The 57,671-nt window shown below is 39.9% G+C and carries 57 protein-coding genes (1 of these 57 running past the window's edge); 41 read left to right on the top strand and 16 right to left on the bottom strand.

Translation table 11 applies throughout. The features are described 5' to 3' along the window. The 5 genes from purL to ACFO6W_RS10325 form a co-directional block, all read right to left on the bottom strand. Positions 1-3,679, bottom strand: the 5' portion of a protein-coding gene (gene purL, locus ACFO6W_RS10345; protein WP_379996051.1) for a phosphoribosylformylglycinamidine synthase. It extends 17 nt beyond the left edge of the window; only the first 3,679 of its 3,696 coding nucleotides appear in the window; it begins with the start codon at positions 3,677-3,679; its stop codon lies beyond the left edge, outside the window. Positions 3,680-3,909: 230 nt separating this feature from the next. Further along, complete coding sequence (locus ACFO6W_RS10340) at positions 3,910-4,509, bottom strand: hypothetical protein (RefSeq protein ID WP_379996049.1); 600 nt, start codon at positions 4,507-4,509, stop codon at positions 3,910-3,912. After that, positions 4,499-5,002 carry an RNA polymerase sigma factor gene (locus ACFO6W_RS10335; RefSeq protein ID WP_379996047.1) on the bottom strand — a complete coding sequence of 168 codons (504 nt, stop codon included), beginning with the start codon at positions 5,000-5,002 and terminating at the stop codon, positions 4,499-4,501. Before ACFO6W_RS10335 ends, ACFO6W_RS10340 begins: the two co-directional genes overlap by 11 nt. 227 nt (positions 5,003-5,229) lie before the next feature. Next, positions 5,230-6,258 carry a 23S rRNA pseudouridine(2604) synthase RluF gene (gene rluF / locus ACFO6W_RS10330; RefSeq protein ID WP_379996045.1) on the bottom strand — a complete coding sequence of 343 codons (1,029 nt, stop codon included), beginning with the start codon at positions 6,256-6,258 and terminating at the stop codon, positions 5,230-5,232. Positions 6,259-6,416: 158 nt separating this feature from the next. Then, positions 6,417-7,331: an AraC family transcriptional regulator gene (locus ACFO6W_RS10325; protein WP_379996043.1), complete on the bottom strand. Its 915-nt coding sequence runs from the start codon at positions 7,329-7,331 to the stop codon at positions 6,417-6,419. A gap of 394 nt (positions 7,332-7,725) precedes the next feature. On the opposite strand from ACFO6W_RS10325, the gene ACFO6W_RS10320 reads away from it, so the two are divergent. The 3 genes from ACFO6W_RS10320 to dprA are packed head-to-tail and all read left to right on the top strand — an operon-like array spanning position 7,726 to position 10,880. Then, entirely contained in the window at positions 7,726-9,045 is a 1,320-nt protein-coding gene (locus tag ACFO6W_RS10320; RefSeq protein ID WP_379996040.1) for a UDP-glucose dehydrogenase family protein, read from the top strand. 41 nt (positions 9,046-9,086) lie between these two features. After that, positions 9,087-9,758: an ABC transporter ATP-binding protein gene (locus tag ACFO6W_RS10315; protein WP_379996038.1), complete on the top strand. Its 672-nt coding sequence runs from the start codon at positions 9,087-9,089 to the stop codon at positions 9,756-9,758. Continuing rightward, positions 9,759-10,880 (top strand): DNA-processing protein DprA, encoded by a 1,122-nt coding sequence (gene dprA / locus ACFO6W_RS10310; protein WP_379996036.1) that lies wholly within the window; start codon positions 9,759-9,761, stop codon positions 10,878-10,880. 34 nt (positions 10,881-10,914) lie between these two features. On the opposite strand, the gene ACFO6W_RS10305 is transcribed toward dprA, so the two are convergent. Beyond that, complete coding sequence (locus ACFO6W_RS10305) at positions 10,915-11,562, bottom strand: DUF1349 domain-containing protein (RefSeq protein WP_379996034.1); 648 nt, start codon at positions 11,560-11,562, stop codon at positions 10,915-10,917. A 338-nt stretch (positions 11,563-11,900) separates the two neighbouring features. Next, a complete protein-coding gene (locus tag ACFO6W_RS10300) occupies positions 11,901-12,452 on the bottom strand; it encodes an RNA polymerase sigma-70 factor (RefSeq protein WP_379996032.1) in 552 nt (183 codons plus the stop codon). A gap of 126 nt (positions 12,453-12,578) precedes the next feature. On the opposite strand from ACFO6W_RS10300, the gene ACFO6W_RS10295 reads away from it, so the two are divergent. From ACFO6W_RS10295 to ACFO6W_RS10230, 14 genes are all read left to right on the top strand, one after another. Further along, complete coding sequence (locus tag ACFO6W_RS10295) at positions 12,579-13,610, top strand: FecR domain-containing protein (protein ID WP_379996030.1); 1,032 nt, start codon at positions 12,579-12,581, stop codon at positions 13,608-13,610. A 218-nt stretch (positions 13,611-13,828) separates the two neighbouring features. Continuing rightward, positions 13,829-17,290 (top strand): TonB-dependent receptor, encoded by a 3,462-nt coding sequence (locus ACFO6W_RS10290; protein ID WP_379996028.1) that lies wholly within the window; start codon positions 13,829-13,831, stop codon positions 17,288-17,290. A 21-nt stretch (positions 17,291-17,311) separates the two neighbouring features. Continuing rightward, the gene (locus ACFO6W_RS10285; protein ID WP_379996026.1) at positions 17,312-19,096 is read left to right on the top strand and encodes a RagB/SusD family nutrient uptake outer membrane protein; all 1,785 of its coding nucleotides are present in this window, start codon (positions 17,312-17,314) and stop codon (positions 19,094-19,096) included. A gap of 126 nt (positions 19,097-19,222) precedes the next feature. Next, a complete protein-coding gene (locus ACFO6W_RS10280) occupies positions 19,223-20,479 on the top strand; it encodes a Gfo/Idh/MocA family oxidoreductase (protein WP_379996024.1) in 1,257 nt (418 codons plus the stop codon). A 35-nt stretch (positions 20,480-20,514) separates the two neighbouring features. Then, positions 20,515-23,940, top strand: a complete 3,426-nt coding sequence (locus ACFO6W_RS10275) for a DUF1080 domain-containing protein (protein ID WP_379996021.1) — start codon at positions 20,515-20,517, stop codon at positions 23,938-23,940. Between the two features lie 434 nt (positions 23,941-24,374). Further along, positions 24,375-24,605: a hypothetical protein gene (locus ACFO6W_RS10270; protein ID WP_379996019.1), complete on the top strand. Its 231-nt coding sequence runs from the start codon at positions 24,375-24,377 to the stop codon at positions 24,603-24,605. Further along, complete coding sequence (locus ACFO6W_RS10265) at positions 24,602-25,744, top strand: T9SS type A sorting domain-containing protein (protein ID WP_379996017.1); 1,143 nt, start codon at positions 24,602-24,604, stop codon at positions 25,742-25,744. The genes ACFO6W_RS10270 and ACFO6W_RS10265 overlap by 4 nt, the downstream gene beginning before the upstream one ends. 23 nt (positions 25,745-25,767) lie before the next feature. After that, positions 25,768-28,674 carry a hypothetical protein gene (locus ACFO6W_RS10260; RefSeq protein WP_379996015.1) on the top strand — a complete coding sequence of 969 codons (2,907 nt, stop codon included), beginning with the start codon at positions 25,768-25,770 and terminating at the stop codon, positions 28,672-28,674. 440 nt (positions 28,675-29,114) lie between these two features. Continuing rightward, positions 29,115-32,657, top strand: a complete 3,543-nt coding sequence (locus tag ACFO6W_RS10255; protein WP_379996012.1) for a DUF6443 domain-containing protein — start codon at positions 29,115-29,117, stop codon at positions 32,655-32,657. Beyond that, positions 32,635-33,114, top strand: a complete 480-nt coding sequence (locus ACFO6W_RS10250; protein WP_379996010.1) for a hypothetical protein — start codon at positions 32,635-32,637, stop codon at positions 33,112-33,114. The genes ACFO6W_RS10255 and ACFO6W_RS10250 overlap by 23 nt, the downstream gene beginning before the upstream one ends. A 235-nt stretch (positions 33,115-33,349) precedes the next feature. Further along, positions 33,350-34,492: an RHS repeat domain-containing protein gene (locus ACFO6W_RS10245; RefSeq protein ID WP_379996008.1), complete on the top strand. Its 1,143-nt coding sequence runs from the start codon at positions 33,350-33,352 to the stop codon at positions 34,490-34,492. Continuing rightward, positions 34,455-34,823, top strand: coding sequence for a DUF6984 family protein (locus tag ACFO6W_RS10240; RefSeq protein WP_379996005.1), 369 nt, complete (start codon positions 34,455-34,457; stop codon positions 34,821-34,823). The genes ACFO6W_RS10245 and ACFO6W_RS10240 overlap by 38 nt, the downstream gene beginning before the upstream one ends. Positions 34,824-35,225: 402 nt before the next feature. Then, positions 35,226-36,458, top strand: a complete 1,233-nt coding sequence (locus ACFO6W_RS10235) for an RHS repeat-associated core domain-containing protein (RefSeq protein ID WP_379996003.1) — start codon at positions 35,226-35,228, stop codon at positions 36,456-36,458. Between the two features lie 12 nt (positions 36,459-36,470). Then, a complete protein-coding gene (locus ACFO6W_RS10230) occupies positions 36,471-36,986 on the top strand; it encodes a hypothetical protein (RefSeq protein WP_379996001.1) in 516 nt (171 codons plus the stop codon). Between the two features lie 464 nt (positions 36,987-37,450). On the opposite strand, the gene ACFO6W_RS10225 is transcribed toward ACFO6W_RS10230, so the two are convergent. From ACFO6W_RS10225 to ACFO6W_RS10215, 3 genes are all read right to left on the bottom strand, one after another. Next, a complete protein-coding gene (locus ACFO6W_RS10225) occupies positions 37,451-39,961 on the bottom strand; it encodes a TonB-dependent receptor (RefSeq protein ID WP_379995999.1) in 2,511 nt (836 codons plus the stop codon). A 219-nt stretch (positions 39,962-40,180) separates the two neighbouring features. Further along, positions 40,181-40,531: a hypothetical protein gene (locus ACFO6W_RS10220; RefSeq protein WP_379995997.1), complete on the bottom strand. Its 351-nt coding sequence runs from the start codon at positions 40,529-40,531 to the stop codon at positions 40,181-40,183. 105 nt (positions 40,532-40,636) lie between these two features. Next, positions 40,637-41,062, bottom strand: coding sequence for a DUF6249 domain-containing protein (locus ACFO6W_RS10215; protein WP_379995995.1), 426 nt, complete (start codon positions 41,060-41,062; stop codon positions 40,637-40,639). A gap of 229 nt (positions 41,063-41,291) precedes the next feature. Here ACFO6W_RS10215 and ACFO6W_RS10210 point away from each other — a divergent pair, with 229 nt between their 5' ends. Continuing rightward, entirely contained in the window at positions 41,292-41,846 is a 555-nt protein-coding gene (locus tag ACFO6W_RS10210; RefSeq protein WP_379995993.1) for an RNA polymerase sigma factor, read from the top strand. Next, positions 41,843-42,223, top strand: a complete 381-nt coding sequence (locus ACFO6W_RS10205; protein WP_379995991.1) for a hypothetical protein — start codon at positions 41,843-41,845, stop codon at positions 42,221-42,223. The genes ACFO6W_RS10210 and ACFO6W_RS10205 overlap by 4 nt, the downstream gene beginning before the upstream one ends. A 6-nt stretch (positions 42,224-42,229) precedes the next feature. Here the strand turns inward: ACFO6W_RS10205 and ACFO6W_RS10200 are convergent, their stop codons facing one another. Then, the gene (locus ACFO6W_RS10200; protein ID WP_379995989.1) at positions 42,230-42,772 is read right to left on the bottom strand and encodes a DUF4924 family protein; all 543 of its coding nucleotides are present in this window, start codon (positions 42,770-42,772) and stop codon (positions 42,230-42,232) included. 523 nt (positions 42,773-43,295) lie between these two features. Between ACFO6W_RS10200 and ACFO6W_RS10195 the strand changes: the two genes are divergently transcribed. Further along, complete coding sequence (locus ACFO6W_RS10195) at positions 43,296-44,576, top strand: tyrosine-type recombinase/integrase (protein WP_379995987.1); 1,281 nt, start codon at positions 43,296-43,298, stop codon at positions 44,574-44,576. A 31-nt stretch (positions 44,577-44,607) separates the two neighbouring features. On the opposite strand, the gene ACFO6W_RS10190 is transcribed toward ACFO6W_RS10195, so the two are convergent. From ACFO6W_RS10190 to ACFO6W_RS10170, 5 genes are all read right to left on the bottom strand, one after another. Next, a complete protein-coding gene (locus ACFO6W_RS10190; RefSeq protein WP_379995985.1) occupies positions 44,608-44,823 on the bottom strand; it encodes a hypothetical protein in 216 nt (71 codons plus the stop codon). Between the two features lie 375 nt (positions 44,824-45,198). Continuing rightward, on the bottom strand, positions 45,199-45,534 hold the full coding sequence (locus tag ACFO6W_RS10185; RefSeq protein WP_379995983.1) for a hypothetical protein: 336 nt from the start codon (positions 45,532-45,534) through the stop codon (positions 45,199-45,201). A gap of 76 nt (positions 45,535-45,610) precedes the next feature. Beyond that, positions 45,611-46,069 carry a hypothetical protein gene (locus ACFO6W_RS10180; RefSeq protein ID WP_379995981.1) on the bottom strand — a complete coding sequence of 153 codons (459 nt, stop codon included), beginning with the start codon at positions 46,067-46,069 and terminating at the stop codon, positions 45,611-45,613. Beyond that, the gene (locus ACFO6W_RS10175) at positions 46,062-46,937 is read right to left on the bottom strand and encodes an exonuclease domain-containing protein (RefSeq protein WP_379995979.1); all 876 of its coding nucleotides are present in this window, start codon (positions 46,935-46,937) and stop codon (positions 46,062-46,064) included. Before ACFO6W_RS10175 ends, ACFO6W_RS10180 begins: the two co-directional genes overlap by 8 nt. Before the next feature lie 132 nt (positions 46,938-47,069). Then, a complete protein-coding gene (locus tag ACFO6W_RS10170) occupies positions 47,070-47,495 on the bottom strand; it encodes a hypothetical protein (RefSeq protein WP_379995977.1) in 426 nt (141 codons plus the stop codon). Positions 47,496-47,827: 332 nt separating this feature from the next. Here ACFO6W_RS10170 and ACFO6W_RS10165 point away from each other — a divergent pair, with 332 nt between their 5' ends. The 21 genes from ACFO6W_RS10165 to ACFO6W_RS10065 all read left to right on the top strand — a co-directional run bounded on the left by ACFO6W_RS10165 (position 47,828) and on the right by ACFO6W_RS10065 (position 57,325). Next, positions 47,828-48,136, top strand: a complete 309-nt coding sequence (locus tag ACFO6W_RS10165; protein WP_379995975.1) for a hypothetical protein — start codon at positions 47,828-47,830, stop codon at positions 48,134-48,136. A 1-nt stretch (position 48,137) separates the two neighbouring features. After that, the gene (locus ACFO6W_RS10160) at positions 48,138-49,118 is read left to right on the top strand and encodes a hypothetical protein (protein ID WP_379995973.1); all 981 of its coding nucleotides are present in this window, start codon (positions 48,138-48,140) and stop codon (positions 49,116-49,118) included. A 125-nt stretch (positions 49,119-49,243) separates the two neighbouring features. Beyond that, positions 49,244-49,450, top strand: a complete 207-nt coding sequence (locus ACFO6W_RS10155) for a hypothetical protein (protein ID WP_379995971.1) — start codon at positions 49,244-49,246, stop codon at positions 49,448-49,450. A gap of 8 nt (positions 49,451-49,458) precedes the next feature. Further along, the gene (locus tag ACFO6W_RS10150; protein ID WP_379995969.1) at positions 49,459-49,839 is read left to right on the top strand and encodes a hypothetical protein; all 381 of its coding nucleotides are present in this window, start codon (positions 49,459-49,461) and stop codon (positions 49,837-49,839) included. Then, the gene (locus ACFO6W_RS10145; RefSeq protein WP_379995967.1) at positions 49,799-50,143 is read left to right on the top strand and encodes a hypothetical protein; all 345 of its coding nucleotides are present in this window, start codon (positions 49,799-49,801) and stop codon (positions 50,141-50,143) included. The genes ACFO6W_RS10150 and ACFO6W_RS10145 overlap by 41 nt, the downstream gene beginning before the upstream one ends. Then, on the top strand, positions 50,140-50,334 hold the full coding sequence (locus ACFO6W_RS10140; protein WP_379995965.1) for a hypothetical protein: 195 nt from the start codon (positions 50,140-50,142) through the stop codon (positions 50,332-50,334). The genes ACFO6W_RS10145 and ACFO6W_RS10140 overlap by 4 nt, the downstream gene beginning before the upstream one ends. Before the next feature lie 8 nt (positions 50,335-50,342). Then, a complete protein-coding gene (locus ACFO6W_RS10135; RefSeq protein ID WP_379995962.1) occupies positions 50,343-50,621 on the top strand; it encodes a hypothetical protein in 279 nt (92 codons plus the stop codon). Then, positions 50,618-51,271, top strand: a complete 654-nt coding sequence (locus tag ACFO6W_RS10130) for a KilA-N domain-containing protein (RefSeq protein ID WP_379995960.1) — start codon at positions 50,618-50,620, stop codon at positions 51,269-51,271. Before ACFO6W_RS10135 ends, ACFO6W_RS10130 begins: the two co-directional genes overlap by 4 nt. Before the next feature lie 72 nt (positions 51,272-51,343). Then, positions 51,344-51,715, top strand: coding sequence for a hypothetical protein (locus ACFO6W_RS10125; RefSeq protein WP_379995958.1), 372 nt, complete (start codon positions 51,344-51,346; stop codon positions 51,713-51,715). A 2-nt stretch (positions 51,716-51,717) separates the two neighbouring features. Continuing rightward, on the top strand, positions 51,718-51,867 hold the full coding sequence (locus tag ACFO6W_RS10120) for a hypothetical protein (protein WP_379995955.1): 150 nt from the start codon (positions 51,718-51,720) through the stop codon (positions 51,865-51,867). Between the two features lie 48 nt (positions 51,868-51,915). Further along, positions 51,916-52,287 carry a hypothetical protein gene (locus ACFO6W_RS10115; RefSeq protein WP_379995953.1) on the top strand — a complete coding sequence of 124 codons (372 nt, stop codon included), beginning with the start codon at positions 51,916-51,918 and terminating at the stop codon, positions 52,285-52,287. Beyond that, positions 52,256-52,567, top strand: a complete 312-nt coding sequence (locus tag ACFO6W_RS10110; RefSeq protein WP_379995950.1) for a hypothetical protein — start codon at positions 52,256-52,258, stop codon at positions 52,565-52,567. The genes ACFO6W_RS10115 and ACFO6W_RS10110 overlap by 32 nt, the downstream gene beginning before the upstream one ends. Further along, positions 52,564-53,223: a hypothetical protein gene (locus ACFO6W_RS10105; protein ID WP_379995948.1), complete on the top strand. Its 660-nt coding sequence runs from the start codon at positions 52,564-52,566 to the stop codon at positions 53,221-53,223. The genes ACFO6W_RS10110 and ACFO6W_RS10105 overlap by 4 nt, the downstream gene beginning before the upstream one ends. Then, positions 53,220-53,783, top strand: a complete 564-nt coding sequence (locus ACFO6W_RS10100; protein ID WP_379995946.1) for a hypothetical protein — start codon at positions 53,220-53,222, stop codon at positions 53,781-53,783. The genes ACFO6W_RS10105 and ACFO6W_RS10100 overlap by 4 nt, the downstream gene beginning before the upstream one ends. A 6-nt stretch (positions 53,784-53,789) precedes the next feature. Continuing rightward, positions 53,790-53,963 carry a hypothetical protein gene (locus tag ACFO6W_RS10095; protein WP_379995944.1) on the top strand — a complete coding sequence of 58 codons (174 nt, stop codon included), beginning with the start codon at positions 53,790-53,792 and terminating at the stop codon, positions 53,961-53,963. Further along, positions 53,950-54,348: a hypothetical protein gene (locus tag ACFO6W_RS10090; protein ID WP_379995941.1), complete on the top strand. Its 399-nt coding sequence runs from the start codon at positions 53,950-53,952 to the stop codon at positions 54,346-54,348. The genes ACFO6W_RS10095 and ACFO6W_RS10090 overlap by 14 nt, the downstream gene beginning before the upstream one ends. Further along, a complete protein-coding gene (locus ACFO6W_RS10085) occupies positions 54,345-54,671 on the top strand; it encodes a hypothetical protein (RefSeq protein WP_379995939.1) in 327 nt (108 codons plus the stop codon). Before ACFO6W_RS10090 ends, ACFO6W_RS10085 begins: the two co-directional genes overlap by 4 nt. Before the next feature lie 60 nt (positions 54,672-54,731). Then, positions 54,732-54,971, top strand: a complete 240-nt coding sequence (locus tag ACFO6W_RS10080) for a hypothetical protein (RefSeq protein ID WP_379995934.1) — start codon at positions 54,732-54,734, stop codon at positions 54,969-54,971. Next, positions 54,958-55,659, top strand: a complete 702-nt coding sequence (locus ACFO6W_RS10075; protein ID WP_379995931.1) for a hypothetical protein — start codon at positions 54,958-54,960, stop codon at positions 55,657-55,659. The genes ACFO6W_RS10080 and ACFO6W_RS10075 overlap by 14 nt, the downstream gene beginning before the upstream one ends. Before the next feature lie 139 nt (positions 55,660-55,798). Further along, positions 55,799-56,407: a hypothetical protein gene (locus ACFO6W_RS10070; RefSeq protein ID WP_379995930.1), complete on the top strand. Its 609-nt coding sequence runs from the start codon at positions 55,799-55,801 to the stop codon at positions 56,405-56,407. 12 nt (positions 56,408-56,419) lie between these two features. After that, complete coding sequence (locus ACFO6W_RS10065; RefSeq protein WP_379995928.1) at positions 56,420-57,325, top strand: hypothetical protein; 906 nt, start codon at positions 56,420-56,422, stop codon at positions 57,323-57,325. Positions 57,326-57,671 lie beyond the last annotated feature (346 nt).

The following is a 57,671-nucleotide window of genomic DNA, read 5'->3' as shown; positions in this document are numbered from 1 at the left end:
CTTTTTTCACCCACTCCCTGGCATTCACGAATGCTTCCATCCAGGGAGTAAAGTCATCCTTACGATGTTCGAAAGGATGGTGGCCGCACTGCCAAGTGAAGAGAGAGCGTTCGAGATGAGGCATCATTGCCAGATGGCGTCCGTCTTTCGACACAACTCCCGTAATATTGTAATCGGAACCGTTAGGGTTTCCCGGATATTCACTGTATATATATTTGGCAACTACATTATATTCGGACTCTGCCTTTGGCATAGCAAAGCGTCCTTCGCCGTGTACCGACCAGATACCCAGTTTGCTGCCTGACAGTGAACCCAGCATCACTGAATTGTTTTGCGGAATTTCAACGCTTACATAAGTCGATTCGAATTTATGAGATGTGTTGTGTTCCATTTTCGGATGCCTGTCATGTTCCGGATAGATGAGATCCAGTTCCATCATCAACTGGCAACCGTTACAGACTCCGAGGCTCAGTGTATCTTTGCGTTCGTAGTATTTACGAAGGGTTTCTTTTGCCTTATCGTTGTATATGAAACTTCCGGCCCATCCCTTCGCCGAACCAAGTACGTCTGAGTTAGAGAATCCTCCGCAGAATACTATCAGGTTGATATCTTCCAGGGTTTCACGTCCCGAAGCAAGGTCGGTCATATGCACATCCCTTACGTCGAACCCTGCGAGATGCAGGGAATAAGCCATCTCCCGTTCGCTGTTCGTGCCTTTTTCGCGTATAACAGCAGCTTTCAGCCCTGTTGGGGTAGTTCTGTCAGGGTCGATACCGTATTGAGCGAATTTACCTGTAAACGAAGGGTTGAATTTGAATTGAAGCGGTTGCTTCTTGTAATTTTCGAAACGTTGCAATGCTAGTTTTTCGGTGCTTTGCTTCCTGTCGAGAAGGTATGACGGTTCGAACCATACATCACGCAGTTCGTCTATATTGAATTCCTGACTGAAAGTATCTTTTTGGATAACAAATTTGCGCTCTTCGATAGGGCGGGCAACAATGGCGAAGCCGATGCCGTAATCATCCAGTATTTTTTCTACCAGGTGGTGATGTTTCACCTGAATAAGGATACCCGGATTTTCTGAGAATAATACTTTGATCAGATCAGCATGATGCAGTTTGTCAAGGCGGGCTTCAAGCCCTCCCTGCGGATTGGCAAAGCACATTTCCAGCATAGCGGTAATAAGTCCTCCGGCAGATATATCGTGTCCTGCAAGTATCAGTCCCCTGTCTATCAGTTCCTGTACAGCGTTGAATGCATTCTTGAAATATTCCGGGTCTTTTACTGTCGGTACTTCTTCACCGAGCTTACTCATTGTCTGAGCAAAGGCGGAGCCTCCGAGTTTGAACGTATCGAAAGAAAAGTCGATGTAATAAAGATAAGTTCCTTTGATATATGCCAGCACCGGAGATACGATCTTGCGGATATTCTTCACCTCACCCGCAGCCGATATAATTACCGTACCCGGTGAATATACTTTGTCATCTCCATATTTCTGTGTCATCGACAGAGAGTCTTTACCTGTCGGAATATTTATTCCCAGTTCGCAGGCAAATTCCGAACAGGCCTCTACTGCTTTATATAATCTTGCGTCTTCTCCCGGATTCTTACAAGGCCACATCCAGTTTGCGCTCAATGAAATGCCTTTCAGTCCATCTTCGATCGGTGCAAAGATGATGTTTGTCAACGATTCGGCTATTGCCAGCACAGAACCTGCTGCCGGGTCTACCATCGCAGCCTGCGGTGCATGGCCGATAGATGTTGCTATACCAGTCTTCCCTTTATAATCGAGGGCTACCGCTCCAAGGTCGCTTAATGGCAACTGGATTTCTCCCTGTGTCTGCTGGCGTGCAACCTTGCCTGTTACCGAGCGGTCTACTTTATTTGTCAGCCAGTCTTTGCAGGCAACGGCTTCCAGCTGTAGCACGTTCTTGATATATTCTTCCAGTTTGGACAGATCGTATTCCGGATTTGTATAAACTTCTTCAATTGTCTCGTCGCGCATGATTGTTTTCGGCGCTTTTCCGAAAAAGTCTTCCAGTTTGAGGTCGATAGGACGCTTCCCGTCTGCTTGTTCAAATACAAACTTCATGTCGTTAGTGGTTTCTCCGACAACATACATCGGAGAACGTTCGCGTTCCGCAATGCGTTTAATTCTTTCGGCCGCATCGGCAGGTATAAGCAAGCCCATACGCTCCTGACTTTCATTTCCTACAATTTCTTTTGACGATAAGGTAGGGTCGCCAATCGGCAGTTTTGATATGTCTATTTTTCCTCCGGTAACTTCTACCAGCTCCGATAGGCAGTTTAGATGTCCTCCTGCCCCGTGGTCGTGGATGGATACGATCGGGTTGTTGTCCGATTCTGCCAGAGCGCGTATCACATTCGCGGTACGTTTCTGCATCTCGGGATTGGCGCGTTGCACAGCGTTCAGTTCTATACCACTTGAGTATTGTCCTGTGTCTACAGATGATACAGCGCCTCCACCCATACCGATACGATAGTTGTCTCCTCCGAGGATAACTACTTTTTCGCCCGGTTCAGGTTCGCCTTTCAACGCATCGCGTTTGTTCGCAAAGCCGACACCGCCGGCCAGCATGATTACTTTATCGTATGCAAATTTCTTTTGATTTTCCTGATGTTCGAATGTAAGCAATGAGCCGCAGATAAGAGGTTGTCCGAATTTGTTCCCGAAATCGGATGCCCCGTTCGATGCTTTTATCAGTATTTCTTCCGGTGTCTGGTATAGCCAGGGGCGTTCCGGCATAGTTTCTTCCCATGCCTTCCCTGCTTTTGTACGCGGGTAGGATGTCATATATACGGCGGTTCCCGCGATTGGCAGGGATGCCTTTCCTCCGCCCAGACGGTCACGGATCTCACCTCCCGAACCGGTAGCAGCGCCGTTGAAAGGCTCTACGGTGGTAGGGAAGTTATGGGTTTCAGCTTTTAAGGAGATAACAGATTTGATTGATTTTTTCTGATAAAGGCTGGGTTCTTCTCCTTTTTCCGGTGCAAATTGTTCTATTTCCGGTCCCTGGCTGAAGGCTACATTGTCTTTGTATGCGGATACCAGCTTGTTAGGATTTATCTGGGATGTTTTCTTTATTAATTTGAAAAGTGAACTTTCCTTCTCTTCTCCGTCGATGATAAATGTGCCGTTGAAAATTTTATGGCGGCAATGTTCCGAATTTACCTGCGAGAATCCGAATACTTCACTGTCGGTTAGTTTCCTGTTGAGTCTTTTGCTTACTTCGTTCAGATATTCTATTTCATCTTCACTGAGGGCAAGGCCTTCCTGCTGATTGTAGGCTTCTATATCATCTATTTCGATGATCGGTTCAGGTTGTTTGTAAATCTTGAATACTTCCTGATCCAGCCCGTCATAGATACGTTGAAGCATAGGGTCATGTTTCGCGTCGCTTGTATCTACCGGAAAAAATTCCTCGATACGCATGATTCCGTCGATACCCATATTCTGCGTGATTTCCACTGCATTGGTACTCCACGGGGTAATCATTTCGCGGCGCGGACCAACAAAAAAGCCCGGGATATTTTCTGCTTCGAGCAATGTTGCACCACTGAATGCCCATGTGAGACGTTGGATGAAATCGGCGTTAAGACTTGAGTTTGTTTGAACAGCAATGATGTTCTTGGAAGGGGTTTGAAAGAAGGAAACCATATTTGTATTTCAAGTTAATAAATTGACTTTTTAATAGGCATACAAAGGTAGTGAAAAGAATTATAAAATAATATAAATATAGATAGTGAACGCTTATTAATTTTTGATTGCCGAACAGATTTATTTTAATATATGACAAATAAATCCATATTGCTTTTAGAGCCTGTTTAAACTTTATATATATAAAATTTAAACAGGCTCTTCGTATCCTTCTGCAGCATTTTATTTTCCTAGTCTATTTGCTGATATAATTTCCTGAGGTTATACAGATTCTTTATCCGATTATTCCTGTTTTTTCGGGCTATGAGATAAGCCAGAGGAACCCCGGCAAAAGTACCTACGAGCAGGGCTGTAAAGAATTCGGGAGACAGAAGGAATTCCAGGTAAGGCCTGTTTGCTATATATACATTGACAGAAGTCAGCGTAAGTATAAAAACGACCGGAGGAACAAACTGATTTGATAATGAATATGACGATTTCTCCAAAATATCTATTCTGTATTTGAGCCATGTTTTCAACGGTTGATTAGGGGTGTATTTGTTCATTTTAGAGAACGATATAATCTTGGATATATATGTCGCAATCATTGAGACTGCAAGGATCGTATTGCCTATTACAAAAAGAGGATCATGTAAACGGCTTACAGCCGATAATACCAAATACAGCAAAAATGCCACCGCTATAAATGGCAGGGTATCGAGAGGGTAGAATTTGCGTATCGAAGTTCTGGCCTTGGCCAATAATATCTCGTTTAGTTCATCTTTTGTATAACTGCTTACTTTGCTGTCTATTTCTGATTTCCAGAAATCTTTTAATGTACTATCTTCCATGACTTAATCTATTTAATTGGATTTTCAATTCATTCTTTGCCCTGTTTATCCGTGTTCCAACGTTCGACTTCGATATGCCGAGTATTTCGGCAATCTCTTCATAACTGCGTTCTTCGAGGTAGAGTAGCATCAGCGATTTGTCGAGGTCGTTGAGCCGGTGGATAGCTTCGAGTAATATTTCCATATCTTCTTTTTTATCCATTCCCTTGTGAGGGTCGACTCCCTGTTGCGAATCCGGAAAAGACTCCTGTGTGATAAAACGGCTGTCGGTACGTATCTTTGAGATAGAGGTGTTGATGGCTACATTGTACATCCACGAACCTATCTTTCTTTTGTCTTCCAACTTGGGAAAAGATCGCCATAGCTGATAAACGACCTCTTGAAAATTATCCTGCCTGTCGGTCTCTGTTCGGAAATACACAAGGCAAATTTTATGTATGATTCCCTGATAGTTGGAAAGAATTTCAAGGAAATCTTTTTTGAGTGATTCCATTACCAAAAATATTCATTGTTACTATATAGTCGGACTCAACCTGGATTTATTACAAAAAATACAATATTTGTCTTGAATATTATAATCGATTATCTATTGTCTATTTATTTTTTATCCGTTTCGGATTCACAAAAAAAACTGAATTCTAAATCTCTGCCAAATTAAAAAGGATTTTATTTAGCGGAGATTTAGAATTCAGACTCTGAGAAAAATAAGAATTGAAAATCCTATTTCAGAGGTTTCTTTTTAGATTGATTTTTCGCTTTTGGTTTCGGACCACCTTTCGGTTTGTTGGCGGCAACTTTCTGCTTGCCTACACGTAGTCCGCTGGCCGGTTTACCTCTTCGTTTAGGTTTTACCTTATTCTCATTTTCTTCGGAGGGCGCAGAAGGGGTACTCGACATTTTCTTATTTGTATTACCCGGTTTATCCGTTTTATTGGTCTTTCCGTACTTAGCGGCAATGCTGGCTTTCCTGTAGTCGGTTTTTATATCAAATTCTTCAAGGGCTTTGTTAAAGGCTTTATTGCTCGAAGCCTTATTTGTCTCTGTTTTTTCGGAGTTTTCCAGCAAATCGAATAGGCCTTCCAGTTCGGCGTGTGTCAGGTTGCGCCAGTTTCCCTGTCCCAGATCACCTAGCTTGATATTCATTATCTGTATGCGTTCGAGTTTAAGAACTTCATAGTCGAAATATTCGCACATGCGCCTGATCTGCCTGTTTAGTCCTTGTATAAGCGATATGCGGAACATATAGGGGTTTATTTCTACAATTTCGCATCGGCGGGTGACGCGGTCAAGTATGGGGACACCCTGTGCCATGCGTGTAAGGAAGTCTTTGGTAATAGGGCGGTTCACTTTTACGAGGTAATCTTTCTTATGGTTATTTCCGGCCCGCAGTATTTTATTCACGATATCACCATCATTGGTTAACAGGATCAGTCCCTGAGAATCTTTGTCCAGTCGTCCGATGGGGAATATCCGTTGTTCGTGCCGTATGAAATTGATGATATTATCTCTTTCCTGCGGATCGGTAGTACTGACGATGCCTACCGGCTTGTTGAAAGCGATGTATACCGGCTCGATTTTGTTTATGATAAGTTCTCCGTTTACTTTCACTTTTTGTCCCGGAAGAACTCGCATTCCCACTTGGGCGCGTTTACCGTTGATAGTTACACGGCCCTCTTCTATAAAGCGGTCGGCTTCACGTCTGGAACAAAATCCGGAGTTGCTGATATATTTATTTAGTCTATATTCCATTTCTAATTTATGTGATGTAGGGTAATGATTTCGCGCAAAGATAATTAATTTGTTTTTGTTTATTTCTGTTTGATGGAATATTCATTGATAATGCAGATCAGTATTTGAAACCTTTATTTATGATATTTTAGCTGTTAGCCGTTTAGTTGTTGATTATTTTAAATGTCTTTTATGTTGTCCCTTTTGTTCTCCTGGTATTTTCTCCTGTATTCTTTCGGAGTTATTTCCATTTCCTTGATGAAGGAATTGGAAAAATGGAACGGGTCATAATATCCCAGCCGGAAAGCTATTTCTTTGATTTTTAGGTCTGAGAACTGGAGAAAAGAACATGCTCTCTGTATCTTCAGCTGGTTATAATATACCATAGGCGAAAAAGAAGTTCTCTGGGAGAATAATGTAGTGAAATGAGAACTTGAATAGCCTACAGCATCGGCAATATCTTTCAAGGTTATCTTGTTTTCAAGATTATCTTTCATATAGTGGATGCATTGCTGTATCACATCGTCTACTTTCACATTTTTAATTTCCCTGAACTGGGTAAGATATTTAAGGGAAGCCAGAAAGTGCATCAGGCAGAAACTGATATATTCGAGGTTTTCAGGATTATATCCCATTTCCAGATTCTGATACATGTCTTCAAATAAAGTGATACGGTCGTTATATCTGCTGTTGTCAGACTCTTTTATAATCAGGTGTTTCCCGATGATAGAACTGAACATATGCACATTTTTTCCGTTGAAGTGTATCCAGTATATACTCCAGGGATTGTGACTGTCTGCCCCATAACTATGGCTTTCACCCGCCGGAATGATAAATGCCTGATTTCCTGAAAGGATATACTTTTCATCCTTGCATTCAATCCATCCTTTACCTTTTTCACAATAGATGAGGATATTCTCATTAGTTCCTTCCATTCTTTGCCGAAAATGATATTTTGCATCCGGGTAATAACCGATGTGGGTTACATATAATTGTCTGGTTATTTCGTTCGATTCCTGATATTCCCTTATGTTATAGGGCGTAACGATGGCTTTCTCTCCTTTGAAACCCTCGGCTATCTCAATGTTTTCCATGATTGTTCCGATTAAATAACGTTGGTTTTGACCTGCTAAGATAATGATATTTTCCATGTTCTTGAAAAATGGAAGGGTTTTTCATCTATATAAAGATTATATTTTTACATTCGCTAAACCAACATCAAACCAATGTCACAATCAATTTTTATCGCAGGGAACAACTGTTGAAATATCGGAACCATACAGGCATTTTTTTTAAAATTAAGTTATAAGTTGCAAGAAAAATATATACAAATTTGATAATCTTTGAGTTTTCCGGTCAAATTTGTACATTAATTATAATGCGTACGGATTTACTAAAAATGTATTATCTTTGTGCCAGAAAGTCAAACAGATTAAGTTCGTATATTATCACAAGTATTTATAAAACGCAAAATAAAATTTATCATTAATGAAAATCGCAATTGTTGGTACAGGTTATGTCGGTCTTGTCACAGGAACCTGTTTTGCTGAAATGGGTACAGAAGTCTATTGTGTAGATATAGACCAGAAGAAAATTGAGAACCTGAAAAATGGAATTATACCCATTTTTGAACCTGGACTGGATGAAATGGTAGAACGTAACCATAAAGCCGGACGTTTGCATTTTACTACCGACCTGAGCGTAATACTGAACGATGTTAATATTGTATTTTCAGCTGTGGGGACGCCTCCGGATGAGGATGGCAGCGCAGACCTTAAATATGTGCTTGAGGTAGCTCGTACAGTAGGAAGGAACCTGAATAAATATATGGTGATCGTTACCAAAAGCACTGTACCGGTGGGCACAGCTAAATTGGTAAAAAAGACTATACGTGAAGAATTGGATAAAAGAGGTTTGTCCGATTTGAAATTCGATGTGGCTTCAAATCCTGAATTTCTGAAAGAAGGGGCCGCTATTACGGACTTTATGCAGCCTGACCGTGTGGTTGTCGGAGTGGAGACGGAAGAAGCTCAAAAACTGATGGAAAAACTATATAAACCATTTACCCTGAATAATTACCGTATAATTTATACGGATATTCCTTCTGCGGAGATGATTAAGTATGCAGCTAATGCCATGCTTGCCACACGTATCAGCTTTATGAACGATATAGCGAATCTTTGCGAAATTGTAGGTGCGGATGTAAATATGGTGCGTAAGGGTATTGGTTCGGATGCCCGTATCGGTTCCAAATTTTTGTATTCGGGCTGTGGATATGGAGGAAGTTGTTTTCCTAAGGATGTAAAAGCGATTATTAAAACAGCTAATAAGCTCGGGTACAAAATGGAAATACTTGAGGCTGTGGAAAATGTGAATGAACGTCAGAAAAATATCCTTTTTGATAAACTGATGAAATATTATAACGGGGATATCAAAGGGAAAACCATCGCTGTATGGGGATTAGCTTTCAAACCAAAAACAGATGATATGCGCGAAGCTCCGTCTCTTGTGTTGATAGATAAGATATTAAAGGCAGGAGGTAAAGTAAGGGCTTATGACCCTGTGGCTATGGAAGAAGCAAGGCTTCATAAACCAGGCGATACTATCGTATATGCCAAAGATATTTATGATGCGACCCTTGATGCTGATGCTATCCTGATGGTAACAGAATGGAACGAATTCCGCCTGCCGACATGGGAAGTTATTAAGAAAACGATGAATAAACCTGTTGTTTTTGACGGGCGTAATATCTATAATAAACAGGAAATGAACGATGCAGGTTTCGATTATTTCGGGATAGGCATCTGATTATAATAAGCAGATTCGGGAATTAGCAAATTCGATATAAAATGATTGCAGTAGAAGGAATAACTAAAAGCTTTGGCTCCCTGAAAGTGTTGAAAGGGATTGACTTACGTGTAGAAAAAGGTGAGATCATCTCTATAGTGGGAGCTAGTGGTGCGGGAAAAACTACTCTGTTGCAAATCATGGGAACACTGGACAAAGCCGATAGCGGAACTGTTTATGTTAAGAATGAGAACCTGAGCAGGTTCAACGATTCCCGTCTTTCGGATTTCCGCAATAAGAATATCGGATTTGTATTTCAGTTTCACCAGCTATTACCGGAATTTACGGCATTGGAAAATGTAATGATTCCGGCTCTTATCGGTAAAGTAAAAGAATCGCAGGCCAAAGCCAAAGCGAAAGAACTTCTCGATATGCTCGGCTTATCGTCCCGTATGGAACATAAGCCAAATGAATTGTCGGGGGGGGAAAAACAGCGGGTGGCCGTTGCGCGCGCGCTGATTAACGATCCGGCAGTGATACTTGCGGATGAGCCGTCAGGTAGTCTGGATACTGAAAATAAAGATGAACTACACCAACTGTTTTTCAAACTGCGTGATACACTTGGTCAGACTTTTGTTATCGTGACTCACGATGAACATCTGGCTTCTATAACAGACCGTACCATTCATATGAAAGATGGTATGATATTGGAAAATCAGCCTGAAATTTTATAAATGAGTATATCTGCTGATAAACGTCTTTATCAGATCGCCCTTACCCGCATATTGGGAGTAGGGGATATTACCGCGCGTAATCTGCTGCAGGTGGTGGGTGACGAAGAAGAAATATTCAGGTCGGGCAGGAAATCGTTATTAAGTATTCAGGGGCTTCCGTCCAAACTGGTAGGGGAGATATTAAATCCGGAAGTATTGAATAAGGCGGAGAAGGAACTGGAATTTGTAGAAAAGAATGGTATTTCTACCTATTTTATCAGTGATAAGGATTATCCTCACCGTCTGAAAGATTGTGCTGACGCTCCGGTGCTCTTTTATTTCAAAGGAAAAGCTGATTTTAACGCAGATAAGATTATAAGCATTGTCGGTACCCGCAATTCAACGAATTATGGCAATAGCTTTTGCGATACATTTTTAGAAAAGATATCAGGTGTATTGCCCGGTACTCTTATTATCAGCGGCCTTGCTTATGGGATAGATATACATGCGCACAGGGCGGCTCTTAAATATAACCTGCCTACGGTGGGAGTGCTGGCACACGGTCTGGATATGATTTATCCTGCTGTACACAGGCAAACCGCGATAGAGATGTTGGAAAAAGGAGGCTTGCTTTCCGATTTTCCGGGCAAGACCGAACCTGACCGTTATAACTTTGTTCGCCGGAACCGTATTGTGGCAGGTCTGGCAGATGCTCTTATAGTCGTGGAATCGGACGAAAAAGGAGGTTCGCTGATAACTGCTGAGATTGCCGGCTCATACTGTAAAGATATATTCGCTGTACCCGGCCGGATGTCGGACAGGTATTCGCGCGGGTGCAATAAGCTGATAGCTTCGCACAAAGCCGATCTGTTCCAATCGGCAGAATATTTCCTCCAGCAAATGGGTTGGGACGATGAATCTCAGAAAAAGAAAAAAATGCCGCGTCAGCAAAACCTGTTTGTAATTCTTACAGATGAAGAACAGGCCGTCACAGATAAGCTGGCAACAATAGAGTCACTCCATATAGACCAGCTGGCCAGAGAACTGAACATTCCCGCCTATCAATTATTTACCACCCTTCTGGAGTTGGAAATGAAAGGGCTGATAAAGAATCTGCCGGGGAATATGTATGCCCTTAGCTAAATAATAAGGGACGAATATTATCGCCCCCATTTCATTATTGATTATTCTTTAGCCATTGCAAACGCCGCTGATCCGGTAGATGTGTTACTTTGAAGTTTTCAAATTTGGCATCGAAGCCTTTCCCGTCCGGACATGCTGCCATTAGCCCCACCATAACGGGGATGTTATCCTGTAGATGAGCGTTACGCATCATTGTATATGTTTTGTCGTCGAAGGAATAGAATACTTCCACGGCATCGAGTCTTCTTACTGCTTTAATCCATACATAGGGTGGGGTATTATCCAGCGTGATAACGCTCCAGTCGCTTGTCTTGTGAGTGACAACGGTGCTCAGGTTAAACTTCTCATCAACAAATTCCACACCTGCTTTTATGTAATTTTCGTGGTCTATACGAAGCATTAATCCCATCTGGTCGAAACGGGCCTTGTAATCGCCTGTGATTTTTACTTTCACTTCGAATTCGCCGCCATAGGTTGCATAGTAAAAAGGTGCGTCATCTACCGTGAAACCATAATGTGAGATGCGCCAGTAATCACTTTGCGGGGTAACGAACATACTTAATGTATTATTCTTCACTTCCCATTTTTCGGGTTCGTTGAACCATTGCATCTTTTCAAGGCTTTGGGCCATTGCTAACTGAACTGAGATAATTGCCAGAAGGCAAATGATAATTTTTTTCATCCTGTTGTCCTATTTTAATTTATGTTTATAGCCGATATTTTGGGATATTTCCAGTCCGGTCCCTGTTCGCTCGGACGTTCCCCGTGTGTTGCGTAGTAACCTTTTGCCCTATATAGTAAGACACAGGCGCTGCAGGTATGAATGAATAATATTTCCTCCTGAAAATATAGATTTATTTTCCACATATTACAATATTTCCAGAGACAGTTCCTGAATCTATAATGTCAAGAAGACTTTAGTTCTTCTAACAATGCCATAAACGATCTGCAATGACATAATCTTTTATTCTCTTTTCATTATAGTATTTCTCTATCCCCCGGATACCAAATGTCTCAGTTTCAAATTATAAGCATCATGAGAGTTAGATAATCTTTCAGTTCCTTCTTTAGTACATCCATTACATAACATTTATACCTCTTGGCGGTACGGACAGAAATGTGAAGTTCTTCAGCTATATCTTCATATGACATTTTTTCAATACGGTGCTTTTCAAATATCATGCGATATGTTTCCGGAAGTTTAGCAAGCGCTTTATCCAACATTTCGTAAAGTTCGGTCAATAAATAGAGATCTTCGTTATTTTTTTGAGAGGCCGTTTTTAAGACGAACTCCTGATATCGGTAGGTAAGCCCTTCTTTTTTCAAGAAATTGAGGCAGTGATTACGTACCGAAACAAGCAAATAATTACGTACTGATACAATATGTAGTGTTTTCCTGTTCTCCCACAACGAAACAAATACCTCTTGGACGATATCTTCATATACCGATTGATTGTGAATATATCTTTTGGCATAATTTTGTAACGGCGAATAAAAAAGTTGGAACAATTGTTCAAACGCTTTTTCATCGTCAAGGTTTACTACCTTCTCTAGCAGTTGATCCAGGTCCAAGATATGCGAGGATATATTCATTTCATGTGAATACGCTAAATAAATATTGACAAAGTTAAAAAAAGTTGGCACTTTTTTCTAATAAGATTGTCTTATTTATATATCATATTTTATAAAGTATAAAGAATGGATGAACAGAATTTTGAAGGTAAAGAAGAACTTTTCTACCGTTATTGCAATGGTACAGCGACACCCGAAGAACGGCAACAGGTAGACGGCTTTATAGCGAACCATCCTTCGGCCGCGGAAGAATTGGAGATTGTCGCCCATGCCGTATCGGTCGAAAAAAACATTCGCGAATTGCAGTCATACGATACCGCTGAAGGATTCCGGCAAGTCTTCCGAACCATAAAGAAACGCAGGAAACGTGCCATAATCCGTCATATAATATCACGTGCAGCGGCCATATTATTCCTGCCATTACTACTTTCTTCCGCTGTGTTTGGCTATATGGCTTTCCAAAAATTGCCGTCCGGAACGGTATATGCCGAAATTACGGCAGCCCCTGGCTCAATCTCCCGCTTTGAGCTGCCCGATCATTCGAAAGTATGGCTCAATGCCGGTTCCACCCTTCGTTACCCCAATTCGTTCGAAGGAGATATACGGGAAGTAACGCTGATCGGCGAAGGATATTTTGAGGTCCAATCAGACAAGAAACATCCTTTTTTTGTAACAACCGTTTCCGGTACTAAAATAATGGCTTATGGCACCCATTTCAATGTAAATACTGAAAATAGTAAGATTCAGGCTATTCTTGCGGAGGGAAGTGTGAGTATGTTTGCAGCAGACCGGATGGAGACCAAACTTCGTCCCGGCGAGCAGGCTGTGTATGACGAAATAACCCGCAAGATAACCGTCAGCCGGATAAACCTATACGAGAAACTGGCGTGGAAAGACGGGAAAATAGTCTTCCGGAATGCCCGGTTGAGTGAAGTCTTCCATCAGTTGGGCCGTCGCTATAATGTGGACATCATATTACACGACAAGTATAACCGGTCGGAAGTATATAGCGCACGTGTTACTTTTACAGACGAAACGATCCAACAAATATTTACGTATCTGGAAGCTGCCGCCCCTATAAAATGGAAACTCAGCACGCCGGTACAGAATACAGATTCTACACTGGCCAGACAGCGAATCGATGTATGGCTAAAATAATACTGACAACTTATAAAATAGAATGCCTATGGGGAAGGAATACTAATCTGATACTAAAAAAACAAGGGTAAGCAGCCACTTACCCTTGTCAGGAGAACTTAATCATTTTGGACATGATGGGTCCAAAATCAATGTTGACTAAAATTCACTATAAAAATATGAAAAACAAAAGAATATTTGGAGTTATTATTTCAAATTATTTTAAAATCAGTCGAAGAATGAGAGTATGTATAATATTACTGTTCGCCGTGCTTCAACTCAGCGCGGAGAACTCATATGCACAATCCGTCTCTCTCTCGTTTTCCTTGAAGGACACAACTATAGAGAGTATATTAGATAAAATAGAAGAAGAAACGGAATTTTCCTTTTTGATCCTGGATAAATCAATTGCTCTGAACAAAACTGTTGATAATATTTCTGTTAACAAAGAAAGCATAGATCAGGTACTCAATAAACTATTAAAGAATACAGATATTAGATACCGCATCATCGACAGGCAAATCGTGCTGATGCCCGGTTCTATGGCGTCTACATTATCCGTCTCTCCCGGGCAAGCAGGACATGCCGTTACGGGTATAGTCAAAGATGTACATGGTGAAGCTATTATCGGCGCCAGTGTGCGGGAAAAAGGGACTACGAACGGAGTATTTACCGACACAGATGGTAGATTTAGATTGTCGGTAGAAGACAATGCCGTGTTACAGATTTCTTACTTGGGATATATAAGTCAGGAAATACCTGTTAAAGGAAAATCCGATATTCAGGTTATTATGCAGGAAAACTTGCAAAACTTGGATGAGGTTGTAGTTGTAGGTTATGGTGTTCAGAAAAAAGTGAACCTGACAGGCGCTATTACAAATGTAAAAGCTAATGAACTGACCAGCATTCCAACCTCCAACCTTTCAAATACTTTGGCCGGACGCGCACCCGGTGTGACGATTGTCGGCAATTCGGGACTGATTGGCGCCACTAGCAGTATTCGGATACGTGGCGGGTTTGACGAACCCCTGTTTGTCATAGATGGCGTGATTTCGAACAAAGAAGCTTTCGATGCGTTGGAAGCTACCGAAGTAGATCAGATGAGTTTCCTGAAAGATGCGGCCACCGCTTCCATTTACGGTACATCCGCCGGTAATGGTGTTGTACTGGTTACCACCAAAAGAGGAGATGCCCAGGTCGCCAAGCCTAAGTTTGACTATCAGGGAACCTACTCATTCAGTAAACCGACCAAGACTTTATTCAGCGATTTGTTTACTGCTACTGATGAATTGATCTATCAAAATCGCGTCGCAGAATTTAAAGGGCGGGTACTATCCAACGGGCCTGAAGAATTTGCGTATTTTGAAAACCGCGATTACAATGTTAATGACTGGATATGGCAAAATCCGTGGAATACGAAACATTCAATGAGCGTAACAGGGGGGAGCGACAAGTTCCAGTACTACGTCATGACAGGTTATATGAAAGAAGAAGGATCATATGTCAACCTGAAAAACGACAAATATAATGTCCGTTCCAACCTGACTGCCAAATTATCCAGGGCGATCTCGGTCAACCTCAATTTATCGGCTTACCAGACTGACGGCAAGAGGTTTTATTGGCCGGGGTCACCTGACGACAGTCAGGATGTGTACGATATGTACCGCTGTACCTTTAATGCCATGAGGACACTGCCTTTCTACTCGTATGAAGATGGAACACCAGCCAACAAAATAACAGACTATCCCATACGTCCCGAAATAGGGTCATGGACTGGTTGGAATCCTGTGGATCAGGTAATAGGCAATCGTTATGTCAAAACCCGGAAACGTAATATAAACGGGACGCTCACATTTAACATAGATCTGGGGGCAGTTACCCCGGGATTATCTACAAAAGTGCTGTACAATTATACCGGCGATGACTATATGCGTAAGAAATTCCTGACTTTCCAGAAGAATTACGTATTTCAGCGCGCTGACCCCGCAGGCAACCGTTTTTTGCCTGCTCCCCTAGATAAGACCAAGTACAGTATTTTTACTTTCAATACAACCGAGAGTTTGCAATATGGCATGAGAACCTTATACAGCCAGCAGTTCAATTGGTTCCTCAACTATGACCGGAATTTCGGTAAACACACAGTGTCCGCTATGGCGGTGTTCGAGCAGGCATCCAATGGTGGTGAATACGTTTATGCAAAAGGCGAAAACCCATTGACATATATTGACCAGATGTTTGCCTTTTCCAGCGATACGGAGAAAAGATACGGCGATGCTGAAGAGTATGCAGGCGCTCACCTGTCATGGATTGGCCGTTTCAACTATAATTATGCCCAGAAGTATATCGCGGAATTCTCTTTCCGTTATGACGGGAACACGCTGTTCGCTCCCGGTAAACGCTGGGGATTTTTCCCTTCTGTCTCGGCTGCATGGCGTATTAATCAGGAAAGCTTTATGGAATCTACCCGCGATTGGTTGAGCGACCTGAAACTTCGTTTATCATATGGTACAACTGGTAATGATCTGAATGTTAATAACGTGAAAATCACACCATTTTCATACTTGCCGAAGTATGTTTCGGGCAGTTCTTATATATTCGGTTCATCTTACCTGCAAGGTATTGTATCGGGGGCCACACCGAATCCGGACCTGACATGGGCAACTTCTACTACTTATAATGCAGGGGTTGATGTGGGCTTCCTTAATCATAGGCTGTCTGCTACCATAGATGCATTCTACCGGAAGGAAACAGACATACTTGGCTCGAGAACACTTAAATTGCCCAGTACTTACGGGCAATCCTTAGCTCCCGAAAACTATGCGGAACGCTCGTGGAGAGGCGGCGAATTTACAGCTAACTGGAGGGATAAAGCTGCAGGAGGTAAAATACAGTATTCGGTATATGCCAACATAGGATATGCCAAAGACCGATGGGATGTACTGGATGAATCGGCTGTTTACAAGACCGGGAATTTACAGGATTTGTCACAAGTGGGCTTATCCAGTGGGCGCCAAACAGGACTTATCGCTATCGATCTGATCCGTACACAGGAGCAAGTGGATGAGTTAAAGGCAAAAGGCTTCAAACAGTATGGCCGTGACCCGTATCTGGGAGGTATTCTATATGCAGATACACGCGGCGATGGCTATTCGCTGGGACCTGACGGGAAAATTGACGTTAACGACCAGTATAATCTGCTGTCCGACAATGCAACACCGCGTATTAACTACGGTTTCGGAGGTGAGATTTCATGGAATGGCTTTACTTTGTCCGCACATTTTCAGGGAGTAGGCAACTACGATAAGTTTATGTCGGGTGTTGATGCCGGTTTCTACCAACACGGAGGAGACAACCGTCCTTATTTTCCGATCTGGACGAGTCCTGATGTATGGACTCCTGAAAATCCGGCCGGCAAATACCCGCGTGTAGTGGGTTCGAGCTGGTACGAATCAGGTGTAGGTTACTCCACCTTCTGGAAAAGGAACGGAGCTTATATCCGTCTCAAAAACCTGAATATCGGATACTCGATTCCCAAGACAGTGCTAAGCCCGGTTGGTCTGACCTCGGCGCAAGTGTTCTTCAATGGAACAAATCTATTTTCGATTTCCGAAGTTAATGAACTGATGGATCCGGAACAGGCTTATTACGATTCATATCCTTTAATGAAAACGTTTACAATCGGATTAAATTTCTCATTCTAACTACCTAAAAAGAAATATATTATGAAAAAGTTTTTTATCATTATAAATTGTTTTCTCGTATCCTTTCTTTTGAGTTGCGATACATTGGACATTGAGAACCTGTCGGACTATGATGCCAATAAAGTATGGAACGATGAGGTACTGGCCACTGCATATGTGACTAACCTCTATGCCACGGTGTTCACTAATTGGGATACAGGGGCGGACCAAAACTCGGAACAACTTACCGGTATGCCTTTTTATGCGAACGTAATTACGATTTCCGGCAGTGGCTATAAGAAATGGAATTATACGGTTATCCGCAAAATCAATGAAGCTATTCAAAGTCTCGATCAAGGCGATCTTTCCGGAAATGTGAAGCAGTCTCTTATCGCACAGGTATTGTTTATGCGCGCATATGTATATTTTGAAATGGTTATTTATCACGGAGGGGTGCCTTATATCAAAGTTCCGCAAGACAAAGATAAGGATGATCTCTATGTGAAGAGGAATACGACCGCCGAATGTTATGATTTTATTATCCAGGATCTGAACGATGCTATAAATAATGGCTTACCGGACAAAATCCCGGCATCTTCCAATGATTACGGACGTATAGACAAGACCTATGCAAAAGCCTTTAAAGCCAAAGTATTACTATACAAGGCATCGCCGCAGTTCAATCCGAAATCTCCTTATACAAATTTGTATTGGTCGGATGCATACAATGCTGCCAAAGAAGCTTATGACTGGGCTAAAGACCATGGTAGCGCCCTAACCTCAAACTATGATGACATTTTCCTGAAAGAAGGCGGTACCGAAGTACTGTTTGCGGTTATCAATGAATACCCAAATAAAACCGGTTCTTGGGACTGGTACCTTCGTCCGCAATCGTTAAGTACCGGACAAATACAACGTACGCCTACCTGGGATATGGTTAAGGCCTTTCCAATGGCTGACGGGAAGAAATTTAACGATCCCGGTGGAAAATATTATGTAAGCTCGGAAAATGATTTAATGCAAAATTTCTGGAAAAACAGAGATCCCAGGTTTTACAGTTCTGTTCTATGTTCCGGACAGGCACTTCCTGTAGCGGGTATGCCTGCCGGTTATCGTCAATATACAGCATTAGGGCTGGCCGATGATGCAGATGCATATGGTACTAATCCGAATTCAGGGGGAGCTACTACAACTAAAAATGATGTCATGTCCGGCTTTTATGTTCGTAAAGCTTTAGACCTGTCACTGACACCGGATATAACCGATCAATACAGTGTCGATTGTATCAAGATGCGTTTTGCCGAACTGATGATGATTTATGCAGAAGCTGCCAATGAGACAGGACATTTAGATGTGACGGTAGAGATGTTGAAAGAAATCCGTAAAAGGGCCGGTATTGAAGCCGGAGATGGAAACTATGGACTGCCGGCATCGCCGACACGCGAACAATTGCGTCAGATTATTCTTGACGAACGTAATATTGAGTTCTGTTTCGAAGGACACCGTTTCTGGGATTTGCGACGTACCCGTAATATGATGATACTGAGTAGGCTGCAAAAATACGGACTTGAGAGTATCGCCATCAATCCGGACGGAACAGATATGCCTATCAATATAGCTAAGGAAAAAGCGGCGAACTTTGAGTTGACTCCGGACAATTTCAGATACGTAAAGCAACGGGTACCTTATAATCCGAATGCAGAAAATACTTTTGTAGTTGAAGAGTCATTTTATTTCTTTCCTCTTCAACAGACCGTTTTGGATGAAAATGAAAATCTGGAGCAAAATAATACTTGGGGAGGGACATTTAATCCGGCACTGGAATAATTAGAAATGTATTTAATAAGGATTTATCCCCGGTTATAGTATGATGGCATATCAGCATAACCGGGGGTAATCATGTAATTACAGTGAATTAAAGATTAAAAACCATTTCGATATTTTTTTTATATTATGGAAACAAACAGGAGAGATTTTTTAAAAATTTTAGGGAGTGCCGCCGCCCTGACCATTATTCCCCGTCATGTGATGGGTAATGGCTTTATCGCACCCAGCGACCAGTTGACCAAAGGTATTATCGGTACAGGAAGTATGGGACGCGGACATTTAAAGTATGCGGGTACACGATTGGTTGCTGTCTGTGATGTGGATCGGAGGCATTTGGAACTAGGCAAACAGCTTGTAAAAGATAGAATAGCTGCCTATCATGATTTTCGCGATTTAATATTAGATAAGAATGTGGACATTGTCCATATTGCGACACCTCCTCACTGGCATGGCATCATGTCTGTAGAAGCGGCGAAGGCCGGGAAGGATATCTGGTGTGAAAAACCGATGACCCGTACTATCGGCGAAGGAAAGCGTGTAATGGAAGCCGTGAAGCAATACGGATCGAAATTCCGCCTGAACACATGGTTCCGTTTTGCGGATAACTTCTACGGGCTGGGTACCCCGGTACGGCCGCTGAAAAAACTTGTACAGAGTGGTATGCTGGGTTGGCCGCTAAAAGTAACTATAAGTAAACATACAGGCTTCGACTGGAAGTTCTTCTGGGTGGGAAAAGAAAACCTTCAACCGGAGGCTATTCCTGCCGAGCTGGATTATAATATGTGGCTTGGCCCTGCTCCTTTCAAACCTTACAACAGTCATCGTGTGCATCAAACATTCCGTGGGTATTGGGATTACGACGGAGGAGGTTTGGGAGATATGGGACAGCATTACATTGATCCTGTACAATATTTCCTGGGTAAAGATCATACCAGCCCTGTAAAAGTAGAAGTGGATGCTCCACAACAACATCCCGATGCTATAGGTACATGGCGTTCCATCACATATACTTATGATGATGGCTGCCAGATCGTACTATGGGGTGGCGATTATGGTAATCCCGACACACCATATATATCAGGGCCTAACGGTAATGTATATAAGAATTTTGTTTGTGATATTCCAAACTGGGAGAAGAAGCTGGCAGATTACCCGGAACCGGAAGAACAGGTAACCGATTTTATAGAAAGTGTAAGAACCCGCAAACAATTTGCACTGAATGAACAAAACGGATTCCGTTCAGCCACAATTGTTAATTTAGGAATTGTAGCTTTAAGGCTGAACCGTACGTTACATTTCGACCCTGTGAAATTGGAGTTTATCAATGATGCCGCTGCTAACCGTCTGCTGGATCAGCCAATACGTGCTCCGTGGAATATTTAACCAATAATAAAAACAAACAAGATAATCGTATAATCATGAAAAGAATATATTCATTACTCGGCATACTGTTGCTTTGTTCGGGTATGTTATTTGCACAATATCCGGCCAACAGGACAACCAAAACCATTGTCGCTGATGTTCTGGCGCAAATGCCTGCCCAACAAACCAAACAATATTATAACCAGATAAAAGATCTGGCCTCGACCGGAGAGGAAGGTGTCTTGCTTTTGGTCAAGATGATGAATCCTCCGGGAAAAGGAACTAATTCTCAGATAGAATACGCGCTGAGCGGACTTTCACACTATGTATCGGCTGATGGAATGGAAGCACAAAGGCTGATTACATCAAATGCCTATGTAAAAGCTCTGGATATGGTCTTTGACCGGGAGATCAAAGCTTTTATTATCCGCCAGCTCGAATTGATAGGAAAAGATGAAGCTGTCGCCAAGCTTTCCACTTATCTGGACAACGAATCGTTAAGTGGTTCTGCAGCATCAGCGCTTTCAGCTATTAATACTCCTTCATCCCAAAAGGCTCTGCTGAACGCTTTGAGCGCATCCACCAACGATGAATCGGCCGAAAGTATTATCCTAGCCGTGGCCAAATTAAAGATAGCTGATGCAGAAGACACATTGAAGCGCTTATTGGATACAACCAATCCCGACAAAAGGAAAACGGTTCTGTATGCCCTGAGTAAGGCAGGTTCGAAGGCATCTTTGCCGGATTTGGCATCTGCTGCCGAAAAGGATAATTATACAATGCGGAAAGATGGAGGCAATGAAGCTTACATAGCCCTTATCAAACGGGTATTGTCCCAGGGTGATACCAAAGAAGCGGAAAAAGCCGCGACCGGCCTGATGAAAAAAGCGGAAAAAGCCGGACAGGTACAAACCCGTGAAGCGGCCCTGGAGATACTGATGAAGATAAAACCTGCCGATGCTATGAAGCTGGTACTGAATGCATTGAAAGATAGTAATCGTAATTACAGATATGCGGCGTTAACATTTGCTTCCGACTATGCGGACAGCTACATGTATGGCGAGCTGATAAAATCCCTGAAAAAAGCGAGGCCTGAAGTCCGGTTGGATATCCTGAACTGGCTGGGGCAGGAATGTGATTCACAGGATAAACGCGCCGCTATACAACTGCTGATAAATGAAACTGCTATCGGATATCTGACAACGGGCAGCCCTGAAACAAAGAAATCAGCCGCAAATATACTGACTAAGACAGCCGATCATAAAGCAGTCGCGGCGCTTGCCTATTTACTGAACGACGCTGACCCGAAAACCGTCGAAATGGCTAAGAATGCCTTATCTTCGACAAAAGGGGATATTTCATCGGCTGTTGCCCCGGTAATAGCGGGAGCCAATACTGTGGGAAAAATGGCCGGGCTGCAGTTACTGGCAGAACGAAAATCTTCCGCAAATACAGCTACAGTTCTCGAACAGATGAATTCAAATTCTCAGGATGTAAAAAAGGCCGCTTATACTGCCCTTAAAGATGTAGTTTCCACAAATGACCTGAATAAGCTATATGCTCTCCTTGAAACTGCCGAACCTGAAAATGTTACGTTTGTACAACAGGCAATTGCTGGTGCATTACAAGCTTATCCGAAAGAAAAGCAATACGAGACTATTCTGGCACGTATGAACCAGACTGCTGAAGGTCAAGAATACTTGTATTACCCTGTATTAGCTTCTACCGGTGATGTGAAGGCTCTGGATATTATAGTAGACCGTTTCAACAAAGAAGAAGGTGCGGCTAAAGACGCCGCATTTCAAGCTCTATCCGACTGGAAAGATCTCAATGTAGCTGACGAATTACTTACTATCTGTAAAAACCAGTCAGACATCCTGTATTTCGACCGCGCTATTAACAGGTATGTACAGTTGGTTTCAGACCTTAAACTCTCTGGTGAAAACAGAAGGCTGTTCCTTACGAATGCGATGGAAATAGCCCGTACGGATGCTCAGAAAAATACAATTCTTTCCCGCTTGGGAAATACGGGTTCATATTTGGGAATGCTGCTGTCTGGACAATATCTGGATAACAGGTCATTGCAACAGGCTGCTGCCGGAGCTGTAATGAACATTGCTTTGGCAAACAAGCAATATACCGGTAAAAATGTAGAAGAATTGCTTAATAAAGTAATCAACATACTGGACAACCCTGATGCCGGCTATCAGAAACAGGCTATACGGAAACATTTGAATGAAATGCCTAAAGAGGAAGGGTTCATATCTATATTCAACGGTAAAGACCTGACCGGATGGAAAGGCATTGTGGAAAATCCGATTGCCCGGGCAAAAATGAAACCTGCGGAACTGGCAAAAAAACAAGCTGTCGCCGATAAAGTAGCGGCAGACCACTGGAAGGCTGGTAACGGTATCCTTGCCTTTGATGGAGTCGGAGGGGAAAACCTTTGTACAGTCAGGCAATATGGAGACTTTGAAATGTATATTGACTGGAACCTCGATCCTGCAGGCCTGGAAGCTGATGCGGGTATTTACCTTCGGGGAACGCCACAGGTGCAGATATGGGATATTGACAGGGTGAATGTTGGTGCGCAGGTGGGTTCAGGAGGATTATATAATAACGGGAAGAATCCGAAAGATCCGTTGAAATTAGCAGATAACAAGCTGGGAGAATGGAATACTTTCTATATTAAAATGGTTGGCGACCGTGTAACTGTGAAGCTGAACGGTGAACTGGTCGTCGATAATGTTATCCTTGAAAACTACTGGGATAGGAAACAGCCTGTATTCCCTATAGAACAAATAGAATTACAGGCACATGGCAGCAAGGTATATTACCGGAATATCTATGTGAAGGAACTTGAAAAAACTAAACCTTTTGAACTATCTGCTGAAGAGAAAAAAGAAGGTTTCAGAATACTATTTGATGGTACTAACATGCATGAATGGACAGGCAATACAGTAGATTATCAGTTACAAGAGGGTTGTATAGCCCTCGATCCGAAAGGTAGTCATGGAGGAAACCTCTATACAAAGGACGAGTTCGGAAACTTTATCTACCGCTTCGAGTTCCAGCTGACACCTGCAGCCAATAATGGCGTGGGGATACGTACCCCTATGGGTGTCGATGCAGCTTATCATGGTATGGAAATTCAAATTCTGGATCATGATAATCCGGTTTATAAAAATATTACCCCGTTGCAGGTACATGGGTCCGTCTATGGCATAATCGGAGCAAAGCGTGCAGTTTTTAAACCTATGGACGAATGGAATCAGGAAGAGATAATTGCCGATGGGAATCATATAAAGGTTACCTTGAACGGAGAGGTTATTCTTGATGGAGATATCAAAGAAGCAACAAAAAACGGTACAGCTGACGGACATCAGCATCCCGGTTTGTTTAACCCGAAAGGGCATATAGGTTTCTTGGGACATGGTTCGCCTGTTAAATTCAGAAATATAAGGATTAAAGAATTGAAATAATCTTATTGATAGAATGAGATATAGGGGTTGCCTGTAGATATAATCCCCGGGCAACCTCTTTTACCATATTGTATGGAACGCCATATTTTACTTAGTGCGAGGTAGCTGGCACTGTTGCCCCAGACCTGATAAGAGGTGATTTTATAGCGAGTATGTTACTTTTCATCAAACGATGGGAATGCTGGACGGATAATCTCTTTCTCGTTATTTATATTCAAATTTGTTAAAAAAATAGAAAAAACCTTTTGAAAATAAAAAAATAACATTTACTTTTATCTCGGAATCTGGTTTATATCATAAGTGTCGAGTAACACGGTTCAATTTATTGAATTAATAAAGAGTCATTATGGTTATTATCCTTACTTGGATTCTGCAAAATTTTAACTGGAAAGACAAGCAGAACCTCTAGGCCGGATAAGATTATAACAGTTCCCATGCCTCTTTTTTATAACCTTAACATTCCGGTTGTGGGAATCGCCGGCATCAATCCTGATATGCTGAAAAACGCCATGTATAATTCTTTGAATCGCGGCAGTCTATCCTATATCGTGGTAAGTTTATATGCAGGGGAAGCTTCATATCTAAAACTGTATCCGACAGGACTAAAGGAACAGATGAATTTTGAAGTCAAGAAAACTAAAAACCTTAAAGTAAAGAGTATATGAAAAGATGTATCCTTCTTTTAATGCCAGCCGTAGCCTTATCCTTATACGGACAACTCAACACTTCGCACAACCATTTCCGCCCCGGCGATGTGTTAATTAAGCAACAGGTCGAATATGTTGCTCCCGGCGGTTCCGGGGGAAACAAAACCTGGGATTTCAGCAAATTGAGAACCATCAACGATGAGTACACCCTCACCTATGAATTGCCGCCGCTGGAAGGCGATTCGGTCTATATCGTGGGGGCTAAACGTTACGAAAAGAATAAAGTATCGGACAATGAGCTGATAGTAGGCACGGAACACAACACAATGTACTATTATCACTTAATAAACGATAGTTTGTTACAGACGGGCCATGAGAACCCGTCGGTAAAGCTGGAATATACCTGTCCGATGATACTGATGCATTTCCCCTTGAACTACGGACAAACCACTAGCTCCGCCTATAAGTCGGAAGGCCTGTATTCGGGTACGGTAGGTATCCGTACACAGGGAACAATGACCACTACGGCTGATGCCTACGGCAAGATAATACTGCCTGACGGGGATACGTTAAGTCCTGTACTAAGGATTAAGACGACACAGACTATCTTCGATATACCGGATAAAGACAGTTATACAACAGAAGAAACAGACAATGCCGGCAAGCAGCTGGAAACCTGCCGCTGGTATAGTAAAGGCTATCGTTACCCGGTCTTTGAGACGGTCATAAATATCAATCTTTCAGACAGCACGCAGATATTCTCTACAGCTTTCTTCTTCCCTCCGCAAGACCACCTGTATTTAGACACTGACCCTGAGAATCAGGCTTTATTGGATAAGTTGTGGGAAGAAACAGAAAGAGATACGGTAGGCAAGGAAGTAAAGACAGTCACCCTTGAAGATATAATGGTCTGCAAGCTATATCCGAATCCGGTAGAATCACAACTGAATATAGAATATGAGCTGAAAGAAGACGCAAAGGTATCTTTCGAATTATATTCGATAGAGGGACTGCCGGTAAAGAAGATTACAGCTAAAAGCAAAACAGCGGGTAATTATTATGAGAATATTGATTGTTCAGGCTTGTATCCGAAGAATTATGTGCTCCGAATCACTGCGAACGGAGTATTCGTGAATGAAATTATTATTAAAAAGTAAAAACGGAATCTAATTATATTGCTATGAAAAAAATATTAATAATTACATTACTATTCACATTATTATATATGTGTGCATTATATGGACAGAATGGAGATGTTTTTAACAAACCCTTAGTCAATAATGTTATCCCTCCTTCTCCGACATCATCAGTATTCCTCCAATATACAGGCTATACTCCCTCTTTGTCTATAGGGGCGGTAAATGTGCCTATATCGTTATATGATCTGAAAATAAATGATTTTACACTTCCTTTCAGTTTACAATACTACACCTCTGGAATAAAAGTAACAGATACGGCATATCCGGTTGGTTATGGTTGGTCATTCAATCCGGGTTTAAGAATAACAAGGACTGTAATAGGAAGGCCAGATGAAGCAACAGTGGCATATGATAAGATTATATTAGGTTCTACCATAAATAATGGTGATGTTGAACAGAAATTTGCCTATTTTAAATGTGCGACTTTTGATAACTTCGACTATAATTATTTAGGTCTTCAACCTTATTACAAAAAGCTTATAGATACGCAGTACGACATATTTACAATCCATTTACCTTCTGGAAACCATTCTTTTATAATGAAGGACGGAAAGGTGGAAACCTGTAATAATTTATTAAAAATAAAGGCTTTCGGGTGGGGAAATAAACTAACCGGATTTGAGATTACGGATGAAAACGGAATAATATATTATTATGGTGTTTTTGAAAATGAAAATGTTAGCACCAATGATATGTCTTTATATATGGAAATGCCATCATCCTATTCTCAACAAATACCAACAGCATGGATATTAAGAAGGATAAAACTTCCAGGAGAAAACCAGATTAATTTTACTTGGATAAAAACTACTTCGAAACAATATTTCAACGATTCATATATCCCATCAATGACTGCATATGATTATAAAGATTCCAGAGATCCCGGTTATAGAGACTATCTTACAGGAGGAGGTAGCGAGTCCGACTATGCAAACCCCAGTGTTTATGAGAAAGTGCTTAGCCTTAAACAAATTGATTTCCCTCTCGGAACTATCGAAATAAACTATAAAAATCCAGATTTGTATCCGTATATAGAAACCTTCAAGGTAAAAGACAAAAATAACAGAATAGTGAAGAATATAGATTTCAGCTATAATTCAACCCTGACATTTCTGCTCACCTCTCTGAATTTTTCAGATGAAGGGAAGTATAACTTTGATTATAACCCTATTCGGTTTGAACGTATACAAGATCAGGATTATTGGGGATATTACAATGGAAAGCAGAATCGTTCCCTGATTCCCAGAATTAAATTATCTACTTATGCCGGAACGAACGGGGGAATAATTCCTTTTGTGTTTGGTAATGCAGATAGATCGGCAGACGAATATTATGCAAAAGCCAATATATTAACAAAAGTAAAGTTTCCTACCGGTGGATTTACGGAATTTGAATACGAATTGAATCAGTTCGAAGAACCAACTTCATATCTTGTCTTAGATATTTCTGCAATAAAAAAAGGGAGAGGCTTAAGAGTTTGCAAAATATCGACAAAAGAAAATGAGGCTTCACCCTCCATCGTAAAAACATATAAATACGGCAAATATAGACAAATGACTGGCGGTTATTTTAATTATGACGGATTGGGAAACATCCCTACCATACCTACACCTGAAACTTTCTTTGACTTTTACAACGGATGGTATATCTTGACCCAGCAAACTTATACCCCTCTTATATCTAGGGTCATTAAAATTTATTCTCAGTCCAAAATCGCGTCATTATTTAAAACAACGCCATTGATTCATTATGATTTTATTACAGAATACACAAATAATGAAAATAAGATTGAATATACTTATTTACCAGTCTCCTTCGATGATGTGGAATACTATCCCAGGCCTTTTGTTAGGCATTATCAATACTTGTTTGATAAAGGGCCATATTTAATAAAAAAAGAATCTTATGCATTGAAAAATTCGCAATATGTTCCTGTTGAAAAGGTATCATATACGTATGCATGGACAACTGGGCAATCTTTACCCGGGACTTTTATTGATTTTACTACTTTAAATTTAGAGAAAGACGGACCTCATTTTTTCAGATTCGAAAACTATGAACAGCCACTAGGTGGAGGCTATTATTTTAGTAATGAAATTTATTTCAGTACTGATACTAATATTAATTTCGGCTATAATGTATTGAAAAAAGAAGAGAAAACAACATATACAGACTATGGAGAGATAAGCCAGACAATCAACTATGATTATATAGAAAATACTTTATTAAAGTCAAGGGAATCCGAATTAAGTAACGGCATAACCGAACAGCTTAACTATACCTATCTAAACGTAAATGGCCAATACAGGTCCTTTCCTACGTCTATAACCAGAACTGTGAATGGAATGGCCGAATATAAGACTATTACTTATCAAAACCTAGATAATTTAACATTCTTACCTATAAATATTTATTTATATAAAGATCTGGCAAACAAATGGGATGAACTAAGAATTACCTATCATAATTATAATGCTTTTGGAAAACCTGTTTATGTAACACAAGATGATGCTTCAAAGATTGTTTATATCTGGTCTTACAAAAGTCAGTATCCTATAGCCGAAATAAGGAATTCGACCTATTCGGAAGTTAAAAATATAATACCACAAAATATTCTTGATATTATTGCCGATGCCCATGTCCCCACAACTGAACATCTTGATCTTATTAATAGTCTCCGTCTTCGATTACCTGAAGCCCTAGTTTCCACATATACCTATCAGCCTCTTACAGGTATAAAAAGTGCAACTGACCCATCTGGTTTGACTACCTATTACAGGTACCATATTGATGGCCGTTTAGCTGAAACATATATAATAAAAGACGGAACCAAGATAAGCCTTGAGCGTTATGGCTATAATCTGGTAAACTCAAGTAATAATCAATAATCAGATATACTATGAAATTTTGTTATTTATACATAATATTGCTAGTCTTTCCAGCTTATTTATCAGCTCAGCAACAAATTAATATAGACTTAGGCTCTTTTAGCTCTAATAATACAAGCAAATATTTTCCTTCTATATATGCTTATGAGAATGCTGATGTGAATATTACATTTATATTGAATCATGATTGTGATATAGAAATTTATATAGAAGGATATCCTAATTGTGAAAGTGGTGAGTCATTAGGGATATTGGAATCCTCTATTCAGTTAAAAAATGAACGTACAAATGAAATAATACCAGTCAAAAACTTAGGGGATCGTTTTTTGGTTTACCTTCAATTTCAAAAATTAAAAGCTGGATATTACAAATTATATGCAAAATATGAAACTACATGTTCTCCTCATATGGAGTTTTATACAAGTTTATATGCAAATAATATGGATTTTTCTACCAAAATAGAAGGACCTCCAAGTGAAGAAGGGATTGACTATGGTGAAGATCCATCTGAGAGTAACAATAATTATTTCGACGGAATTTTTAGTAGAGAATATCCCGATCCTGTCAGCCCTAATTTAAGTGCTCAGAATTATGTTTATAAACGTACTTATCGTTCAGATAATAAAAACAGTTATCTTGATCAGATACAATATTATGATGGATTGGGACGGCCCCATCAAATAGTACAGGTAAAAATTACCCCAACCCAGAAAGATCTGGTTTCTTTACAGGAATATGATTCTTTTGGACGAGAATCTAACAGATGGCTACCAGGCGCGGTTACGAATAATAACGGAGCTTTGATTAATACCAGTCTCTTAATGGCCGCCTCTCAGGCTACTAATATGAACTCCGGCTCAGCAGACCAAAATCCGTTTTCAAAGACGGTATATGAAGAATCGCCGTTAAATCGTATCTTAGAAAAATATGGACCCGGGCAAGATTGGCATACTAACAGAAAAAATATAAAAACCGCTCTTATAACAAATAAATATAAAGCAGGGGCTTCATTTGTATTAGCTGATTCACTTGTTTGTGCAAAATATATATCTACAGATGATCTTAATCAGATTAGGATCTCACGTACAGATAACTATGCCGCAAATGATTTATATGTCACCCGGATAAAAGATGAAGGCGAAAATACTTCTTATGAATTTAAAAATAAATCAGGACAGGTAATATTAAGCAGACAAATTAATGAGTCAAATCTAATAGATACTTACTTTGTTTATGATTCTTATGGCAATTTGCGTATCGTAATACCACCGGAAGCTTCTACCCGTTTACTTTCATCATCTGGATGGACAGAGACGGATGATACAATGAAACAATATGCGTATTTATATAAATATGATTCAAGAAACCGTTGTATAGCAAAGAAAATACCAGGTTGTGACTGGATATTCTATATTTATGACAAAGCTGATCAATTAATATTGTCTCAAGATGGTGAACAAAGGCTAAAAAGCGAATGGTTGTTTACCAAATATGATATAACAGGTAGAGTCGTGCTTACAGGTGAAGTCGTGCTAAGTAACACTTATCAAGAACTTCAGAACATTATTAAAACGAAAGTAATCCAAGAAAAATTCAATATAAATAGTCAATGGAGTTATACTTGGACTTCGCTGCAAGGGCTAATTGACTCACACACTTACAAACGAATTTTGAGTGTAAATTATTACGATAATTATAAATTCAGAAAAAGGGTTGATTTCGAGCGAGAATATTTTGCTTATGAAGAGACTACACAAGAATATAATACCCGTTATGGAATAGATGAAAGTCAATATAAGCATAAAGGATTACTCACTGGAAACATTACTGCAATCATGAATGGAGCAGATGAAGTCCATTATCTGTATTCTGCTATGTATTATGACGACCAAAAACGGCTAATCCAAACAAAGGGTAACAACCACCTGACGGGAGGCATCGAAAAAGAATACATCGCCTATAACTTCACCGGGCAGCCGGTCAAGAAACTGCATGTGCATACCAAGGATGCCAACGGAGGAGGAAAGCTGACCGAGCTGTATACTTATACCTACGACCACGCAGGCCGGTTGCTGACCACTACCCACCAACTGACGGACGGGACAACGGTAAAACCGCAGGTTACACTGGCAGAAAACTCTTATGATGATTTAGGAAGACTGAAAACAAATAAGAAAGGAGGGGTAGCAGGTACGCTGGCTACCTATGCTTATAATGTGCGTTCGTGGACGAAATCAATCACCAGCCCGCTGTTTACTGAAACACTGTATTACAATGAAACCTACGGAGGCAGCGTTAAACAATACAACGGAAATATCTCGGCTATGAGCTGGAAACAACTAACAGAACCATTACGTTACTACGCTTACTCTTACGATAACCTGTCGAGGCTGACCAATGCCAATTACGGGGAAGATAACAATGCGACCAACCGTTTTACAACTTCGTATAGTTATGACAAGCATGGCAATATGAAAACGCTGACCCGCAGGGGAAATACCGATGGTTCGGGTACGAACGGAATGGTGGATAACCTGACGATGACACATAATGGCAACCAGCTGGCAAAAGTCAGCGATACAGGAGTAAGTGTGCCTATGAGCAGTTCGATGGATTTCAAAGACTATAGTAATGTAGCGACGGAATATACTTACAATGCCAACGGGGCCATGAATAAAGATTTGAATAAAGGTATAAGCGATATTCAATATAATTCCTTAAATTTACCCCGGATGATGGATATAAAGAGTCCCGTTGCGGAGGCAAGGAACGAATATACCTACAGTGCGTCTGGTCAAAAACTGAAAGTGGTACAGAAATGGAACCCTAATTTTTCTACAGCTCCTGTTATCGGTTCGGGTATCAACACGACATCGCTGACTCAAACCAAGACTACCGATTATACAGGTAATATCATCTATGAAAATAATGCGTTGAAACGGATATTGGTCGATGGCGGCTATTATGAAGGCGGAGTATATTACTATTATCTGGCAGACCATTTAGGTAATAACCATGTGGTCGTCAAATCGGATGGTACTTCGATACAGAGCCTTAGCTATTATCCTTTCGGGATGCATTTTGCTCCGGGAGGAGGTTATGAAAAACAGCCGTATAAGTACAATAATAAGGAATTGGATCAGATGCATGGATTGAATATGTACGATAATCTTGCCCGCTTGTATGACCCTGTGATACCGCATACACCTACGCCAGACCCGCATGCAGAGAATTACTATAGTTGGAGTCCGTATGCGTGGGTGGGGAATAATCCTCTTTCAAACATAGACCCAGATGGAATGGATTACTGGAGTACAAGCGACCCTGAATTAATCAGACAATTTATGAATTCGATGGGTAGTGGGGCTAGTGTTCATAATATGTCGGGTTGGAATCATGCCACTGATACTGAATTCTTAGGTCGGGGGACATTCAATGATGAGACAGGAAAATTCCATACCAGTTATGCCTCATACAAAAATGGGGTAGCTACAGTTACAGGGGTTACTCTTGATACAAATATAAAACCGGGATTAACATCTGACGGATTTGGTTATTCAGGAGCATTTGTATATAAATATGATAACCAATTTTGGGCTACCCTGGGTTATCATACGTATGAAATTACCCTGGGTTCTGGATACATCGCACCATTCGACCCGACAAGGTATTACGATGGTATAACAAACTGGCAAGTTAATACTGATGGTCGAATAACAGGCTTAGCTCCTATTATAGGGTATCCGCCTGGAGTAGGGAAAGGTGGAAAAGGTAGTGGAAAAGGTGGCAAGTTTGGTGGAAAAACAGGCCGAAAAGCTAATCCAGACCGAGTGAATAAATGGACTGAAGAAATTGAAACCTTACAGGAACAACTAAAGAAAGCAACAACAAAAGCAGAGAAGCAAGCTATCCAAGATAAGATTAAGCATGCTCGTTTAAAACAAAAAGCATCAGAACCTCATGGAAGAAAAGGACAAGGATAATATATTCATATTCAAACCTCAAATAGGATTAGGTAAGGTGTTATTTTCTTTTAATAAAGAAGAAGATATTTTGAAAATATTAGGAACTTCTGCTGAGCGAAGTATTGATATTTTTAGTAAGGAAGAATTTGCTATTTACTTAGATTATTGGAATTTAAGCATATTTGTCAGTTTGTATTTTGAAAATAGCTTTTTTGATCGTTTATCAATACATACACAGAATATTATTTTAGATAACTTCTGTTTCTCGCATCATAATCAAAGTGAAATACTATCTTTTATAAGAGAATATCATAATACTTATAAGTTAGATTTTATAGAAAAAATTGAATTTGATAAAAATACAGAAGAGACATGGTATTTTTATGAAAATCTTGGTTTAACTATATGGTTTGATAAAAATGGAATCTCAGATATCTGTGTTCAGAAAACCCGCTCGCGCAGACGTCCCGTCTGAGTGTTGCGTAGCAATAATTATAATCCTGCCGGTATCATCACCGGCAGGATAATTTATCTATAGTATATACAATTTGTTCAGCGGAGCAAAAAAGATACAGCCTGAAAACTATTGCAAAATGTGTTACGTTTGTTACCTTTTAACTATATATGGTTGATAAATGTAAAATTAGCTATGGGAAGAATGAAATAGAAAAAGTGTAACTTTTGTAACTTTTTCCTTAAATTTACCCCGGATGATGGATATAAAGAGTCCCGTTGCGGAGGCAAGGAACGAATATACCTACAGTGCGTCCGGTCAAAAACTGAAAGTGGTACAGAGATGGAATCCGAACTTCTCTACAGCTCCTGTTATCGGTTCGGGTATCAACACGACATCGCTGACTCAAACCAGGACCACTGATTATACAGGTAATATCATCTATGAAAATAATGCGTTGAAACGGATACTGGTCGACGGCGGTTATTATGAAGGCGGAGTATATTACTATTATCTGGCAGACCATTTGGGTAATAACCATGTGGTCGTCAAATCGGATGGTACTTCGATACAGAGCCTTAGCTATTATCCTTTCGGGATGCACTTTGCTCCGGGTATAGGTTATGAAAAGCAGCCGTACAAGTACAATAATAAGGAGTTGGATCAGATGCACGGGCTGAATATGTACGATAATCTTGCCCGCTTGTATGACCCTGTAATACCTCACACACCTACGCCAGACCCGCATGCAGAGAATTACTATAGCTTGTCGCCTTACTCATGGACAGCGAATAATCCGCTGAAAGTTATTGATCCTACAGGAATGGATACGATGTATGTAAATCCACAGGGTGAACCTATTATTACTATACCAGGAGGAGAAGATATAATTTTTCCAGTAGCACGAGATATTTATGTTATTCCTAGAGAGGTAGGGAAAGAACCTATTGACGCTTTTTTATTACCTGGTTTACCTCGTCGAATTCCTCCACAAGGAGGAAGAATAGATGGTGTATATCCTGAATTTGCAATATTAGTTCCAGCAAGGGCTGGGATTACTCTTTCAGCAGAACTTCTAATAAGTACTATGGTGACAATTAGGAATATGATGAGAGGGCCTGGTACTACTAATACGATTGATGCTAGTAGAAGTGGGTTTGTCCAATTTGGGAAAGATTCGAATCAAAAATATCATACATTTCGTCACGTAGATGATTTAGGACTTAATAAAGATGCAGTTGAAGTAGCCGTTAGATCAGACTTATTATCTGCATCATCAAGAATTGTTGCAGGGCAGCCTTATAATGGAGTCATTACCGTTTGTGGAGTAAGACTCCAATATACGGCATATAAATTATCTGATGGAACAATTAATATCGGAAGAATTCATGGAATATAAAAGAAGGCCAACGGTAAAAGAGAAAAAACTTATAGATATATTAGTGCAGAAGTCCTCAATACCATACAATAAAGATTGGGACAAGGAACTTATGGTTAGATCGATGAGTGATGGGGGGATGGGTAGCCTATACCTTTATCCCAAAGACTGTAAAGATGAATTAAGAAGATTTGGAAAACAAATAAGTGAAGTGACATTTAAAGATAAAGATGGAGTTGATGTTGTGGTCTCTTTAAATACTGATGACAAAGGTAATTTATACGAATTGGATATTTGGAAAACTGATTTCAATCAATTAGTTGAGATTCCCGATAATTTAGAAATTGTTTAAATTTTGGTCAATGAAGCATTTTGAATCTAAAACGGCTCTTCCCTCATTCGGCATATATTTCACTTGCGTAGTGCTAAAATTAAGATTTAGTCTTAAAAATAAGGACAATGAGTAAACCCCTCGCTTACGCGGTTTTGTAACCCCGCTCGCGCAGACGTCCCGTCTGAGTGTTGCGTAGCAATAATTATAATCCTGCCGGTATCATCATCGGCAGGATAATTTATCTATAATATATATAATTTGTTCAGCGGAGCAAAAAAGATACAGCATGAAAATTATTGAAAAATGTGTTACGTTTGTTACCTTTTAACTATATAGTTAATAAAAGTAAAATTGATTGTAGGGAGAAAGAAATAGAAAAGTGTAACTTTTGTAACTTTTTTCGTTAAATTTATCGGTCAGATGGTGATAAGCAGTCTGACAGCCAAAGCTAAAAATTATTACACTTATTCGGCTTCAGGCGTGAAGCTGAGGACAGAGCAGCGATACGATTCGAATTATACGGTAACGCCGTCTAATGCGACCAATCCGACAAATGATGGATTGGCTGACTATAAGAATACGGATTATGCAGGCAACATTATCTATGAAACGGTGAAAAGGAGTTCGACCATTACCAACAAAACGAGGATACTTGTTGACGGGGGATACTGGGAAAATAATGTTTATTATTTTTATGTGACCGATCATTTGGGAAATAACCGTATGGTAGCTGACGCCGGTGGCACAGCCATACAGCGAAATCATTACTATCCGTTTGGTATGTCCTTTGCCGATACACCGCTGGCTGAGCAGGGAAAACAGCCGTATAAGTATAATGGCAAGGAATTAGATCAGATGCACGGGTTGAATATGTACGATAATCTTGCCCGCTTGTATGACCCTGTGATACCGCATACACCTACGCCAGACCCGCATGCAGAGAATTACTATAGTTGGAGTCCGTATGCGTGGGTGGGGAATAATCCGATGAAATATATCGACCCGACGGGAATGGACACAATACATATTAATGAACAAGGGCGTATTGCATGGCAAAGTAATCCCTCTGATACTGATGTTTTTTATATAGTAGATGCTAATGGTAATAAAATTACAAATCAAGATGGAAGTTATGTATCCCTATCGTTTAACTCGAAAGTAGTAAATACAATGAGTAATGGTACATATCAATCATATGGATATGATCGTTATGATATAGATGGAACAAAAAATGCGACATCTCTTTTTGAATTTCTTGCGGATAATACAACTGTAGAATGGTCACATGGAGTATATGATAGTGCAGAAGACACAAAATACAATGTACTTACGACTTCTCATAATAGTTCACTTGAGGCTGGAGCAAGTGCAGTTTTCTACGATATGATTGATAATGGGCGTTTTCCATCGATATCGAATCACAGCCATCCCAGAGGAACAAGAATTCCAAGTGGATTAGTGGAAACAGGATATCCATCTGGGGATGTTATTGCTGCAAGAGCTGAAGTACGATATATACAACGGAAAAACCAGAATCGTCAAGCTCCATCGTATAATATTTATATACCTAAGAGTCAAAGACAAACCAACCAAAAATATTTTCCTTATTCTCATACTTGGTATAATTCACCAAGAGCTATTGTTCCATTTTAAAAGATGAATGATATGAAAAAAATAATATTGTTGACTATGATAAGCTGCTCTTTATTTTATATAAAATCTAATGCTCAAGTATATAAAGAGTTAAAGACTAATATAGAATTGCCAAAGTTAAAAATAATAAATAAAAAATTGGAAAAGAACCTAATATCAGATTTAATAAACATAAATAATAAAGATGAATGGAATACTAATCTAGTCTATTCAATCCAGATTGACAAAGTAGAAAAAAGACAATCATACAAGCTAACTATTACTATGTCTGCAATATGTGATATTAACGAGTCTGCAAGTATAGGTTTTTTTAAAATACAAGATTATATTTTTGTAGTAAAAGGTGTTTATCCATGTAGCCTTTATTCGATAAGTACAGAAAAAAAAATATTTGAATGTATCAAAGAATATCGAATAGAAAATGATATACTTGAACCAATATTACCTCTTAGAGTAGAGCCTCCAATATGGATTTATTTATTTGAAAAGAACAAATTAAGATGTATAGAAATGAGAACTTTTAATTAGAAATTTTCACCCGCTCGCGCATACGTCCCGTGGCTGTTGCACAACTAAGCAAATTTAATATTTTATGAAAATAGACATTGTTTACAAAAAAATATCTATTGATAATCCCCCGCTCGCGCAGACGTCCCGTCTGAGTGTTGCGTAGCAATAATTATTCGTCCTGTCGGTGTTATCATCGGCAGGATAATTTATCTATAGTATATACATTTTGTTCAGCGGAGCAAAAAAGATACAGGATGAAAATTATTGAAAAGTGTGTTACGTTTGTTACCTTTTGTACCTTAGCGTTTCTGCATGAAATACAGCTAACTGTTAACTGAAATAAGTATTACCTTTTACTTACATCTCATAAATATAAGAAGCAGAATCCATGTGATTGGATCTTGATTTGCATAATTTATCATAAAATAAAAGAGGTTCTTCAAACCTGAAGAACCTCTGATTTGTATAATTAAGACGCCTGATTAATTCTGTCCGCCACCTTGTCCGCCTTGACCTCCCTGATTTCCTTGTCCGCTGCTCATATTATCATCATTATTGATGCTTCGTTGAGCTTTTTTGATCTGGGCTTTCATTTCTCCGAAACGGAATGAAACAGAAACTCCAAACTGGCGCATTCTGTTGGTATTGAAAGATTCGGAATAGAAATCATCGTTACGGGTGATATTCTTAAACTCACTGTCTTTCTTTAATGGATTCTGAGCATATGCACGGAATTGTAATCTGTCTTTCATAAAACCTTTTGAGAAAGATAAGCTATGAAAGAAGAAAGACGGGCCTTCACCTTGCAGGCTGATTTGGCGACTGAAATAGCCTGTGTTTATATATGCCTTGAAATTATGCGGAAATGAATATTGTCCTCCGGCAAAGATGTTCCCGGTAAGTCCGCTGTTACTCATCTTTGCATTTGATAATGAATTGCTGTTGGATTTAATGTCTACATATCTTCCCGACATATTACTGTATATGCGTATTTTATCATTAGGACTCCAGTTCACATATCCCGAAAGCCCCAGGTTTTTTCGTTCCCCTATATTCTGATATGTGGTAGTTGCAACATCATTATTGAGGGTAGTAATACTTTCGATACCATTGTTTTCGAAATCATAGGACATATTCAGATTGAGGTTCAGCGTCCTGCTGAAAGAACCGAAATTTATACTGAAATTGTGATTCTTGACCGCATCCAGAGACGAATTTCCAATTCTGGTATTATTAGGATTAGATGTATCCTCATATGGATTCAACTGATAAATACCCGGGCGCTGTATACGCATATTGTACCCGAAACGGATATTTTGCGTAGGCTTGAGCTGGTATGTAATTGTTGCCGATGGAACCAGATTGGAGTAATCATTTTTGAAGTTTTTACTTTCATCTTTAGGAAACTTAGCTTCCAGCCATGTAGCCTCATAGCGCAATCCTGTTTTCATTCCCCATTTTTGGAATTTTGCACTGTAACCTCCGTATGCGGCAAGAATGTCCTGCTCGTGCTTGAATTTATCATACATCTGCGGTTTGTTAATCCAGGTTCCGTCTGCATTGAGGAAGTCATAGCCACTATTACTCTGATTGAGACGTATGATGTATTTTACCCCGGCCTCTAAATTATGAATTTTTCCGAATGGAGTAACAAAATCAGTTTGAAAGGTATGTTCTTTCATGTCAGCGTCGGTAAACTGATTGTTTGTTTCTGCTGTTGCCGGAAGAGTACCGTTTATGTGGGTTACCAAGTTGTCCGACTTGCTGTCGTTCGGACTAAGACTGAATCTGTATGAAGCAGTGAATAACTGATCTTTTTTCTTAAAGGTGCGTTGGTAATCGACGTTAATATCTGTTCCTCCATAGTTTTGCGCGGAGCGGCTGTCGAGTTCATATGTATATTGCGGAGCATTGTCTTTTTTCAGCATTTCCGCGATTTGTTCGTTCGTTGATTTGCCTTCACCAAAATAACGGTTGAAGCCTACATTGATGAGGTTAAGTGTATCTAATTCAAAGCTGAGTTCTCCGTTTCCATATTGTCCGTTTCCGTTATTTTTAGAGAACCCGGTTTGGGATAAATACTTGAAGTCGTCGTTTTTTAAATTCTCCCGGTAGAAAGACGACTCGCCTTTCGGACGTTTATATTCATAATAATTGTATCCTCCCGTAAAACCTACGATTCCTTGTTTTATCTGCAGGTAAGCGCCGGCGCCGAATCCGCCCAAATCATCCACACGACCGTTCAATGTGGCGGTATAACCACCCATGGAAGAGTTTTTCTGAGTTATAATATTAATAATCCCTGCAACGCCTTCCGCATCGTATTTTGCCCCCGGGTCCGTGATAACTTCTATATCCTTAATGGTGCTCGCCGGCATGCTGCGCAACACATCTTTCGGATTACTTGTTATCATATTCGATGGTTTACCGTTGAGGTATATTTTATAATTAGAGGAGCCTTTGAGTTGTATGTTTTCTTCTCCGTCGACAGTCACCATAGGTACTTTTTTCAACATATCCAATACGTTATTGGTTTTAGCTTCGGGATCGTCTTCCATGCTGTATGTGATTTTATCTAAATCTACTTTCACCAATGGTTTCTGAGCCGATATGACCACTTCCGACAGAGCCTGTGCATCGTCAGGCATAAGGATTGTGCCGAGATCGAGAGTTTTCGCGTTTCCGATTTCAATGGCTTTTGTAACTGTCTTTTTACCTATAAATTCGGCCGTGAAAAGGTATTCACCCTTTTTGTTCATAGTCAACTGGAACTTTCCGTTGTCATCGGTAGCTACAGCCTTAAGCAGTTGAGGATTAGCTCCTTTGCCTGTTATTTTGATTGTGGCATAAGGTACCGTCTCATTTGTAAGAGAATCTACCAGTTGTCCTTTCACAAGCACATTTACAGTATTGGCCGTCGGGGCATTAGTCTGTGCCGACATAGATGAAAAACCTGCAATAAACAGGGTGATTAACAGGATACGGATTTTCATAAAGAAGTTTTTATATGTTTTTTTAGTTCATTTTGGGATGGCTAAGATATGAATTGATTTTACTTATTGATCCACCTCCTACGAATTTGTCGTAATAATTATATTTTTATCACTAAGCGCAGGTTTATTTTATTCTTTTTAACAAAATAATGCAATTGTTATATAAAAAAAGCGCCTGACAACAAGGTTTAGCGCTTTTAACAATATATAGTTACAAGATTACTGACAGGCCGGAAGTTCTTTTACGGGATACATTTTTCCGTAAAGTTCCAGATATTGGATATTTGCCGTATCAATTTTAAATACCATGTTATTGCGGCTACTTCTGGATACATTTATATCGATATGCAGGATATTGTCGTTGTTCCGGTTTGTACTCCAACCTGTAATACCGTATCCGGGAATCTTGCTTTGGATGGATATGACAGTATCATTCCTGTTGAAGCAGACTTTGAAATCATCTGAAGTCTTGCGGAGAAACCATCCCTGACGGTTTCCCGCAAACCATGCGCCGAAAACGATTGCCAGAATAATGAGAGTGAATAATATCGGGGATAATCTATCTTTCATAGTCAATAGATATTAAGGTCGCGGACCTGTTTATTACTTTGTTAAGATCAAATGAAACAAATGGTTAGGTTGAAATATTATATCGTTGAATATTCAACCTTCAGCTTATTCGTCATTTTTCTTCGATTTCTTCTCGCTCTTTTGTTCTACAAAGTAAGCTACAACCAGTCCGATACCACCGAATACTGCTGCACATGCGGGATAAAGTACCGATATGGTATTCCTGAACTCATGATACATTCTGCTGTCAGTGTCAATAGGGGCTACGGCCAAAAGGTCTACAACGGTAGCGGTCACTACCCCCAGACCCACACCTACAAGCAGTAATCCGATGCGGATAGCCCATGAGCCAACCGAAATATCCCTGTATTTCTGTATCTGCAGAGGACTATTTAATATCTGCGGATCAATACCCGAGGAAAGTTTTTCTATCATCGCCATACGTTCCCTGCGGCGTGCGAACAATTCGAATAAGCGGTAGACTCCGTAAGTTATTATGCCTACTACGCATACGATTCCTATCATTTCCATAATTTTCTAATTTTAGAAGTTAAACATTCTTTTCTAGTTGGTTTGCTCATTTTGACGCAGGGGGTTCGGAAAGGTTACAAAATGAATGAAAAAATATTTATTGTCGGGTCTCGATGTTAAATCGGGTTGCAGCTGTTATACTCATATGGAGTCTCTGACTTCCGGAATATTTTTCTGATTTTTTTCATTTACATTTGTAACCTATTCAATTTTGTTGCGTCATACGGGTATGGCAGATTTTGATGACATTTATTATGTACGCCGGATCAAAGATGGTCATACTGATGCTTTCGTGCATATAGTGCGCCGCTATCAGAGAATGGTATTTACCATTGTCAGCAAAATTGTTTCCCGCAAGGTAGAAGCCGAAGATATTACGCAGGAAGTATTTATCAAGGCATTTCAGTCCCTGAATAAATTTCGCGAGGAATCTGAATTTGCAACCTGGCTCTATCGTATTGCCTATAATACAACAATATCGGAGCTGCGCAGACGAAAACATGAATTTACTGCCATAGAAGATAATTTTGCCAATGTACCCGATGGAGAGATAGCTGATGCAATGGATGAAATAAGTGTTGAAGATAAATTACATTGCCTGGATATAGTACTGAAAAAGCTGCCTCCCGACGATGCTTTACTCATCACGATGTTTTATCTGAACAACCAGAGTATACAGCAGATAAGTGATATAACGAGCAACAGCATCGCAAATGTGAAAGTAAAGTTGCACAGGATAAGAAAATTTATGAACTTTGAAATAAATAAACTCATACAATTATGAAAGCAGAAGAAAAAGATAAGCTCAGGGGTTTATTTCAGGAAGTGGAATTAGACAAACCATCTGCAGCCTTCGAAAGCCGGCTGATGGAACATATACATATAGCTGCTGCAAAGCAAACTAAAAAGAGAAACATTAGATCGATTTTCGCAATTGCCGGGGGAATTATGGGAATGCTTGGTATTCCGGCTTTTATCTTCTGGAAATTAGGCCTGATATTTGAGCCCGAACTGAAACCTGTAGAAATCGATTTGACGTTTACTATGCCCGAGATAAAAATAGATCCGCTAATTATCTCTATAGCATTTGTCGTACTGCTGCTTTTAATCAGCGACACGTTGATCCGGCGGCGTATATGGGAGAAAAAACAGAAAGATTAGATTGAGTTAAACATCCAGACTGCCATCCCTGTCACTCTTATATTTCTGCGACAGGATGCGGAGAAATGAAGATATTTGCGATATAGCGGCTTGCGTCTCTCCTGAAATCTCTTTTTTTTGCAACCTCATCAGCAAATAACCGTATAATGCTGCAAAACATGTTTCCAGTTCCGGAATAGTCTTGTCTGGCGATTTAGACCGCAGTTCTACAATAAATGGCAGGGTTTTGTAATATATTGCCGAATAGTCACTTTCATCAGGTGCTTTTAACAAGCGGAGATGCAAATCTGTGAGTTCTGAAATCACATTTTTGTTTACGATCAGATGCCCTTTTTCCACGACATCCTCCCGGCGCATCATCTCTATAAGGTTTTCGTACCATTCCCTGATTTCTTTTTTCACATGGTCCGGCTGACCGAAACGGGATATGATCTGTTCATCTATTCTGTCTATATCCAGCCTGTTGGCTCGTATCATGTCTTCTACCTGCCACATATATAAAAGGTACTCACCTATATTTTCCTCTTTCAGTTTTTTAGCTATAAGCATTATATGGTAATTATGAATTATAAGTCCTGAATTGTGTACTGATATTATTGCTGTTCTTTAATTTTATGAATTCTGTGCAAAGGTAAATAATATATGGCGGATGTTAAATAAATAGTGTAAATATGTGTACAGATGAGCTTTATTCTTTAATAAAGAAAATATTAAGAGTAAGATTGAACAAAGATATATTAATCAGTGTTCTATCTACAAAACAGGTTCTTACTTTTTTCATAGTGTGTTAGATAGATTGTTTAGTTGATTTTTTATTACCTGTTTTTAATCATAGTATATGTTAGTTTTATATTAGTGTTAAGGTCTGGAAGAGGTGGTTGTGAGAACCGTCTCTTTCTTTTTTATATCTAAAAATATTTATGAGAATAAAATGTTTAAATATCAATATTTTAAGCATTTTATCTATATAGTAAGCCCGGCTATTAACACATTATAGATTTAAAATTAATTTACTTGTACTTACTTTTCAGTACATTTGTTTATAAATTGTTGATATATAATTTATCTAACTATGGCTACATTTAAAGCAGAAGTACAGAATAAACGGGCGGATGGAACTTACAACGTAAGAATACGGGTAACACATAACAGGCAAATACGTCGGATATCGACAAACTTATATGTAACTACAGATGATCTTACAATTAAGAGTTTGAAAATCAAAAATATAAAAATATTGAAAAAGACCGAGTTCCTTGTGCAGGAATGCCGGGAGGTATGTAATGATCTGGGATTCGAACTGTTTAATACACCGATAGAAGATCTTGTCGAAAAATTAAAGAGCCGCCTTCAGGGAGGCGAAAAGTTTTATCTGGATTTTATGCAATATACCAGGGACAAAGCTTCCGGAATGAAAAAGGGTACAGGTGATACATATCTGAGCGTATTAAATTCATTAAAAAGATTCACTAAGCGGGATAGCCTGGATATATCCGAAATAAACACAAATTTTCTGCGGGAATTTGAAAGATTTATAGTCACAGAACCTTCGCAACGCGGGTATAACAGAAAGAAGCCCAGGAAGGAACCAGAAGCAAAGGGCGGGCGTGCTGTATCCAAGTATCTGTCATGTATCCGGGCAATATACAATATGGCAAAGGATGAATTTAATGATGAAGAACGCGGGATAATAAAAATACCCTTTTATCCTTTTAAAAAGTATAAGTTGAAACCGATACCAAAAACGCGTAAACGTGCTTTACCGGTTGCATCGATACAGCAGATAATAGATCTTCCGTATGAAAAGGAAATAGTCGGTGGACGGACAAGCCTTCTCAATCTGGCTAAGGATTGCTTTATACTCTCTTTCGCTCTGATCGGGATAAACAGCGCAGATATGTACCACTCCGGATTACCGGAAAATAATATCATAACTTATAACCGGGAGAAAACGGAAAGCCGGCGTTCCGATGGGGCTGAGATGTGTGTAAGGATTGAGAATTGTATTATGAAGCTGATGGATAAGTATAAAGATGATAAGAAGTTATTCCGCTTTCACCGGCATTATGTTAATCCCAAGATATTCAATGCCGCTATTAATAAAGGTTTGAAGAGAGTCGGCGCACAGATAGGTATAAATAATCTGGAATTTTACTCAGCCCGTCACTCCTGGGCGACTATTGCCCGGTCGTCAGCTGTAGGCATAGATAAATATACGGTGCATGAAGGGTTGAATCATGCTCCGGACAAAGATATGAAAGTGACTGATATCTACATAGATCGAGACTGGTCCGTAATTTGGGAGGCCAACAAAAAGGTTCTGGATCTGTTTGATTGGTTGAATATCCTTTAAAATGAAAACATCGTAACTTTTTGATGAAGTTTTATTGTTGAACTTTCCGTACATCTCCTGTAGACTGTGATTCCGTCTTCGCAATTATAAACCGGCTATTCACATAGTCGTAAGCATCAAACTTCCACTTATATAGGATAGATCTTGAAACATTAATGATCGATTTGTTCGCTTCGTAAAGCGCGGCAAGCGACGTATAAGTAGTGACTTTAAGCGGTCGCTGCCGGATGAAAACAAATACTGTCATATTCTCAAATATTTTTCATTTTTGCAAATATATGGTATTATATTATCAAAAACGGGCTAAAAAACACGCTAATTTTACTACTTCGTCACTTTTGGACGAAGTTTTTTTGTAAAGTATTGATACATAGCAAAATGTGCGTTTTTATAAATTTCGGTAAAATAGAGCCTGTAATCCCGCTTTTACAGTGGGATTTTATATGAGTTCGACAGTGAAACATCGTCAAAAAGTTATGATGTTTTACTTGTATAATAATTATGAAAACTTCGTCAATAAAACATCGTCAAATTTTGACGAACTTTTTTGAGCGATGTTTGATGATGGGGAAAAGAAAGCCCCGCTGGTAGGCGGGGCTGACTAATTGGTAGTATGTCTATCTTACTTTAATAAAGTTAAAACAAGTGAACAGAATGCAATGGCAACAGCTATTATTGATATTATAAAACTTGCTTTGTTGCGTTTGATATATTTTTCAAGACCTCCCTCCTGATTAAGTAATTGTGAACCTTGATCAGTTATCTTGCAGAAATTTTTGTCATGCAGTATATCTGTGTCTTTTTGTATTTCTTCGTTATAATATTTGATGTATCCTAAGCTTTTGGCTTTCTTAATAATAGGTATGCCAAATTTCTTGTCATAGATAATCTGGCTTAATAATATACCATCTGGATCTTCGTCCAATAACCGTAATAATTTGTCGATTTCTTTGTTCATAATATAAAGTTTGATTAAGATTTATATCTATATTATTTATGTAGTATAGTACCTGTGAGCGGGGCTGTATAGTAAATCAGAATAAACTGTCCATTCTTATCTCCTTTTTACTTTCTTTATATTTTCTTATTAAAGAATCAGTTAACTTGTCTTTTGTTAAACTTATTCTATTTTCGATATACCATATCAACTGATCTTCTGATATAAACTTCATTCTCCTATATGGAGAACTGTTAAGATTTAATTTTTCTTCCAAGTCGGATATAAACGGGTGTACAATTTCATTTCGATAACTATCGATAATAGCATTACTGATTATAACCAATGAAATATCCTTATCATAATCATAATCCCGGGCGAATGCTCCGAAATTTCCCAATGCCTGATACAGATAGGATTTATCCCCTTTAAATCCTGTTGTGAAAAAGACCTCTTTCCCGTAAAAACCATTCATTTCCGCAATACTGCTATAATGGAGTACTGTTGTAAGTTGCAGGCCTTCGGGAGTCAATTTAACCGTTTCTTTTTTAGCCATGATTTATTTCGTCTAATAGTTTATATAGTTGTTCTTCCTCCAATATCTGAATGTTATAGCCCTGATCGTTTAGTTCGAAAACCTTTTCCATTTTCTTAGGCCCGGAATCTTTGCCCACAACAAATATGTTCGTTTTGGAAGAAATGCTTCCGTTGATATCCGAGCCGTAGCCCTTCAGGAGCAAGGCCAGATCGTTCCGCAAAGGATAACGGTCGAACACGCCGGAAATAACTACTTTCTTATCATAAAAAATAGTTTCCTTGTTCGTTACACAGCCTAAGTCCTGAACTTTGGCGGCAGATTCGATAACCCTTCCGGGTTCGCTAAATGTTTGCTTAGTTTTATTTTTTTTAGGCAATATGCTGTAATTGGGATTCTCCCCGTTCAGGTACCGCAGGAATATTCCGGTGCAGCATTTTGCATCAGATAAGGCATTGTGATGATTTTCCATAGGGATATCGAATGCCCGGCACAGATTTTCAAGGCTTCTGCTATACCTGTCATCAAACAGATTCATTGTACTTACCATGGAGAGGAACCGGCAGGGTGTGATGTTATAAAAATCGAATTCCTGCAGAAGTATCCGTTCATCGAACCCGTCGCTGTGATGAACGATGACCTGACGTTCAAAATACTGCTTTATTTCCGGCCACAATCCGGCGAACGTAGGAGCATTCCTGGTCATGTCCGGTGTGATCCGGTGTATCCTTTGGCAATTTACTGTTATTTCATTGCCCGGAGGCTGTATCAGGAATTCTTTTTCTTCTACTATTCTGCCGTTACGCACAACGACGAGTCCCAGTGCGCAGGCATGTTTTTGGCCATAGGCCGTCTCAAAATCTATCGCTGTAAAGTTTATGTGTTCCATAATTCCTTTGTGTTAAAACTTTTTATATAAATAATTGTTTACCAACTACTAACCCCGACACATAATGCTGCATGATAATATGTGCGCTGAGTTTATCGACCCGGCCAGAGTTTTATTTTTATACAGATGTGATCATCCAACCCCCTTTTTTGGTGCGCGAGCATCTGTATCTCTAGATACGTTTATTAATGTTTCTATTGTATCTAGTTGCTTATCTATTATTTTTTGCTTCCGGTCTAGTTCCTTTTGCTGATTTTCTATTATTTTTTTTAAAAACTGGATATCATCGTCATTTTGTTTTTCATATTTAGATGTAATATTGTAATCTATTTCATTACGATTGTCTTTTTCGGGACTATATTCCCTGAAGAAATCATAGCCAAGAACCTCAGATATTCTTACCAATAGGTCGGTATCGATACTTACTTTTTCAAAAACTGTCTTTTTTACATTTTGTCTCTGTAAACCAATGAGTTTGGCAAATGATGCACCAGACATTTTCTTGCCTTTTACTTTCAACTCAATTATCTCTCCGATATTTACATGTCTAATTTTCATACTATTAAAGTTAAATTATAGAATTATCTTGTTATTATCATTAGGTAATACTTATAATTAAAATAAATGTTAAATATCTGTGTAAATGTATTACATGTAATATATTTAATTACATTTGAGTTTTAATATTGAAATAATATAATAACCATGAGAGAAATTCTTGTAAAACATTATGTTAAAAGGGCAATAATAAATAGTCTAAACACGAATTATCCCACTGTTAGCAAGGCCCTCCGAGGCCAAACGCATACAGTTTTAGCCATGAAAATACGAGAAAAGGCTTTGGAATTTGGCGGAGTAGAAGTAAAGGATAACGACTAAATACCTACGCTATGGAAATCGATCTCTTTGCCCTCAAACAAGCCATTATAGAAGCGAGCGATGTCTCGGTTCTGGGCGTACTGAAGTATCTCTACCCGTCCTTCGATGAAGTGAAATTCGAGGAAGCGGCAAAGTTGGGAGGTAGTAAGCGCTGGCTGCGTTTCCATATCAAGGAGGGGAATATTACCCAGATACGGCATGGGGAGGCAAAGAATTCACCGATATACTACAGCCGCCGGGAAATCGCCGCGCTAAAGCAGGCGGAAGAAGAGTTTTCGAGATATAACCAGGCTCAAAAAGACGAGTTGAAAAAATCTTAATATGGCGTTAAGTTATTTAGATAGAGTAGTTAAGTTTCAAAAGTTAATCAGGCAGGAAAAACTTAAGTCCAGCGTCAGGACTGTATATATGTCTTTCCTGGACATATTTAACGAATATGGCTGGAAGAAACAGATAAGGATAACTTATAACGAAATTCAGTTTGTAGCCAATCTGTCTCTCAATTCGATAAAAAGGGCCATAATAGAATTAAAGGAGCTGGAGCTGATGGATTACCGGTCGAAACAGGGAAGTAAATATATATTTATCCATCTGGACGGGCTTATTCCCGAAGATACAAGTTATGATGACTTGGTTAAAATGAGGGCAAAATCGAAGAAAAAATACGTTGAACCCTCCGAACCAGATGATACGCCTATCCCTACCAGTAGCCCTGGCCCCAAAGGCGGCGTCATCCGCCGTCAGCCTCCATCCAACGAAACCTACTCCCCCGACGGAGATCATCCGCCCGATGACGGGTTATCCCGGAACTGGGACGACCTGAAACGAAACCTGAGCGAGCTGAATATTCCTCCGGGCGATTATCAAAAAATTGTACAACTGTCAAATTACGGACAGATCGGGCATCCGGTATGGAAAGCGTTCCACGAAATAGGCAAGAGGAAAGGCTCTAAAGATGCTGTTAAAAATCCGGGCGCATGGATTCAGTGGTATATAAATGAAAATCCACCATCTGCTACAGCTCCGGTAGCTCCTGCGCCATCACCACCGCCGGAAACACCGGAAATGCCGGAACTTCGACCGCCTGATGACGGGGTCGAGCGTGACTGGGAAGTTCTGAAAAGCCGTCTGGAGGAAATGAGATGTACCTGGCGCGGGATTCACCAGATCGCGGAACTATCCGGCTATGGAAAGACCGGCAGTCCTGTATGGGATGCATTGGAAAAAGTCCGGGATAGGAAAGACAAAGATATTCCGCCTGGCGCCTGGATAATAGAGTATCTGAATAAAAATACGTCGTAAGGCCCCCTAACCCCCGGAGTGGGGACTGGAATACAACTTATATCCTCTTTGTAGCTTCCCCCTGGGGAGGTTGGAGGGGCTGTTGTCAAAAAAAATCAATGTGATAATTTGCTAATTTATTAATTATGAATCCAAAAGAGCTTGAACATGATAAAAAATATCTGTATACGGGCGGCCCCGAGCCTATTGAAGTAACGTACCTATACGAAACGATCAACAGGTATATGTTCGATAAGAACGGTGAGAAATTTTCGCTGTCTGTCGTATCTGTGAAAATTAATATTGAAGAAATATGCCAAACCGCAAAATTGCGGTTTGACCAAACTAAATAAAAAAAACTATGACAAAAACAATTATTAAAACAGCAGCCGTAAAGGTGATGCTAAGTTACGATTACTCGCACTTCGAGGCGTCGATGTCGTTAGAGAACGAAAGCGGGCTGACCATGCAGGAGATCGACGACGCCCGGAAGAAATGCCAGCGCCTGGCAGATAAGGCCGTGGGCCAGTATAAGAAAGCTAAGAAAATGGCGGAAAACCGGAGCAATGGGGAATACAGGATGCGAAACTTTGAGGACGAATGCAAACGTATTCAGGCCAAGAATGAACAGGACCGCACGGTGGAAGAGATTGCCATTCTTAAGCAGTACGAAGACGAGAACTGGCAGGCCCAGTTTGATTATGACTACGATTACGACGATGATGATGACTATGGACTTTGAAGAATTTATCCGTAAAATGACCAAGTCTGCCAAAGACAGTAATATTCACATGATGGCCTTTGTGTCGGATGGAAGAAGGACCGTATTTGTCACCTTGGGGAATAAGCGTATCATCACGGAGGCTACTGCCATGGCTATGGCAGAGCACCCGGAAGCCTGGATCACAATCAGGGATGCAGTGGATCTTATCGAATCCCGGAACATGAAAGTCACGGAGATCAATACCGAAGACGAAGCTAACGATTACCTGATAGACCTGCATTTGAATAATAAACATCTGAACGATAGCGAGGAAGGCTTATGAAAACATATGAAGTCCAACTATTTTTTACTATTTGCATATTTGCCGGCATAGCCGCAGCGCTCGGATGGTGTACAAAGGAGGTCGCGTTACTGATAGTAATTATCCAGCTACTGGTATTGATTGTGACATTGTTATCACGCATATATACGGCTATTAATAACCACACCGCAAATTTGCGGAATGGTAAATAAACAAAATTATGAGGAAATATTTTATTGAGTTAATACTCTATGTAGGGAAAAACAATCTGGAAGAAAGACTTCAGACCGAGTTCCAAAAGCTGGAACATGTTGTTATCCCAGAAGATAAAATCACTAGTGAGATTAATTTCAGATATGCAAAAGTTTTATCCGATTATCATCGTAATAAAGGTAAGGCTAAAGCTGCCTTTGAAAAAAACACAATTGGGGACAATATTAGGTTCTCTATTGGAAAAAGCATACTGATCGATTTGATTCCAATAAAGAATGAATTGTGATATTAACCACTACGCAAATCTGCGGTGTGACAAAAACGAACAAAAACAATATGGGAAAAATAGTAAACAACATCGCCCTGGTACCCGTGGAACAGGAGACTAACAGCCGCCAGTTCCGCACCAATCCCGACGGGCTATTCAACGCCTCGTCTTTGGCCAGGGAATATAAAAAAGATGTCTACGGCTATATCCGCAGCCAGAAAGTAAAGGACTTTGTCCTCGGTGTCAGCGTCGAGTATGGTCTGGATCCGGCACACGAATTCACCGACAAAGGGAATATCGTGCGGATTATCTCCGGAGGGACCGCTCCCGGTACCTGGATGCACCTCGATATCTTTATTAAGTTCCTTGGCTGGCTGGACCCGAAGCTCGAACGCGACTTCCTGAAGAGCGCCTTCGCGGCGAACCGGAAGCCAGACGATCCTCTCCAGCGTCAACTGGCCGAAACGGAAGCCGGCATAAAAACGCTCCGGAAGAAACTCTCACGCAATCCTCTCTATAAAGATCTTCTCCGGAAAGAAAAGGAGGCGGCAACTATGCAGAAGGAGATCGACAAAGGCCAGAAATCCTGGCGAAAAAACTTATTGAAACAGTTACAAGTTACTGCGCCCTCCGGGCAGTTACAAGTTACAAGAAAAAGTAACTCGTAACCTGTAACTCGTAACTAAAAAGTATTGGATAACCCAAACCGCAGAATTGCGGACTGAAAAAAAGGAGGAAAAATGGGATTAGATACGACACATGAATGCTGGCACGGGCCATATAGCTCGTTCAACGACTTTAGAACAAAGCTTTGTTTACTTATCGGTTTGGATATAAATCAGTTTTGCGGATACAATGATAATGCCCCAGGTTGTGTATTGATGTCCCGGCATACAATTCCGCATGATATTTATCCGCTAATAAATCATTCCGATTGTGACGGGGTATTATTCCCCTATGAAGCTGAATCAGTAGTAGACGGATTGAATGACATACTGGAAAAACATCCCGGATTAAAGGATGACGATCCATATTTTTATGACAAAGTCATTCAGTTCAGGGATGGTTGTATTGAAGCGGTTAATAAAGATGAAACCATAGAATTTAAATAACAATGGAAAACGAAGAATTGGAAAAGAAAATAAATGATTTGGAAAAGAGGGTACAGCTTGACCATTTCCTTGTAACGGCATTAGGTATTTTCACCGTAGTACGTGTCGTTGTTGATATTATTGGCGAATTTATACAAGCTTATTTAAAATAAAATCCCAGACCGCAAATTTGCGGTTTGGCTAAAAAACAAATAAAAATCATGGAAACAAAAGAATTTGAAGGTATAGACATTCCGGAACAAATCACCGACCCGGAAGAACGGGAAGTGTTCGCACTGCTCAAAAAGGCCCAGAATTTAATGGATAAAAAGCACGTGGGCTATGCGTTACTGGTCTTATTCGATGAATCGAAAATAGCCATATCATTTCAAGGTGATTGTCAGAACTGCTTAGAGCGTATAATTAGAAAAGTCCTTCAGATAGACAATAAGTTTATATCTATCGTTATTAAAGCCCTTAGTATGTATTTTTTTGATAAAGCGCATAACTCTACGGATAATACCGATTCAGACGATGCAAAAGTACAAGAACTGATCCGCCATGCCTTCAAGAACGATCCAGCAGGTAATTGACGCGGCCAAATCCGGCGAAGCAGTCTCTCCGGACGAATGCCGGGAGGCTATGCTGGCTTTGCATTCGATGCTATCCTATTCGCGCATGGTACTGGAGGTTATCGCCGACAGTGCAGGCAACGCAGAAAACCTGTATGTCACAACAAATGCTCTCATCAGTGTCGATCTGGTACGCCGCGAACGTGAAAGATGGATGAATACCGTGCCGGCGGAATACTTGGGATACATTGAAGCTATGTGGAAAAAGCAGGAAAAATTTAAATCGAATAAACCGATATGAAAAAGCCTAACCTATCCTATAATAACTATTTTCCGTTCTATACCCGGAATATCTTCGGGGATAAAAAGTATTGCTACAGCATTAAAACGACTATACATATCTCCCGCGAACGGGGTATTCTTATATCCTTGGAGTATGAGCTGAAGAAACTGAAGAAGATTTCCATAAAAAGGATAGAGGACCGGAATAAGCTATATAACGCGATGGACAAGGACACCCATATCACATATATCGATTTTGCAAAAGACGTAAATACAGCCTACCGGTATATCTCCGGAGCTCTCAGGATCCTGACCCCGGAGCCGGCTTACCGAAAAACGTTCATAGGCCTCTCCAGTTATTTTAAATTCAATCCGGAGATGGAACTGGAGATCGATCACTGGCAAAGGGAAATAAATCTGCATTACGGCAAGTTCGAATATAAGATAGTAGACGGGAAGAAAGTAAAGGAGAGTAAAGAACGCGTCGATGACGGCTCGGAAGAAACTGCTATGATGAAACGTATAGATACATTTTTGCGTGTCTACGAAGACCATAAGACATACCAGGAGATTGATAACGATTATTTCAACAAGCAACTGGATGACGAATGGGATTATATCGTGGAGTATTTTGAAGCTCCGAAGTATATACGGAAAAATGAGTACAGGGTATGAAAGGTAAAAAATTATACACGGGTGATATCCCATGCTCCGGATGTGGGAGATTAACAAAGGAGTGCAGGAGATATTACAGGGAATCGATTTGTTTCGATTGTGAAAACGACCTGCGGAAATACCATGAAATAAAACGCCGGACAAAAGAACAAAAGGACACCTATGCTCAATTCTCAGTCATAAATAGCGAATTCGTATATCTTAGCGATGATCCTGATTATGCAAATTTAATCAGCGCCTTAAGATTCCTGTTTGAACTACTGGATACACCTGCCCAGGAGATTCCGGATGAAAGTCCGATTGCTAAAGTACAACATGGGAAATACTGGAACAATTCATTTTCAATAATGAGAAGGATTAATGGCTATGGGAACTCAATACAGTATCCCTTTGTTATCCGGGAAGATATTGCCCTGGCATTAGACGCCCTATTGACCTGTATAGAAGAGTATTCAAAGAAAACATATCAAGCCGGGAAAAAAGATGGAGCTAACCTTTTAAAAAGATTAGGTACCCAGGAGATTACAACCTTTGAATTTTTAGAAAAAGTAAAAAAATAAAACAACATGAAAAAAGTAACCACCTACGGACCCCAAGACCTGACGCATGGCAAATGCACATGCTGCGGGGAAACTTCCTCCGAGATCGTGATCGGGGAGGGTATGTGCGCCGACTGCGTACAGATGATAGATTTTGAAATGATGTTAATGATGGAGGACGGCAAGTATGAACAGGATTAAATTAGATGACATCCTGTCACAGGCCATTATAAAGATGTGCGACCATAACCCCGGCGCCATGGAGGCATTGGCGTACCTGTACCCCGATACAATGAATATCGATCCGGAGAGTCCAAGCAAATGGTTCTATATCTTACTTCTGGATGTATACGGTATATATGGCACGGATATATATGTCCTTTACAGTGATATTTGCGGCAAGGACCTGGCTAAAATGATAGCGGTACTGAAAGCCTCCTGCCATGCGCTTATAGGTATCGACGTTATAAAAGACGCGTGTTCCCGGCAGGACTATTCCGGGCGTGCAATGATACCTGTAGACGAACTGTATAAAAAAGTACGGGATTTATGCCCGAAATTCAACAATAAAAATGATCCACAATGAAATACAAAAAACCTGAATACTTAGCCGGAAGCACAAAAGCCACACCGCAAAATTGCGAAATGGTGACGCCTGTAACCTTTACCAAGGTAGCGCCCAGGCATGAGAGGTCCTGCATCTACAATCCACAGCGTCGTACACTGGAAGACATCGAGAGCGATATCGCCGAAGTGGAAGCCCGGATAGCCAAGGGCATAGATATTGGTCCGGAGTGGAACAAAGTTATGAACCGCTATAATAGTCTGCAGGTAGAATTTAACAATGTATCTGCAGCTAATAATGAAGACTCGGACAGAAAGAAGTACAAAGGGAAAGGACGAGATTGAGATAATGTGCCAATATTTTCAGTTAACAGTTAGCAGTAAACAGTAAAAAAAATAGCCGATATGCCAATAAATGAAAATACCACACCGCAAAATTGCGGAATGAGTACACAACAGGAACCTGAAGCCGGGATATGCAAAGTTTGCGGCTGTACCGATGACCACGCCTGCTATGATCCGGACTACGGTCCATGCTGGTGGGTGGATGAATCATATACTCTATGTTCACATTGTGCCGGCCCGGAAGATCCGGAAAGCCTGGCAGCATTACGATTAATGGATAGTGAAAATGAAGAAGATTAACTTAGAAGTAACCCTCGATGCCACGGCAGCCCAGCTGCAGGAGATTGGCATTACCATACCCGATTTTTGCGGGCAAAAGATGCGAGCCTGGGATTTTAATACGATAACACCCATCGGGCCATGTGCCATGGTATTTTTTTACTATAGCGAAAATGATTATTTTGAAATCCCGATGCGTTATATCCGGTTTGTCGACCTTACAATCGAGGAAGCAAACTTTATTTATCCGGATGCATTGGAACCCAATATAACCATAATTCCCGGCCTTTCCATTGACCGGTATATCTACAATCTGGAACAGAAATATCTACTGACAGGACCTTCCAGAGTGATTTATTATGAAGTAAATCTATCGGACATGAAGCTCCGGGCGATCCTCTCCGAGACGGCGCACCGGTATCGGCTGATAGAAAACTTTGTTCAGGATCTTCGGGCTATAGGTCTCAAACCCGTATGCGACGAAGAGGGTATCAGGCTGGAATATGACTTTAAAGACAGCCTGCAGGTATGTGTTAATAAGCTATTGAACTCATACGTCGGCTTCTGGCGGAGCATAGCGATCATGGTAGGCCATGACCGTGAAAACCGGATAGCCCGGTATTACATAAAATACAATCTGATCACCGGCAAGGACCTGACATATGACGAGCTGATAGCAGCTGTGGAGTATGTGCAAAAGGGGATGTAATGAGCAAACCGCAAATTTGCGGTGTGAGATTAAAAAAAGACAAGTAAAAGTATTGCAGAAAAAAAAATAATAATTACATTTGAAAATCTAAATAGTTATAAATAATAAGAATAGGATATAACTTAACCAAATTACAGACATGAATAAAGCATCAGGATCAACAGTATTTCCCACTATTGAGAAGTATAAGGAAGCTGTAAAGTATTTTGCTGAATTTCGTAAGAAAGAAGTAATACATAACCTAGGAGATGAACACGCCGGAATTATATTCACCAATCTGTTTGAGCAGAGTAACGGTCAACTAAGAATTGTAGCAGGTAGTTTAACAAGCCGGATATCACAGACAGATGAATATCTGTCCGCTTTGAAAGGATTCTTATCGAAAAAAGATACAAAACTGTATATAATGCTTGATTCGATTATGGATCATTCTGGTAATAAAAATAACAGCGAGCTGGATAATTTTAAATCATCGAGACTAAGTGAATTGTTAAAAGGCTTTCAGAATAAAGTTGAGATAATCTTATCTTCGAAACGTTTTTATATAAAGATAGATGACAAACCTAAGCCGATCCATTTTGCCGTCGGAGATGATTCGATGTATAGGTTGGAGACAGATATAAAGCAAAGGCAGGCAGAATGTTGCTTTAATGATTCTACGTTTGCGAAGATACTCTCAGATTCCTTTGATGAATTATATAAAGAGATGTCGTCCGACAAGTCAAAAATTGTTTCTTTGGCTAACTAAACCTTTTACACTTTGACACAAGAATACATAATTGCGCCTATTTTGGTGCTTACTCAGTTGTCCATAGCCTTAAATATAGTGTGTATTGCTGTATATAACAAGGCAAATTTTTTCATTGAAATTATAGAAGAGACAGTATTATGTACTAAAACTGATATTGATAATGAAATAAAAGATGCCGAAAATAAAATTATTAAAAATCATTGTTATATAGAAGGTTTGGATGATAGTAGAAAAAATGAAAGTATTGTTGAAGAGATGTTAAATAGTTGTGACACAGTTCAGCAAATATATTCGAACGAAAATATTAAAAATCTTTGGCAGGAAATCGAATCAAAATGCAAACCGCATTGTTTACCGGGATTATTTGCTTATTGTACAATGTATGCCATGATATTTATGCTATTCCTATTGTTTTTGGAGTGTCCGTGGGTACAGTCTGCGTTAAGGTATTTTGTTTTGTTATCGGTATTGCCAATAATTATATTTGTAGCTATTAAAGCTTATATAGACAGAGTTTTGTATTGCGAGATCGAAAAAATAAAAAATCACGATGAATCCAAAAGGGATAAAAAAATCAAGAGAAAGCAATTGATAAAATCCTTATATGTAATAAATGCATTCTGCGCAATATCAGCTATTTTGGTAGTATCTCTATTATTACCTCTTCTGGAAGAAAAGTTTGTAATATTTTATGTATCCGATAAATTTGTTTTGCTTTTAGCCACGTTTATCGCATATTTTTCTTTTGTGATATACATTGTTGTATATTATTTATATTCACAGAGAAGAAAGACGAAGATAAATGAATTTTTTGAAGAAGGAAGGAATAAAATAACAGAAATGGAAACAGATTATAACGCTATGGTTCGAATTTTCAGAGGTAATATAAAACGTGAGAGTATTACTGCTAAATGAAATCGAAATATTATATATTTGGCCCTGCGTGAAAATCATGCAGGGCTTTTTTTTATTATCTTTTTATGTGATATTTAAATCGCTATTTTTATATTTGTACAAGTGTAATTTGTGTTAGAAATATATGAAACGATTGTTTTTAGATCCAGCCTGTCGCGATGACAGGCTTTTCTATTACACCTCTGCAATTTGAGCGGGATATCCGTTAATAAACATTATCGAATCAAATATTCCGGCATCCGGGCTTACAGAAGTGATGACATCGTTTGGAGTGAAAGTCAATACCATGGTTGTTGCATTCCAATCTACATAGTATTCTTTATCTGTGTCCGCGTAAAGAAAGTTA

The sequence above is a fragment of the Dysgonomonas termitidis genome (assembly GCF_042654545.1).
GTDB classification, from domain to species: Bacteria; Bacteroidota; Bacteroidia; order Bacteroidales; family Dysgonomonadaceae; genus Dysgonomonas; species Dysgonomonas termitidis.
The sequence above is the reverse complement of the archived record's forward strand: the minus strand, read 5'-3'. Positions and strand labels throughout refer to the sequence as shown.

Coding starts and splice junctions, on each gene's coding strand:
- ACFO6W_RS10340 (WP_379996049.1), bottom strand. CDS start 4,509: ATGGAAGATAGTACATTAAAAGATTTCTGGAAATCAGAAATAGACAGC.
- ACFO6W_RS10335 (WP_379996047.1), bottom strand. CDS start 5,002: ATGGAATCACTCAAAAAAGATTTCCTTGAAATTCTTTCCAACTATCAG.
- rluF (WP_379996045.1), bottom strand. CDS start 6,258: ATGGAATATAGACTAAATAAATATATCAGCAACTCCGGATTTTGTTCC.
- ACFO6W_RS10325 (WP_379996043.1), bottom strand. CDS start 7,331: ATGGAAAACATTGAGATAGCCGAGGGTTTCAAAGGAGAGAAAGCCATC.
- ACFO6W_RS10320 (WP_379996040.1), top strand. CDS start 7,726: ATGAAAATCGCAATTGTTGGTACAGGTTATGTCGGTCTTGTCACAGGA.
- ACFO6W_RS10315 (WP_379996038.1), top strand. CDS start 9,087: ATGATTGCAGTAGAAGGAATAACTAAAAGCTTTGGCTCCCTGAAAGTG.
- dprA (WP_379996036.1), top strand. CDS start 9,759: ATGAGTATATCTGCTGATAAACGTCTTTATCAGATCGCCCTTACCCGC.
- ACFO6W_RS10305 (WP_379996034.1), bottom strand. CDS start 11,562: ATGAAAAAAATTATCATTTGCCTTCTGGCAATTATCTCAGTTCAGTTA.
- ACFO6W_RS10295 (WP_379996030.1), top strand. CDS start 12,579: ATGGATGAACAGAATTTTGAAGGTAAAGAAGAACTTTTCTACCGTTAT.
- ACFO6W_RS10290 (WP_379996028.1), top strand. CDS start 13,829: ATGAGAGTATGTATAATATTACTGTTCGCCGTGCTTCAACTCAGCGCG.
- ACFO6W_RS10285 (WP_379996026.1), top strand. CDS start 17,312: ATGAAAAAGTTTTTTATCATTATAAATTGTTTTCTCGTATCCTTTCTT.
- ACFO6W_RS10280 (WP_379996024.1), top strand. CDS start 19,223: ATGGAAACAAACAGGAGAGATTTTTTAAAAATTTTAGGGAGTGCCGCC.
- ACFO6W_RS10275 (WP_379996021.1), top strand. CDS start 20,515: ATGAAAAGAATATATTCATTACTCGGCATACTGTTGCTTTGTTCGGGT.
- ACFO6W_RS10270 (WP_379996019.1), top strand. CDS start 24,375: ATGCCTCTTTTTTATAACCTTAACATTCCGGTTGTGGGAATCGCCGGC.
- ACFO6W_RS10265 (WP_379996017.1), top strand. CDS start 24,602: ATGAAAAGATGTATCCTTCTTTTAATGCCAGCCGTAGCCTTATCCTTA.
- ACFO6W_RS10260 (WP_379996015.1), top strand. CDS start 25,768: ATGAAAAAAATATTAATAATTACATTACTATTCACATTATTATATATG.
- ACFO6W_RS10255 (WP_379996012.1), top strand. CDS start 29,115: ATGGATTTTTCTACCAAAATAGAAGGACCTCCAAGTGAAGAAGGGATT.
- ACFO6W_RS10250 (WP_379996010.1), top strand. CDS start 32,635: ATGGAAGAAAAGGACAAGGATAATATATTCATATTCAAACCTCAAATA.
- ACFO6W_RS10245 (WP_379996008.1), top strand. CDS start 33,350: ATGATGGATATAAAGAGTCCCGTTGCGGAGGCAAGGAACGAATATACC.
- ACFO6W_RS10240 (WP_379996005.1), top strand. CDS start 34,455: ATGGAACAATTAATATCGGAAGAATTCATGGAATATAAAAGAAGGCCA.
- ACFO6W_RS10235 (WP_379996003.1), top strand. CDS start 35,226: ATGGTGATAAGCAGTCTGACAGCCAAAGCTAAAAATTATTACACTTAT.
- ACFO6W_RS10230 (WP_379996001.1), top strand. CDS start 36,471: ATGAAAAAAATAATATTGTTGACTATGATAAGCTGCTCTTTATTTTAT.
- ACFO6W_RS10225 (WP_379995999.1), bottom strand. CDS start 39,961: ATGAAAATCCGTATCCTGTTAATCACCCTGTTTATTGCAGGTTTTTCA.
- ACFO6W_RS10220 (WP_379995997.1), bottom strand. CDS start 40,531: ATGAAAGATAGATTATCCCCGATATTATTCACTCTCATTATTCTGGCA.
- ACFO6W_RS10215 (WP_379995995.1), bottom strand. CDS start 41,062: ATGGAAATGATAGGAATCGTATGCGTAGTAGGCATAATAACTTACGGA.
- ACFO6W_RS10210 (WP_379995993.1), top strand. CDS start 41,292: ATGGCAGATTTTGATGACATTTATTATGTACGCCGGATCAAAGATGGT.
- ACFO6W_RS10205 (WP_379995991.1), top strand. CDS start 41,843: ATGAAAGCAGAAGAAAAAGATAAGCTCAGGGGTTTATTTCAGGAAGTG.
- ACFO6W_RS10200 (WP_379995989.1), bottom strand. CDS start 42,772: ATGCTTATAGCTAAAAAACTGAAAGAGGAAAATATAGGTGAGTACCTT.
- ACFO6W_RS10195 (WP_379995987.1), top strand. CDS start 43,296: ATGGCTACATTTAAAGCAGAAGTACAGAATAAACGGGCGGATGGAACT.
- ACFO6W_RS10190 (WP_379995985.1), bottom strand. CDS start 44,823: ATGACAGTATTTGTTTTCATCCGGCAGCGACCGCTTAAAGTCACTACT.
- ACFO6W_RS10185 (WP_379995983.1), bottom strand. CDS start 45,534: ATGAACAAAGAAATCGACAAATTATTACGGTTATTGGACGAAGATCCA.
- ACFO6W_RS10180 (WP_379995981.1), bottom strand. CDS start 46,069: ATGGCTAAAAAAGAAACGGTTAAATTGACTCCCGAAGGCCTGCAACTT.
- ACFO6W_RS10175 (WP_379995979.1), bottom strand. CDS start 46,937: ATGGAACACATAAACTTTACAGCGATAGATTTTGAGACGGCCTATGGC.
- ACFO6W_RS10170 (WP_379995977.1), bottom strand. CDS start 47,495: ATGAAAATTAGACATGTAAATATCGGAGAGATAATTGAGTTGAAAGTA.
- ACFO6W_RS10165 (WP_379995975.1), top strand. CDS start 47,828: ATGGAAATCGATCTCTTTGCCCTCAAACAAGCCATTATAGAAGCGAGC.
- ACFO6W_RS10160 (WP_379995973.1), top strand. CDS start 48,138: ATGGCGTTAAGTTATTTAGATAGAGTAGTTAAGTTTCAAAAGTTAATC.
- ACFO6W_RS10155 (WP_379995971.1), top strand. CDS start 49,244: ATGAATCCAAAAGAGCTTGAACATGATAAAAAATATCTGTATACGGGC.
- ACFO6W_RS10150 (WP_379995969.1), top strand. CDS start 49,459: ATGACAAAAACAATTATTAAAACAGCAGCCGTAAAGGTGATGCTAAGT.
- ACFO6W_RS10145 (WP_379995967.1), top strand. CDS start 49,799: ATGACTACGATTACGACGATGATGATGACTATGGACTTTGAAGAATTT.
- ACFO6W_RS10140 (WP_379995965.1), top strand. CDS start 50,140: ATGAAAACATATGAAGTCCAACTATTTTTTACTATTTGCATATTTGCC.
- ACFO6W_RS10135 (WP_379995962.1), top strand. CDS start 50,343: ATGAGGAAATATTTTATTGAGTTAATACTCTATGTAGGGAAAAACAAT.
- ACFO6W_RS10125 (WP_379995958.1), top strand. CDS start 51,344: ATGGGATTAGATACGACACATGAATGCTGGCACGGGCCATATAGCTCG.
- ACFO6W_RS10120 (WP_379995955.1), top strand. CDS start 51,718: ATGGAAAACGAAGAATTGGAAAAGAAAATAAATGATTTGGAAAAGAGG.
- ACFO6W_RS10115 (WP_379995953.1), top strand. CDS start 51,916: ATGGAAACAAAAGAATTTGAAGGTATAGACATTCCGGAACAAATCACC.
- ACFO6W_RS10110 (WP_379995950.1), top strand. CDS start 52,256: ATGCCTTCAAGAACGATCCAGCAGGTAATTGACGCGGCCAAATCCGGC.
- ACFO6W_RS10105 (WP_379995948.1), top strand. CDS start 52,564: ATGAAAAAGCCTAACCTATCCTATAATAACTATTTTCCGTTCTATACC.
- ACFO6W_RS10100 (WP_379995946.1), top strand. CDS start 53,220: ATGAAAGGTAAAAAATTATACACGGGTGATATCCCATGCTCCGGATGT.
- ACFO6W_RS10095 (WP_379995944.1), top strand. CDS start 53,790: ATGAAAAAAGTAACCACCTACGGACCCCAAGACCTGACGCATGGCAAA.
- ACFO6W_RS10090 (WP_379995941.1), top strand. CDS start 53,950: ATGAACAGGATTAAATTAGATGACATCCTGTCACAGGCCATTATAAAG.
- ACFO6W_RS10085 (WP_379995939.1), top strand. CDS start 54,345: ATGAAATACAAAAAACCTGAATACTTAGCCGGAAGCACAAAAGCCACA.
- ACFO6W_RS10080 (WP_379995934.1), top strand. CDS start 54,732: ATGCCAATAAATGAAAATACCACACCGCAAAATTGCGGAATGAGTACA.
- ACFO6W_RS10075 (WP_379995931.1), top strand. CDS start 54,958: ATGAAGAAGATTAACTTAGAAGTAACCCTCGATGCCACGGCAGCCCAG.
- ACFO6W_RS10070 (WP_379995930.1), top strand. CDS start 55,799: ATGAATAAAGCATCAGGATCAACAGTATTTCCCACTATTGAGAAGTAT.